Genomic DNA, 57671 nt, shown 5'->3' on the forward strand with positions numbered 1-57671 from the left:
ACAGCACAGGAGCCTTGTGCGTTGCGGGTATCGAGCTCGTCACTCAATCAGTGGTCGCGTTGAAAGAGCTCACCTTGCCTTGGGAATCCCGCTCGCTGGTGCTGCTGAGGCAGACTTGCTGGGAATGCTGGGAGCATGCCTAGCGACCTCAGGATGCGTCCGGTGTCAGTCCCGTCGATGATCATGTAGGAGCGCGGGCGTCGAGCATCGTGGGCGTAGGCGTCCATCATGCCAACCACGCTCGGTTTGATCTGATGGCAGTGCTGCAGAACGAGTAGCTCCGCGGGCTCGGTGAACAACCGATCGATTTGGTCGCCGTTCTTGCCCAGGGCTCTGACGTCCATGGCGCGAGGATAGCCGGGTCCCTTGAACAGCCATGCAGCCGAAACCTGGTGTCCGCGGGCAAACACTCGTGATGTGTAGAGGTCCGAGCGTTCTCCACCCCAGTCCTTTGGGACATACGACTCGCCGATCAGTTCGGCGAAGGCGTGTTTCACCACATCCTCCGGCACGTGCAGGACCGCTTCACTCTCAGCCTCAGTGAAGGGAGATGTGAAGTCGATACCGCTGAATTGGCTGATATCGCTGGGGTACACCCGCGCTCCCGGCGTCAGCCCCCCGACGACGAGATCGCCATCGATGAACGACCTGATTCCGATGAAGACCGGCCTGAGCTCAATTTGCGCTGCACTGAGATTGGTGATCGTTCCGATCAGGTAGGCCCGCCTGGCCCCTGCGAGGCTGCCGGCCGCAGACGAGCTGGCGGTTCTTGCCGAGTTGAACGTGCCAGTGACGCGCACCTGCTCACCCGCGTCGAGCATCGCTGCAAAGCTGATCGGCTTGAAGCCTGGGATGTCCTGTTCCCGGTCCCGCTGGAACGCAAAATCCAACTCAGCTCCGACGACCTGCCCCGTGCGCAGGTCCTGCTCCAGGACGCACCTCGCCAACTCGCTGACCCCCAGCGAGGAAAGCGCCTCGGCTAGTTCTGCGGCAAGCACGTAGGGCAACGCTGCCTCTGGCTCGCTCCTGCGGGCAGCCCGTGCCCGCGCGGACTCTGTCCGCTGCTCGCCAAGGAGAGACTGAACCTGATCCTGGTGCAGGAAGTACGGCTCTAGCGCGATGCGCGTCATCGGAAACGTGATCCTTTTGGCTGGGCGGACCAGGCTCAGCGCCTGGCAAAGCTGGGACGACGTGGGAACGGTCACGGGATGTTCTTGAGCAGGCCAAGGAACTCGTCCACGTCCTGCGGTCGGTCGGTGGGATTGTGGCGAGTCGCCTCTGCTACTACTGCTCGCCAGGGTCCGCGTGCGGGCAGCAGTGGAAGGTTCTGTTCCGGACGCTCCCTGGTCAGGATGGCCGCGATGAGCCGCCCAATGCTGTAGATATCGGCAGCAGCCGTCACATAATGGGGATTCCCGGACGACAGCTCCGGCGCGGCGAATCCCTCGGACCCGAAACCGGTGCCGGTCCGAGTTCGGCGCGGAACGCTAGTCTCCCCTCGGGGCTGACGACCAAGCCCCCAATCTGCCGCGACCCAATTGCCGTTGAGGAGCAGAACGTTTGCTGGCTTGATGTCCCGGTGGATCCGGTCGTCGGCGTGTGGACGGCGCAGTCCTTCGCAGATCGCCGTGACGAGGTTCCGGAGGGCTCCTGTCTCCCGCTGTAAACGTTCTGCGTGGCTGGCGGCACTGCCGTTCGCAAGAGGCATGACGAACCACCGCCCGTCTGGGTCAGAGTCAATCACTGGCATAACGTTCGGGTGTTCTCCGTAGAGGTGCCCGATGGAGATTTCGCGGCCCATGCGGTGTATAGAGTCCTCATCACCGTAGCGGAGCTGTTTCATAGCGACGGGGATACGGGTGTGCCTGTGCACGCCGCCGTAGACCGCTCCCTGACCGCCCTCAGCGAGCGGCTCCTGGTCCCTGTCGTAGTCCGCCTTCGTTCCGCGCTTAAGCCACCTCACAGCTGCCCACGGCGCGGCCTCGTCCGTGTCGGTCATTGTCTCGTCGGTGAGAAGGGCACGGGCGGCCTCGATGACGTGGTCACGATAGGCCCCGTCCCGTTGCGCTAGGAGGATAGCCACCAGTGGACCGGCAGCCGGGAAGGGAGCAAGCTCGATGGCAAGACGGCGTGCCTCGTCGCCCTGAGCGGACCTTCGGGCGGCGCGCTGACGGGTGTGCTCTTGACGAGCCGCGTGCAGGTCAGGATGAGGAACCCAGCCGCGGGGTGGCAGGACCACACGAGCGCCGCGGAAATCGCATTCGAGGACGATGCACCCGTTGCGCGCGAGCTCTGCGGCTATGGCCTCGGCGCGGACGCCGAACATGGTCACGGCGGATTGCCATCGGCGGGGGCTGTTGATGGCGAAGGCCCACTGGCTGTCGGTTAGGCCGTGCGGGCGGCGGGGTGTAGGAAAGCCTTCGGGCTCCAGAGTGACGCGCGTGATCTTGGGATTGCCATGGCGGTCGGTGCTGTAGTTACCATCGGGGAGAGGGACTGCATACGTGGTGAGGCCGGGGTAGACGCTGAGGTGCCGCATGGCGAAGCCGCGCGGGCGGGACCTGGCGGTCATACCGGCTCCTGGTACTCGTTGCCGGTCAGCCAGGCCCTGAGCAGTTCGACACGTGGGCCGTGCTCGTCGTAGCCAACGACGACGGGCTGCTCGTTGTAAGGGCTGGAGTCTGAGCTGCGGCGCAGCTTGACGTACTCGCCGCAGGCGTCGATGGCGTAGGACTCCATGTCGTCTTGCAGTGCGCCGACGACGGTAATGCCGCTCTCCCTGCCGATCTGGCCAAGCAGCGCGACCGCCTCGCGGCGGTGCTGCTTGCCGAGGTTGCGGCCGAGTTCGTCGAGAACAAGGACGAGTGGACGGCCCGTGCCGCTGGCGGCTGCTGCGGCGCACACGAGCTTGATCGCCCGATCATCGATCTGTGCGGTGTTGGCCCGTCGGTTGTAGGGGATGTGCCGGCGTCCGCGGGCGCGCCGCCACATCGGCGTGACCTTCCAGTCCCAGTCCTCGGTGGGGTCGGCCGGCGGTGGAGGTTCGGCGCAGTCGAGCCAAGCCCCGTATCCGCCATGGGCCATATCGAGCCGGTCGAACGCCGCTGCGACGTCGACCAGCTTCTGCTTGATGGCAGAGGTGAGCGCCCCGCGGTGGGCCCGGCTGGCCTGAACAGCCTCCTCGTGGCCGATCCGTGCGGCGTCCAGGCTCTCGCGGCGCTCGTTACGCTGAATGGCGATCTGCTGGCGCTCGTACTGGTCGGTGTCTTCGTGCTGGCGCAGGTAGACATGGAGTGCGTGGCGCAGCGGGGTGAAGACGGCCTGGGCCCTTGTGCTGCTGCCGGGTCCACGCTGACTGAACTCTGCCAGCAGGCCAGTGATTTCCCTCGGCATAGTTTCAGAGGCGGTGGGAGGGAAGCACTTGGATATTGCGGTGCTGATCAGATTCTTAGCTTCTTCCCACCAGTCTTCCGCCGTCCAGGACTGCTGGTTATCTGGCAAGGCAAGCAGGTACTCGCTGGCGGATTCGAGGGTGCCGTCCCAGTGGGATTTCAGTCCGTCAAGGTCTAGCTGTGCTTGCTCCTTCCTGAGGTTTCCAATCTCCTCTCGCCGACCCTTGTTTGATTTGTCGAGGGCGGTCTTCTGCTCGCGCAGAAACGTGATTTGGTTTTCGCGGACTGCCGCCAGGCGGAGCACCTCGTCCCGTTCGGCGGCTGCAGCGGTGAGCTCAGGGATCAGTTTCGCGCGCTCATCCTGAGCGGCCTGATCTTTCACCTTCAGATTGCTGATCTTCCTGTCCAGCTTAACGGCCTCGGCTGCGGCTCTTACACCCTTCTGCCGACGCTCAGCCACGGTGACCTGCTGTACGGCAGTCTTCCGCTTCCTCTCGGCCTCTTGGTGAATGTCAGATTGCTGATGGACGCGCTCTCGTGCGGCGGCAATGCGGGCGGCGCGGTCGGTGACGGGTCTGGGAAAGCCGCCGATAGTCACGATGCCCGCTTCGTCGTGGACGCGGTCAGGGTTGGTGCGGGCGACGACTCGCGTGTCCAGGGCCGCGAGGAAGCCACTCAGGTCGTATTGAGGGTGGGCATTGCCTGGGAGGTCAACGTGCCCCGCTCTTGCGGTCAGGTTGGCCGCGATCAGGGTCGAGCCGGGTAGGTCCGCGAGGAGCGCACTGGCCCTGTCGAGATCGTCGGAGTCCACGACGGCGGCTTCACGGTACGGCCAAAGGGCCGGCTCCCACTTTGGCCTCTGCTGGTCGGTAAGGACAATGGCGTCGAGCAGACAGATGGCGCTGATTCTCTCGGTCGCAAGGACGTCGATCTGCTGCCGGGCCAGGTCTCTGCCGCTCTCCGCGTCCTCCAGGATCGCTTTGGCGTCGGATAGCGCCTTCTCCGCCACTCCGACTGCCTTGACCATCTTTTCTAAGTGAGCGTCCGCGTCAGCGCGTTCTTGGTTGGCGGTTGGCTCGTCGCGCCCGTCGGCGTCACGGGCCTTTCGCTCGGCCTCGCGCAGCAGGCCGTCGGCTTCTTCGATCTTCTGTTGCAGCTTTGCAACCTGTTTGTCCAGGTCACGGTCGACGCTGTCGAGCCTGTCGAATGTGCTCATCGCGACTTGCTGCCGTTGTGTGAACGCCTCGTCGTCGGCCAGCTCCTTCACTCGTCTGACCAGCTCATGCACCCTACGGCTGCCCTGCTCGATCTCGGTGTCGATCCCAGCGATCTCGGCTTGGATGTCGGCGTCGCGCTGGAGGGTGTCGTACAGCCGCCGTGCTATATGTGACCGCCAGCGGTCAGCGGCTTCGACGACGCACTGGCGCGCCTGGTCGCGAGCGTCTATACCGTCCTCAATAACCTGGGTGCGCTCTTCCCAGGTGGCTAGGTCGGACTCGGCATTGCTGGCTTCCTGGAGGCGGTCGTACTCGTTGCGGCGTGCCTGGCGTTCCTGCTGCAGTTCGTGGTCGATGCCGGTGAGCGCAGCGATTGCCTCGAAGATCCGTCGCTCGGAAATCTCGTTGAGCGGTTGGGCGAGGAGGTTGGGGGCGGCGCTGGCCCGTACTGATGTCGATAGGAACGACACGCACCGCACGTGCTCCCCGTAGAGGGTGCGCGGAAGGTCACGGGCCGCCACGTCATGCCGTCCGGCCCGCGCGGGCAGGGCCTGCCACAGCGAGTCGGCGGCCTGTTCCCGTTCGGCTTCACTGTCTCCAGCGGGTAGAAGCAGACCGTCCTGCCAGCGCAGTTTCAGCCGAGGCCCTTTCTGCCTACTGCGGTCGATCCGGATCCACACGGTCAGGGCGCCGGCCTGTAGCTGATCGAGGGTTCCGACGGCGGGTGCGAAAACGCCGACGAGGTACCCGTGGTCGGCGTTGCCCCAGCGGTCTTCACCGCCGGCGTCCTCGGAATTGAACAGCAGGTCGACTGCGGCGGGGGCGCCGGAGCCGAATCGCCACTGCTCATCGGCATGCAGCAAGCTAATTTGGGCCAGCAGTGACGACTTCCCTGCCCCGTTGGAGTCCTTCGGCCCTTGCCCGGCCACGGCGATGAGAGTGCCAGCTGCAACCGGGATGGGGTGCGTGGAAAGCCTGGAAATTCGCACGCTCTGAAGGCCGACCAGGACACGTTCACCGACAATGTCTTCTGGCGGCTTTTTGTCGCTCATGCACCGCTCCTCAGAGAAATCGTCACTTCTGGGGGTGGCCGAGGTTCCGGCGGACCGTGATCGCCGTAGCGAGCGCGGTGTCTGGGCCCACGGCCAGGATCAGGTTCTCCTGCAGTCGCTGGCGCGCGGCCGGAGTGAGCCGGCGTAGCGCGGGCCCAGGGACGTAGGAGGCCCCTGCTGTCTCGTGGTCAGCGGCGCGCGCCACGCGGACCAGCCCGGCCGCGCGCAGCCATTGCAGGGCATCGGAAAGACGCCGCTGTCCGTGAATCTGCGAAAGCTTCCGCAGTCGGGTCGGTGTCGTCGGGTGGTTCGACTGCCAGTCGTCCCCGGGCAGGCGTCCTTCTGCCCGCGGGATCGCAACTGAGTGGATCAGCACCAAAATCAGCGCAGCCCTTTCCAGTGGCGGCAGTATCCCCCAGCCACTCGCCACAAGTTCCGCAGCGATGTCGTCCCGGTACCCCGATGTCCAGAGGTAGGCGCCCGCGGGGACAAGCGTGCGGCCGGTCCTGTGCAGCATTTGGTCAAGCAGGTGACGCAGCGCCGCGTCCCGAAGGGCGGGCAGCGCCGCCTCGCTGGCGGGCTCGCTGCCGTACTCAAGTGCGGCCCAGGCCGAGACCAACGCGTCGCGCTGCTTGTCGCCGAGCGGCTGAAGCAGGTCATCGAACAGGCCGCTCATCGGTCCGACTTCCCGTCAGGTCGAGGGGGCGGCAGCTCCCGCCACAGATCCCGCAGCACGGGGAAGTCCTGGTCCGACCACGTAGCCACCCGGGGGCCGAGGCGGACTGTCTGTGCCTCATCATCGATGACCAACCATCGGCTGGATTGCAGACGGCGGAACGCTCCCATTCCGAAGCGATGCAGCACTTCTCTTTCGCGTCCGGGGATGAGCTGGTCCACTACGTCCATCACCTCGTGCATCGTTGCCGACTGGCCCGGCCACGGGCTTGCCTGGACGTCGGCCCAGCAGCACCGCAGCGCCGCAGCGAGGACCCGGTTGGTCTCATTCGGAAACTCCACGGGGAGCGCAGACATCCGCAGTTCGCGCAGCACGGCCGGCGTCACGTCGTCGGGTGGACGGGGCAGCAGCCAGCAGCGCTCACCACCCTGCTCCACCATGCGCAGCATGCCAGCCGGTGTTCTTGTAGCTGCCGACATGCGCAACGGGCCCTCCGCTCGCGCCCTCGCCCACCACAGCGCCGCGTCCGCATCACTCACACGGGCCTCCGTACTCGCTCGAACACGCCAGAGGTGAGCCAGGACGGCACGCTACCTGCCCGTACCTGGACCGGGCCGGACCATGCCAGCCGGTAGCCGAGCCGGTCGTTGTTGCTCGCGGCAATCAGGTCAGCCAGCAGGCGGCGTGCTGTTGACCAATCCATGTCCGACAGAAGGTGTTCGACTGCAACAGAGTCCTCGCCGCTGAGGACCTCTTCGGCAATTGCCGCTAGCCGCTCGGCCTCCGCGTCCTTCCATTCCTGGTAGGGCGGCTCCTTGTCGTCGGGAACCCGGGAACGCGGTGGCGTCGAACGGTTGCCGGTTGACTGCGGCCTGCACGCAACGGCCTCCGCCAGGTCGGCGGCATCGTGCCATGGGGACGGCGCATCGAAGACCTGATCAGCCAGGACCGCCGCGAGCTCATCTACGGTTGCCTGCTTCGCGAAGCGCTTCCACATCTCGGGCGGTAGCAGGTTCAGTGCCCGAGACGTCCCCGCTGCTGCCATCAGGCGTGCCGATGCGTTTGTCGAGGCATCTTCGTAGGCTGCGATCGCAGATCGCAGCTCCCCGCACATGCGGCTGAGCTCTGGCCAGAACTCCAGAATGATCTCGTGCACCGCGGACGCCTGGTCAATCAGTGACTTTGCGTTCCACAGCAGCGGCGCACGCTCCCGCAGAGTTTCTACCGTGCCGTTGACAGTCAACGCTACGAGCTCGGCGACAAGGAGCCGAAGCGCGGTGGTGATTCCGACGGCAACCTCAAGGGCTTCCTCGGCTGTACTCTCCCCGCCCTCCAGCCTGATCTTTTCCATCGTCAGAAGTTGGTGCAATTCCGACTGGCCTCCGCGGGCCAGCATCCGCTGAACGAACAGCATCGACACGTAGCTAGTGAACGAGGCCCGGTACTCACGCTGGTAGGGCTTATCGAATGCGGGCTGGATCGCTCCAAGCTTCCGCAGGACACCCAGCCGGTTGTCGATCACCTCTTCCGGGAAGGCGGAGCATGCCGCCCGGATCTGCTCAGTTGTCAGCCCGTCCTCACCCGCGCGGGCAAACGCAGCGAACAGCGTGTCCGCTAGTCGGAACAGAGCCGCGTCATCGATCGCCGCGTTCGCCTGGCGCGCAAGGACGGCAACTATCTGCTTGAAGACAGAAACAACGGCCTGCTCGGCCGCCACTGCCTCCAGCCCAAACTGCTCATCCACCACTGAACCGTTCCTGGTTGTGTCCTGGCTCTAGGGTTGGGGTTCCAGCTGCGGATATTGCAGGGGTGGGGCAGAGCCCTGTCTCATGCTTGACAGGCGGGTTCTCGTAAGAGAAAAGGCCAACACCCCCACTGGCCTCATCACCCCCAGTCCCACCCGCAGCACGTAGGGTAGCTGATCTGATGGAAAGGTCGCAGGCAGATGACGGTACCCAGAGGTGCGGTCAACGCCGAGACCATGGTGCTCAATCCGGGCAGATCCGGACACAAAACCCCCGATGGCTGACGCGCTGTCCGTACCTCCGCTCGATATGAGCGGAGGTACGGCTCCTTAAGCGGGCTTGTCGGCCTCCGCGTCACCGTCCCCTTCGCAGGGATTGCGGCTGGGAGCGATCGGCCACCGGCGTGGCTGGCGGGTTTGCCTTGACAGAGAGGAACGACCTGTCGTTAACCGCACTTCGCTTGCGAGCCGTTTGTGCTCGCCGGTTCGGCTGAGCGGTGATGTGCCAGTTGAGGACCTCGGCGGGGTGCTCGGCGCTGTCGAGTTCTCGCTGGGTGCCCACTTCGGCCAGGAGGCGTCGGGGGTTGTGGCCGGCGGTCTCGGCGTGGGCGAGGGTTGTGGTCAGGGCGATCCAAGCGGGGTCAGCGAGGATTCGGTCGGCGTGGTCGGGGAGGGCCGCACGAACGTCCTGCTCGAAGCGGCGGGCGGTCGCGGCTCGCGGTGCGCGGCGGGCCAGGTCAGCCAGGACGGGTGCGGCGGCCTGCTGGTAGCCCGCCTGGAGGTGGCGGAAGGCTTCCTCGGCCGCAGCGGCCTGCTGCTCGTGGCCACGCTGCTCGTGCCACTTGGCGGCGGCGCGGGCCAGATGCACGGTGGCGAAGAGCAGGGCGATGGCGAGTCCGCCCGGCTCGCCGGAGGCGTAGGCGAGTTCCTTGGCGGCCTTGCGCAGGGCGGTGGCAGCCTCGTGGTCGGCACGCATGGCGGAGCGGCGAGCGCGGTTGAACGCCATCGCCGCTGAACGCAGTTCCGCCCGGTGAGGGCCGGTCGTGGCGCTGGCGATGTTGTACAGGGCATCGCCGAAGGCGGCCAGGTGGCCCTGGGCGGCCGCATCGTCACCGGAGTCGAGCACGGTGCGTGCCGTGTCTATGGCGGTGGTGGTGTGCCGCCATAGGGCGGCGGGGTCCGCGACATGCCGGGGGCGGTCGGCCACCTTCTGGTCGGGGAGGCGTTCGCGTAGGCGGTTGATGGAGAGGTCAGGGGCGAGTTTGGAGCCGCCGTACCAGACGGGTTCGCCGGCCGCGTTGGTGTCGCCGGGGGCGGCGAGGCTGTAGCCGATGACGTCGCCGGTCTCGGGGCCGAGGCGTGTCTTGACCTTGATGCCGAGGGACTGCAGCACGGTGAAGTAGTCGGCTTCGGTTCGTACGGCGGCGGCGACCGCGTACGCCTGCTCGCGCAGCCAGTGCCGTGCTGTGACCGTCTGGCCCTGGCGCTCGGCCTTGGCGCGTTCGGCGCCGGTGGGGGTGCGGGGCGCGGTGAGGTCGCCGGACTTCAGGCGGCGCAGGCCGAACTCGGCTTCGATCTTGCGGCATTCGGCTTGGGCGCGCTGGCCGTCGTGGTGGGTGCGGGGGCGGCGTCCGTCGGCGCGGACGGTGGTGGCCATGATGTGGATGTGGTCGTCGGCGTGGCGCACCGCGATCCACCGGCATGCCTTCTCGTCACCTTCGGGGGCGATGCCGGCGGCGCGAACGATGCGGCGCGCGACCTCGGCCCACTCGGCGTCGGTGAAGTAGCGGTCGCCGGGCGCGGTGCGGACCGGGCAGTGCCAGACGTGCTGAGGTGGCTTCTTGCCACCCAGTTCGCGGGTGCGCAGGTCGACGTGGTGGTCGAGGCGCTTGGCGAGTTGGGTGTAGGTGGCTGCCGGGTCGCGGCCGGGGTCGGGGGCGCCGGCCATGTCCCAGGCGGCGACTATGTGAGGGTCGGTGTGTTCGTCGCGGCGGCCTGGGCCGAAGAGGTAGACGATCAGTCCGCGGGTGTCGGAGCCGGTGGAGACGTCAGGAACCATGCGCGGTGCCCTCCGTCAGGAGCTGGTCGATCAGCTGGTAGCTGCTCTCGGCTGCTTGCTCTACGCGGTCCAGCACCGCTTCGGCGCGCTCGGGCACTGTTCCTCGGTGGATGGCTGCGGTGATCTGGTTGAGGTTGCTGCCGATGCGGTTCAGCGCGACCGTGTGTGCCTCGAGGGCCTCGATCAGCGGGCGGACTGGGTCGTCCTCCGGGCTGCCGACCAGGCCCGCCTTGCCGAGGGCGACGGCCAGAGCGGCGTCGCCGACGAATCCGGCAAATTTCTGGCCGCGCTGGTGAGCTGCGGCGCTGATCACGCTTACAGCGGTCCGGGTGAAGCGGATGGTCTTCTCCTGGTCGCGCTTCTCCACGGTGCGCTTGCGGTTCATCAGGGCGGGCAGGACGGGGGCGTCGAGGTCCCGCCAGGAGGGCTGCTCGGCGGGCGGTTGGACATCGGCCGGCGGCTGGGTGCTTGGGGCGACGGAGTTGGGTGCGGGCGGGCAACTGGTCTCGGCTATGCCCTCCCCCGGCTCGGGCGCCCCCTGGCGCCCGGCCTTCTCCTCCGCCTCCCCTGGGGCGGGGGCAAGCGCGGACGAAGCCTCGTTAGAGGCTCGTTCGCTCCAGCTTGCTGCTGATCGGCGGGTCAGGCCGAAGAATCCCTCGCGGCGGCGGACGGGGGAGTTGTCGGTGCTCGTTTCGGACACGGTGGTGCTCCGGTAGTCGTGTGCGGTGGGGCTTCGTCACGTCCGTTGCATCCGTCCCGTAGCTGGTCAGGACAGGTACGGAAGCGGTCGCAGGTACGGAGTGATCCGTATCGGCAAGGAACTCCGTCCCCGCGCTGACCTGCGCGGGGACGGATGCGACGGATTGATACGGAGCTGGTGTCAGCGAGTGGGCCTGGGGCCGGCAGGCCCACCGGGCGGCCCGATGGGCAACGTCCCCGACGGAGGCGCCGGTGGCTTGCCCTGGGCTCGACGTGCGACCACGGTCTCGCCGGCTGCGGGGATCGGCTGGGCGGGGTCGGGGCAGTAGCGGGCCCAGGCGTCGAGGAACTGGTTACGGGCGTACGCCTTGGCCTGCCTGCCGTTCTCGAAGCGGTGGTTGGCCGGGCTGATGCCGAAGTCGCGCAGCAGGTTGGCCAGGTGGTAGGCGTTCAGGCCCTTCGTCCCGTACTCGGCCCAGGGCGCCTCGGCGTCCTGGATGAGGGCGGCGAGCAGATCGTGGCTGCGCAGAGCCTCCCGGTCGCCCTGCTGCTCGAAGACGCGGCGGATGTCCCGGAGCAACCGGGTCTTCAGGGTCGTCTGCTCGTCCTGGACCACCTCGTTCCGGGTCATCGCCAGGCAGGCGGCACGGGCCTGGGCGGGCCAGTGGCTGCCGGCCAGGTCGGCGACGATCACCAGGGGCTCCCAGGTGTCCGCGGCCCGGTCTTCGACCGGCATCGGTGGCACCAGCCGGTGCGCTGTCCCGCGCAGCGGGGTCAGCCACGCGGCCAGTCGGTCGCGCAGCGTGTTCAGTTCCGGGACGGAGTGCCGGGAGCGGAAGGGGGCGACCTTCTCGCCGGGCTTGCGCTTCTGCATGCGGAGCACGACGGCGCGATCCATGATCGTGTCCGGCAGGTCGCCGATGCCTGCCAGCGCGGCCATGGCGAAGGTGGGGAACGCGGTGGGCTTGTGCTCCGGGCCGGAGATCCGCCAGGCGGGGCGGTTGCGCTGGTGGCCGGCGTTCAGCAGGCCCCGGAGGTCCTCCTTGTCGCCGGCCTTGGGGCCGAAGATGGTGTCGGCCTCGTCCACCAGCAGCGTCGGCGGATCCTCGCCGATGATCCGGAAGACCACCGCCGGCGAGGTGTTCACCGTCATCATCGGCCGGGACACGGTCTCGTGGAGCACGTCCAGGACCCGGGACTTGCCGCACCCCTTGGTCGGTCCCACCACCGCCAGGCGCGGTGCGTGCTGGAGAGCCGGCTGGATATGGGAGGCCGCCACCCAGAGGGTGACTGCGGTCAATACCTCCTCGCTCGGCAGCACCACGTACCGGCCGATCGCCGCACGTAGGTCATCCAGCAGCGCGGCTCCTTCTTCGGCCGTCTCGCCGCCCGTACCAGCGCGGTCCCCGGTCCCCGATCCGCCGTCGGGGACCACGGTCCCCGCAGATGCGCGGGGACCGTGGCTCTCAAGATTGGCTCGGAGAGCGCCGTGCTCGCCCGCTATTCGGGGACCGGGTTCGAGGACCGGCGGACCGGAAGTCACTGTCCGGTCCCCGGCTTCCGGTTCGACGGGACCGGTCCCCAAGGCGCTGACCTGCGCATGTTCCACGCTGACGGAGTTTCGGTCCCCGACCGGAACACCCGTCGAAGCAGGGGACCGTGACTCCGTTCGGTCCCCGTTGCGCCAGGGGATGCCCTGGCCGGGGACCGCGGGGGTGGGCCAGACAACCTCGGATGCGTTCGAGGCGGCGGGGGACGTAGGGTCCTCCATAGACGTTCCTCTCAGGTGAGGGACGGGACGGGCAAGGTCCCGCCCCTCACCGGTTCGTTCGTTCGTTTAGGGATGGGCGACGTGCAGGGGAATCTCCGGCCCTCGGCGTTGGCGCGCCGGGGGCCGTTGCTGTGTCCGGGACTGCTGGCGGCTCACGAGGCCAGGCCCCATTCCTCCTGGCCGTCGATCAGCGTGCGCTCGTAGCGCAGCAGCTCCGCCTCGGGGTACAGCACCCGCTTGCCGATCTTGATGCCGCGCGGCCCCTTCTGGATGTGGCGCCAGTAGCGGACGGTGCTCTCGGCCGTGCGGTAGCGCTCGGCGACCTCGGTGGTGGTCAGATATCGCATGCATTCCCATTCGGCTAGGCGACGATTCGATCTGCATAGAGTTGTACCCCAGGATCGGCGGTTACCCAAATCGGGAAGCTCATGTTTCAATTGGGATAGCGATGGTGATGATGGAGGTTCGATGGCAGGCGACAAGCCCGAGGGTGGCGAAGTGCCACTGCTGTACAGCGAGGGGAACGTGGCCGCACGCGTCGCCCTAGAGCGCGAGGTCAGAGGGTGGAGCACGACCGAGCTGGCGGAGCGGGTGACCAGAGCCGGCATCAAGATGAACCAGACAGCGGTCTGGCGCATCGAGAACGGCACCCCCCGCCGGCGCATCAACCTCGACGAGGCCCTCGCCTTCTCCCGCGTCTTCGAGCTTCCTCTCGAAGAGCTGATGTCACCGCCCCTGGAGGGGCTCGACATCGACAGTCGACGGCTCGTCCAAGAGGCCGTCGAGGCGTTCTACGAGGCCCGAGACGCGCGCGACCGCCTCCATCACGCCGTGGTCGCCATCGCCGACCACATCAAGGCCCATCCCGACAGCTCGCGGGCGATCCACGAGCAGTGCCTCCGCCTCATGGGCGACGAGCGCGACGCTCGCACGCTCAGCAGCGACATCGAGGACGGCGGCCACTACTGACAACCGACAAGAAGGAGAGGCCACTTGGCCAACATCCAGAAGCGCCCCAACGGCAAATGGCGTGCTCGCTACCGCGACCTCGACGGCAAGGAGCACGCCCGCCACTTCGACCGCAAGATCGACGCCCAACGGTGGATCGACGAGGTCACGGCCAGCCTGGTCACCGGTCAGTACGTCGACCCGCGGTCGGCGAAGAAACCCTTCAAGGACTACGCGGAGGAATGGCGGGCCATCCAGCCGCACCGCCCTTCCACGGCCAAGGCGGTGGCCCAGCACCTGCGCTGCTACGTCTACCCGGCTTGGGAGAAGCGGGCACTCGGCGCGATCAAGCCCGGCGACGTACAGAGCTGGGTCACCAGCCTGAGCACCACGCACGGGCTGGCCGCCAGCACCTCACGGACGGTCTTCAACACGGTCAACGCCGTCTTCCGGGCGGCCGTCCGTGACCGGATGATCCCTCACAACCCGTGCGCCGAGGCGAAGCTGCCCTCGGTGCCCCGGAAGAAGATCGTGCCGCTGGCCGTCGAGCAGGTGCGGACGCTGTCCGAGGAGATGCCCGCCCGGTACAAGGGCCTCGTGCTGCTCGGCGCGGCCACCGGGCTCCGTCCCGGCGAGTTGTTCGGCCTCCAGCTCCGGCACGTGGACCTGCTGCACGCGACCGTCTCGGTCGAGCAGCAGATCCAGCAGACCGCCAAGCACGGCGTGTACGTCTGCCCGCCCAAGACCGCTCGCTCGCACCGCACGGTCCCGCTCCCCCGCATGGCGGTGGATGCGATGAAGGCCCACCTGCGGGACTTCCCCGCCGATGGGCCCGAGGGCTGGATCTTCACGGCGCCGCAGGGCGGACCCGTGGTCTACACGCACTTCATGGACGGGTCCTGGCGGCCCGCCTGCGCGAAGGCCGGCATACCGAAGGGCACCGGACCCCATGCCCTCCGGCATCACTATGCCAGCCTGCTGATCAAGCACGGCGAGTCCGTGAAGACGGTCTCTGAGCGTCTCGGCCACACCAACGCGGCCATGACGCTGAACATCTACACCCACCTGTGGCCCGACTCCGAGGAGCGGACCCGGGCCGCCGTCGACAAGGCGTACGCGGACCAGTCCGCCGATGCCCGGCCACAGGTCGACGAAGCGGCGTAGCCGCTCCCCCACGCGCTGACAAAAGTCAGCCCGCTGCGGACTCTGTGCGGACCACGAAGGCCGCCCAACCTGCTCCGCCGCAGGTCAGACGGCCTTACGCCAGACGCTTTAGACGTTGAAGCGGAACTCCACCACGTCGCCGTCCTGCATGACGTACTCCTTGCCCTCCATGCGGGCCTTGCCCGCCGCGCGGGCCTCGGCTACCGAGCCCGTCTCGACCAGGTCGGCGAAGGAGATGACCTCGGCCTTGATGAAGCCCTTCTGGAAGTCCGTGTGGATCACGCCGGCCGCCTCCGGGGCCGTCGCGCCCTTCTTGATCGTCCAGGCGCGGGACTCCTTCGGGCCTGCCGTCAGGTAGGTCTGGAGGCCCAGGGTGTCGAAGCCCACGCGGGCCAGGATCGCCAGACCCGGCTCCTCGGCGCCGACGGACTGGAGGAGCTCCATGGCGTCCTCCTCGTCCAGCTCCGCGAGGTCCTGCTCCAGCTTGGCGTTGAGGAAGATCGCCTCCGCCGGGGCCACCAGCGCGCGCTGCTCGTCCTTGAACGCGTCGTCCGTCAGCTCGTCCTCGTCCACGTTGAAGACGTAGAGGAACGGCTTCGTGGTCAGCAGGTGCAGGTCGTGGAGGAGCTCCGTCTTGTCCGAGCCCTGCACGATGCCCTGCGAGAAGAGCGTGTCGCCGCGCTCCAGGATCTCCTTCGCCGCCTCGACCGCCGCGACCTTCGGGGCCACGTCCTTCTTGATCCGGGCCTCCTTCGCCAGGCGCGGGAGGACCTTCTCGATCGTCTGGAGGTCCGCGAGGATCAGCTCGGTGTTGATCGTCTCGATGTCGTCCTTCGGCGAGACCTTGCCGTCGACGTGCACGACGTTCTCGTCCTTGAAGGCACGGATGACCTGGCAGATCGCGTCCGACTCGCGGATGTTCGCCAGGAACTTGTTGCCCAGGCCCTCGCCCTCGCTCGCGCCGCGCACGATGCCCGCGATGTCCACGAAGTCGACCGTCGCCGGGAGCACCCGCTGCGAGCTGAAGATCTCCGCCAGCTTCGTCAGGCGGGCGTCCGGGACACCTACGACACCGACGTTCGGCTCGATCGTGGCGAACGGGTAGTTGGCCGCCAGGACGTCGTTCTTGGTCAGGGCGTTGAACAGGGTCGACTTGCCGACATTCGGCAGACCGACGATTCCGATCGTGAGCGACACGGTGGCGACTTCCTAGAGTACGGATGGGGGTGCGGTGGATGGGCCGATCCCCCAGTTTACGGGGGTCGCGAACCGGCCTGTGACGGCGACCTTCGGTCGAACTCACGGGCAAGGTCACCCAAAGGGCGTGTCCTGGGCCGGTACGCCGGCCCTTCCCGACCTACGTTGGTGGGGTGGAGCAGCACAGGACAAGTCAGCCTCAAGGCCGCCGGCGGCCGCAGACCCCTCTGACGCCGCCCGGCGCGCTCGTCGAGGGCGCCGCCGTCTACCGCGTCGCCGCCCGCCCGGGCCGCGGCCGCGTCGAGCGGGCCACGCCCGGCGGGCCTGTGCCCGTCACCGTGCCCGTGCGACGGCCCGCGCCCCCCGTCGCCCCCTTCGTCCTCGCCCTCCGGCGGTTGCCCAACCCCCGGCTGACCGGCCTCGGCGCGGGCCTCTTCGCCTCCGCCACCATGCTGGTCCTCGGCTTCCTCGACTGGCTGCTGTTCGACGGCTCGCCCCTCGTCTACGGCCTGCTCTTCCTGCCGGTCAGCGCCCTCACCGCGCTCTGGGTCCGCACCGCCGACCTCGTCACGGCCCCGATCAGCGTGCCCATCGCCTTCGCCGTCGGCGTCGTCCCCATCTCGGGCGGCTCCGGCGGCTTCGGCGGCCAGGCCATGGCCGTCGTCACCGCCCTCGCCGTGCACGCCGGATGGCTGTACGGCGGCACGCTCGTCGCCGGCCTGATCACCAGCGTCCGGAAGGTACGCGACATGGGCCGCCGGCAGCGCGCCGCCGCCGCCCGTACCAGGAACGGCCACCCGGGCCAGGGAGGTACGGGAGGCCCCGGGGGTACGGGAGGTTCCGGGGGTACGGGAGGTTCCGGGGGTACGGGAGCCCCGGGAGGCATGGGCGGGGCCGCAGGCGCGGCTCCTCAGGCCGTTCGGCGACCCGCCCCGTAGGCGAGGGCCCACGAGCGCCCCCGGACCGTCCTCGCCCCAGGCCCACGAGCGCCCCCGGACCCTCCTCGCCCCAGGCCCCCAGGCCCACGAGCGGCCCCGAGCCCTCGTCGCCCAGGCCCCAGCGCCCCCGTCGCCCCAGGCCCCCGGGTCCCCGCCCCTTCCGGCGGGTCCCCGCCCCTTCCGCCCCTACCGTCGCGCCGCCGCCGCCATCGCCGCGCCCACGATTCCCGCGTTGTTCTCCAGCTCCGCCGGGACGATCTCCGCCTTGATGTCCTCGATCAGCGGCAGGAACTTGTCCGCCTTCCGGCTCACTCCCCCGCCGATGATGAACAGCTCCGGCGAGAACAGCATCTCCACGTGCGCCAGGTACTTCGTCACCCGCCGCGCCCAGTGCTCCCAGCTGAGGTCCTCGTCCTCCTTGGCCTTCGTCGACGCCCGCTTCTCCGCGTCGTGACCCTTCAGCTCCAGGTGGCCCAACTCCGTGTTCGGCACGAGCTTGCCGTCCACGAAGAGCGCCGAGCCGATGCCCGTACCGAAGGTCAGCAGGATCACCGTGCCCTGACGGCCCCGGCCCGCGCCGAAGGTCATCTCGGCGACCCCCGCCGCGTCCGCGTCGTTCAGGACCGTCACCGGCGGTCCGCCGAGCCGGTCGCTGATCAGCTTGCCCGCGTCGACGCCGACCCAGCCCTTGTCGACGTTCGCGGCCGTACGGATCGTCGAGCCCGTGACGACACCCGGGAAGGTCACCCCGACCGGGCCCTTCCACCCGAAGTTCTCCACGACCTCCACGACACATCCCGCCACACCGTCGGGTGTGGCGGGATGCGGGGTCAGTACCTTGTGGCGGGGCTCCGTCAGCTCTCCGCGCTCCAGGTCCACGGGAGCGCCCTTGATGCCCGAACCGCCGATGTCCACTCCGAAGACGTTCATGGAACCCACGGTAAGGGCTCGCGCCCGCCGTGACTCCTCGGAGCGACACTCCTTGACCAGGGAGTTACCCCGCGCCCGAGGAGCGGGCGGCGGGACTCCGTAGGCAGGAGGTACGCGTCACTCCTGGACCAGCTCCGCCGCCTGCGCGCGCAGGTCCTTGTTCCGGAGCTCCTTCGGCAGCGAGAAGGTCAGCGACTCGTCGGCCGTCTTGACGATCTCCACGTCCACGTAGCCCCGCTCGGAGAGCCACTCCAGGACCTCCTGCACGAGGACGTCCGGGACCGACGCGCCCGACGACAGGCCCACCGAGGTGACGCCCTCCAGCCAGGCCTCGTCGATCTCGCTCGCGAAGTCGACCAGGTACGCCGCCGGGACGCCCGCCTGCTTGGCGACCTCGACCATACGGATCGAGTTCGAGGAGTTCTTCGAGCCGACGACGATCACCAGCTCGGCCTGGCCGGCGAGCTCCTTGATGGCCAGCTGCCGGTTCTGCGTGGCGTAGCAGATGTCGTCGGACGGCGGGGAGATCAGCTGCGGGAACTTCTCCTTCAGCGCGTCCACCGTCTCCATCGTCTCGTCCACGGAGAGCGTGGTCTGCGAGAGCCAGACGACCCGGGACGGGTCGCGGACCTCGACCTTGGCGACGTCCTCGGGGCCGTCGACGAGCTGGATGTGGTCGGGGGCCTCGCCGGAGGTGCCGATGACCTCCTCGTGGCCCTCGTGACCGATCAGGAGGATGTCGAAGTCCTCGTTGGCGAACCGGACCGCCTCCTTGTGCACCTTCGTGACCAGCGGGCAGGTCGCGTCGATGGTCTTCAGACGGCCTTCCCGGGCCTCCTCGTGCACGGTCGGGGCCACGCCGTGGGCGGAGAACATCACGATGTTGCCGGCGGGCACCTCGGTCGCCTGGTCGACGAAGATCGCGCCCTTCCGCTCCAGGGTCTGGACGACGTACTTGTTGTGCACGATCTCGTGGCGGACGTAGATCGGCGCGCCGTACTGCTCCAGGGCCTTCTCCACGGCGATCACGGCACGGTCCACACCCGCGCAGTAGCCGCGGGGAGCGGCGAGGAGGACACGCTTCGGGCGGTTGGTCGCGGGCGTCGCAGTCATGCGTCCCATCGTAAGGCCGTGGGAGACGACGGCCGGTTACGGCCGGGCACCGCGGGTCGATCGGCCGGGCGTCGCGGGTCGATCGGCCGGGCGGCCTGCGGTCGGCTCCGGTCCGGACGCCGGGGCGCGCCGGGGAGCCCCGGGGAGCGCCCGGGACGCGCCGGGCGTGCTTCGGCCGCGTCGGTACGGTCCGTGATCCATACCGTGGCCGAGACTGGGCCCATGGCCGAGGAAGCACAGGTGGCACGGCACACCGGACTGCGGCGGACCCTGGGGTTCCGCGACCTTGTCGTCTACGGGCTGCTCTTCATCGCGCCCATGGCGCCCGTCGGTATCTACGGCACCCTCGACGCGAAGTCGCACGGCGCGGTGGCACTGGTGTACGTGGTGGCCACCGTCGCGATGGCGTTCACGGCCTTCAGCTACGCGCAGATGGTGCGGGTCGCCCCGTTCGCCGGCTCCGTCTTCACGTACGCCCGCAAGGGGCTCGGCGAAGGGCCCGGGTTCGTCGCCGGGTGGATGGCGATGCTCGACTACCTCCTCATCCCGGCCGTCGCGTACCTCTTCGCCGGCATCGCGATGGAGGCCCTGGTCCCCGAGGTGGACCAATGGGTGTGGACGGCGATCGCCGTGGTCGTGACGACGACGCTCAACCTGTGGGGCGTGCGGGCGGCGGCGCGCGTCGGTTTCGCGGTGCTCGCCATGGAGATCGTGGTGCTGCTGGTCTTCGTCGTCTCGGCGATCGTCGTCCTCGCCCAGGACGGCCCCCGGCGCGACTGGTGGTCACCGCTGGCCGGCGACGGCACGTTCTCGGTGGCGGCCGTGATCGGGGCGGTCTCGGTGGCCGTGCTCTCGTACCTCGGCTTCGACGCGATCGCCTCCTTCGCGGAGGAGGTCACCGGGGGCTCGGAGAAGGTGGCACGGGCGGTGCTGTTCTGCCTGGTCCTGGCCGGTCTGCTGTTCGTGGCCCAGACGTATCTGGTCGCGCTCCTCGAACCGCTGTCGTCCGCCGAGCTGGCGGCGGACCCGGGGAAGCAGGGGTCCGCGTTCTACGACGCCGTGGACGTGTCGGTCGGGACCTGGCTGCACGACCTGGTGGCGGTGTCGAAGGCGATCGGCGCGGCCTTCGCCGCGCTCGCCGGGCAGGCGGCGGCCGGCCGGCTGCTGTTCGCCATGGCGCGCGAGGGGCGGCTGCCGAGGCCGCTGGCCCGTACCGACTCGGGCGTGCCCCGGGTGGCGCTGCTGCTGGCGGCGACGGTGACGATGGTCGCGGCGGTGTGGGCGGCGCAACGGGACGACGGCCTCGACCACCTGGTCTCCGTGGTCGACGTCGGCGCGCTGACGGCCTTCGTGCTGCTGCACGCGAGCGTGGTGGGATGGTTCGCGGTACGCCGCATGGAAGGGCCGCCGCACTGGCTGCGCCACGTGGTGATGCCGGTGGTCGGCGCGGCCATCCTGATCGCGGTGATCGTCGAGGCGTCGGTGGCGGCGCAGGTGGTGGGCGTGATCTGGCTGGGAGTGGGCCTGATCGTGCTGGCCGTCCAGGGGACGACGCCGCGGAGCGCTTGAGCCCGGAGCGGGGCTGGCTCCAGGCCCAGGCCCCGGAAGGCCTGGCTTGAGCCCCACGCCAACCTCACGTACGACTCGGCCCCGCCCCCTCCTCGCGCGCCCTCCTCCCGCGCAACAACCCTCCTCGCGCGCCCTCCTCCCGCGCACAACCCTCCTCGGGCGTACGCCCTCCTCCCGCGCACCCCCTGTCGGTGGCCACCACTACGCTCGGCTCATGGCTCTCACTACGTCCGCCGAAGCCCCGCTGCCCGTCGGAGAGGTCTCCCGGCTCATCGGGGGGTGGATCGACCGGCTCGGTGCCATCTGGGTCGAGGGGCAGATCACGCAGTTGTCGCGGCGGCCAGGCGCCGGGGTGGTGTTCCTGACCCTGCGGGATCCCTCGTACGACATCTCCATCGGCGTCACCTGCTACCGCCAGGTCTTCGACGCCGTCGCCGACATCGTCTCCGAGGGCGCCCGCGTCGTCGTGCGGGCCAAGCCCGAGTGGTACGCGCCGCGTGGGCAGCTGTCGCTGCGGGCGGTGGAGATCAAGCCGGTCGGCATCGGCGAGCTGCTCGCCCGCCTGGAGCAGCTCAAGCGGAGCCTCGGCGCCGAGGGGCTCTTCGCCCTCGACCGCAAGAAGCCGCTGCCCTTCCTCCCCCAACTCGTCGGCCTCGTCGTCGGTCGCGCCTCCGCCGCCGAGCGGGACGTCCTGGAGAACGCCCGGCGCCGCTGGCCCGCCGTCCGCTTCGAGGTGCGGAACGTGGCCGTGCAGGGGGTGAAGGCCGTGCCCCAGGTCGTCCAGGCCGTGAAGGAGCTGGACGCGCACGACGAGGTGGACGTGATCATCGTGGCCCGGGGTGGCGGGAGCGTCGAGGATCTGCTGCCGTTCTCGGACGAGCAGCTGATCCGGACCGTCGCCGACTGCCGTACGCCCGTGGTCTCCGCGATCGGCCACGAGCCGGACGCACCGCTCCTCGACCTCGTCGCCGACCTGCGCGCCTCCACGCCGACCGACGCCGCCAAGAAGGTCGTACCGGACGTCGGCGAGGAGCTCGACCGGGTGCAGGCGCTGCGCGACCGGGCCCTGCGGACCATGACGGGGCTGCTCGACCGCGAGGAGCGCGGCCTCGCGCACGCGCTCGCGCGGCCGGTCATGGAGCATCCGCAGCGGATGGTCGAGCAGCGCGAGGACGAGCTCGACGCGCTCCTCGCCCGCAGCCGCCGGACCCTCGGGCACCTGCTCGACCGGGCCGAGTCGGAGCTGTCGCACACCCGGGCCCGGGTCAGGGCGCTGTCGCCGGCCGCGACGATGGAGCGGGGGTACGCCGTGCTCCAGCGGGCGGACGGGTCGGTCGTGCGGTCCCCGGAGGAGGTCGCGGTGGACGAGGAGCTGCGGGCCCGGGTCGTGGCGGGCGAGTTCACGGTGCGGCGCGTTGTCGCACCCGACGCATAGGGTGGTCGGCATGGCAGCCACCACGGAAGAGGCGCTCGGATACGAGCAGGCACGCGACGAGCTGATCGAGGTCGTCCGCCGTCTGGAGACGGGCGGAACGACCCTGGAGGAGTCCCTCGCGCTCTGGGAGCGGGGCGAGGAATTGGCGAAGGTGTGCCGGCGTTGGCTCGAAGGCGCGCGGGCCCGACTCGACGCCGCGCTGGCCGCACCGGGGGACGACGACCGGGACGAGACGGACGCCGAGTAGTAGCCCGGGACGGACGGTCGGATCCCGCGGCCGGGTAGCCGCGGCCGGGTAGCCGGAGGCGGGGATCGGGCCCTCCACGGCAGCCGAGCAGCCCGGGACGGACGGTCGGATCCCGTCGCCGCGGTCGGATACCCGCCCCACGAGGGCGCGGCACCGCATCCCGTACGATGACGATGTGAACCGGATCACTATCCGCTTGGTTTAGTTGAAAGTTCACCAAACACCGACGTACGGTGAGGGCATCGCTTGAACCCCCGCAGTCGGAAGGTACGCAGCATGTCCCTCGCCCTTGACCCCGCCGCCCAGGACCTCCTTTTCCGTGAGGCCCGCACCGCCAACACCTTCACCGACGAGCCGGTGACCGACGAGCAGGTCCAGGCGATCTACGACCTCGTCAAGTACGGGCCGACCGCCTTCAACCAGACCCCGCTGCGCATCACCCTGGTCCGCTCCCCCGAGGCCCGTGAGCGCCTGGTGAAGCACATGGCCGAGGGCAACCAGGCGAAGACCGCCGCCGCCCCGCTGGTCGCCATCCTCTCCGCGGACAACGAGTTCCACGAGGAGCTCCCCGCCCTGCTGCCGCACTTCCCGCAGGCCAAGGACATGTTCTTCGCCGAGCGTCCGGCCCGTGAGAGCGCCGCGCTCCTGAACACCGCCCTCCAGGCCGCGTACTTCATCGTCGGCGTCCGCGCCGCCGGCCTGGCCGCCGGCCCGATGACCGGTCTCGACTTCGCCGGCCTCCAGAAGGAGTTCCTGGACGACGACCACACGCCGCTGATGGTCGTCAACATCGGAAAGCCGGGCGAGGACGCCTGGTTCCCGCGCTCCCCGCGCCTGTCCTACGACGAGGTCGTCACCACCGTCTGACCCCCTCGCACGCGCCCGGCGCCCGACGCCCGGCGCCCGCACGAGCGGCCCACGCACGAACGGCACGCGCACGAACGGCACGCGCACGCACCGCACCCGGCGCGCATACCGACGGCAGAGCCCCCGGACTCCTGGAGTCCGGGGGCTCTGCCGCGCGTACGGTTCCCGCGCCTACGCCTTCTTCGACTGCAGCGCGCCCGCCATCTCCGCCAGCCGCTCGAACGAGGCCGTCCCGGTCACGACCGTGGTCGCGCCGCCGTCCGTGCGGACGAGGGCGTCGTACTTCGGGCCCTCCCAGCGCTGCCAGACCTGACCGGCGACCGTCTGGGTCTTCCCGGAGTCCTTGGCCTGCCGCGTGACCCTCGGGACGAACTTGCCGGGTTCGGCCGTCGACTGGTGGATCGCCACGTACTGGGTGTCCGGGTCGAGGAAGCCCAGCTGCCAGGCGTCGTTCTGCTCGCGCTTGTACGAGACGACGGTCGCCCTCCACTCCTCCCCGAGCCCCTCGGGGGCGAGCACCGGGTAGGGCGCCGCCCGCTGCGCCGTCACCAGCTCGACCCGGTAGTCCTTGGCCTTGACCGGGTCCGCCTGATCGTCGTGCGGGATGAAGAGATACATCACGCCCGCGGCGACCAAGATCACCCCGAGGGACTGGAACATCCCGCGTACCGTCTGCCTGCCTCGCATACCTGCCACGCCCCCCATCGTCGCATCATGGTGTCGTGCTCATACGTGGGCCCCTCTGCTCAATTTGTCGACGTACCGATAGAGTCGCAGCACCCTCTTTATTCCGGCCGTCGCCGTACAGAAAGGTGCGCTCCGATGACCGAGCATTCCCTGCCGTCCGAGCTCGAGGTCTCCCCCGAGGCCCCCGACCGCAACCTCGCCCTCGAGCTCGTCCGCGTCACCGAGGCCGCCGCCATGGCCGCCGGTCGCTGGGTCGGGCGCGGCGACAAGATCGGCGCGGACGGCGCCGCGGTCAACGCGATGCGGACGCTGATCTCGACCGTCTCGATGAACGGCGTCGTCGTCATCGGCGAGGGCGAGAAGGACGAAGCGCCCATGCTCTTCAACGGCGAGCGGGTCGGTGACGGGACCGGTGCCGAGGTGGACATCGCGGTCGACCCGATCGACGGCACCACGCTGAACGCCAAGGGCATGCCCAACGCGATCGCCGTCCTCGCCGCCGCCGACCGCGGCACCATGTTCGACCCGTCCGCGGTCTTCTACATGGACAAGCTGGTCACCGGCCCCGAGGCCGCCGACTTCGTCGACATCAACGCGCCCGTCTCGGTCAACATCCGCCGGGTCGCCAGGGCCAAGAGCATGTCCCCCGAGGACGTCACGGTCGTCATCCTGGACCGCCCGCGTCACGAGGGCATCGTCAAGGAGATCCGCGAGACCGGCGCCCGGATCAAGTTCATCACCGACGGCGACGTGGCCGGTTCGATCATGGCCGTCCGCGAGGGCACCGGCGTGGACCTGCTCCTCGGCATCGGCGGTACGCCCGAGGGCATCATCTCGGCCTGCGCCATAAAGTGCCTCGGCGGTGTCATCCAGGGCAAGCTGTGGCCGAAGGACGACGCGGAGCGCCAGAAGGCGGTCGACGCGGGCCACGACCTGGACCGCGTGCTCTCCACGAACGACCTGGTCAGCGGCGACAACGTGTTCTTCGTCGCCACCGGCATCACGGACGGCGAGCTGCTGCGCGGCGTCCGCTACCGCTCGGAGACCGCCACCACCTCGTCGCTGGTGATGCGCTCGAAGTCCGGCACGATCCGCCAGATCGACTCCACGCACCGGCTGTCGAAGCTGCGCGCCTACAGCAAGATCGACTTCGACCGGGCGAAGTAACGTCACAGCGGCCACGCGGAGCCCGCGACCGCGACCGCGGTCGCAACCGCAGTCGCAGTTCGCAGTCGCGGTTCGCAGCCGCGATCGCGGCGTCGGCAGGTGTACGGAAGGGGCGCTCCCCTGTGCGGGGGGAGCGCCCCTTTTCCGTACGCCGCTTCCCGTACGGCCGACGTCGAGAGCCGCCGCTCCGGCGGCGGTCAGCCGGCCGCGGCGATCCGGTCCGCCGCGGCGGCCTTCTGGAGCTCCACCTCACGGCGGCGGCGCCGCGCGAGCACGACCCGGCGCTCGGCGGCGGTGAGCCCGCCCCACACGCCGTACGGCTCCGGCTGGAGCAGCGCGTGCTCCCGGCACTCGACCATCACGGGGCAGCGGGCACAGACCCGCTTGGCGGCCTCCTCACGCGCGAGCCGTGAGGCGGTGGGCTCCTTGGAGGGGGCGAAGAACAGTCCGGCTTCGTCCCGACGGCACACCGCCTCCGTGTGCCAGGGACCGGCCTCGTCCTCCCGAGCGGGGGCACGCTGGGAAGGAACGGCGGCGACCTGGAGGGGCTGATGCGGCAGTTGCAGCACGGTCTACTCCTGACGACGGCTTCGCGAGCGAGAGACGATGCACGAGCCCTACCCGCTGTGCGCGCGCCTATGCACTGCGTGCCGTCGAGTTCCGGACTGCGGAGTCGCGGGGGCGGAATCCGGTCACTCCATCACCCCAGGTCGGAGCGCCGAACCGGTTCAGTGGCCGAGGTGCTTGCGCAGCTTGTCCTGGACCTGGTTCTGGAGGTCCGTGATCCACTTGCCGCGCTTGGGCTTGGCCTCGACGTTGCCGAAGACGGAGTAGCCGTTGATCACGACCACCGGCGCCTGCGGGTCGGCGCCCTCCATCGTCACGACCTCGAAGTTGCCGAAGATCCCGGTGCCGTTCCCCCGCAGGCTGATGTTCTCCGGGACGCGCACCTCCACGTTGCCGAAGATCGAGGTGGCGTTGATCGTGGTCAGCCGCTGGGCGAAGAGGGCCTCGGTCAGGTCGATCTCGATGTTGCCGAAGAGCGCGAAGGCGTTGGTCCTGCGGCCCACGCGCCAGCGGCCCTTGCGGGTGGAGCTGGAGAAGACGGCGACCATGTTGTCGGCGGGGCCGGAGGTGTCGTCGGGGCCGTACGCGTACGCCGGCTCGGGCTCCGGACGGGACTGGTTCCCGGCGGGCAGGTCACGGACGATCGGCTCCAGCTCGCCCACGGTCTTGGCCCGGTAGACCGCGTCGATGCGCTCGGAGTGCTCCTCGGCGTCGATCCGCCCCTCGGCCAGCGCGTCCCTGAGGATGTCCGCGATCCGGTCACGATCGGCGTCCGAGGCCCGCAGGGCGTCCCCCGGAGCGGCGGCGGGAACGGCCGGAGCGGGGGCGGGCTCGGCGGGGGCGACCGGCTTCTGAGGCTGCTTTTCGAGGTCCACGACGCCAGCCTAGCGAAACGCGATAGATCGCGACTAGGGGGCACGACCGAGACGCGCCACTCCGCCGCCCGCCCCGGCATCCGGCGCACAGCACCCAGCACCCGGCACCCGGCACCCGGCACCCGGCCCGCGCCACCCGCCACCCGGCCCGCGCCACCCAGCACCCGGCACCCGGCACCCGCCACCGCCACCCCGCGCCCAGCACCCGCACCCGCCACCGCCACCCCGCGCCCAGCACCCGCCACCGCCACCCCGCACCCAGCACCCGCCACCGCCACCCCGCACCCAGCACCCGCACCCGCCACCGCCACCCCGCGCCCAGCACCCGCACCCCGCACCCGAACCGGCCCCCGTCGCGCCCACGACGGCGGCGGTCTCCGCGGGGCTCCTCGCGAACCGGCTGTACGACCCACTCCACTTCGGCGCGATCCCGCCCCCTAGTGAGCCTTACCTCACAGGATCGGGGCCGTGCGCGCGCTCTACGCTGGAGGAGGCGCCGCCAATGGAGGTGGCGCCGCTGTCTGCCGAGTGAGGAATGGCTGCCGTCATGCCAGAGTTTTCGTACTCCGATCTGCTCCCCCTGGGAGAGGACACCACGCCCTACCGCCTGGTGACCGCCGAAGGTGTCTCCACCTTCGAGGCCGACGGCCGTACGTTCCTCAAGGTCGAGCCGGAGGCGCTGCGCACCCTCGCCGCCGAGGCCATCCACGACATCCAGCACTTCCTCCGCCCGGCCCACCTGGCCCAGCTGCGGCGGATCATCGACGACCCGGAGGCGTCGAACAACGACAAGTTCGTCGCGCTCGACCTCCTCAAGAACGCGAACATCGCCGCCGCCGGCGTCCTCCCGATGTGCCAGGACACCGGCACCGCGATCGTCATGGGCAAGCGCGGCCAGAACGTGCTGACCTCCGGCCGCGACGAGGAGGCCCTGTCCAAGGGCATCTACGACGCGTACACCAAGCTCAACCTGCGGTACTCGCAGATGGCCCCGGTCACCATGTGGGAGGAGAAGAACACCGGCTCGAACCTGCCCGCGCAGATCGAGCTGTACGCGACGGACGGCGGCGCGTACAAGTTCCTCTTCATGGCCAAGGGCGGCGGCTCGGCCAACAAGTCCTTCCTCTACCAGGAGACGAAGGCCGTGCTCAACGAGGCGAGCATGATGAAGTTCCTGGAGGAGAAGATCCGCTCGCTCGGTACGGCCGCCTGCCCGCCGTACCACCTGGCGATCGTCGTCGGCGGCACCTCCGCCGAGTTCGCGCTGAAGACCGCGAAGTACGCCTCCGCGCACTACCTGGACGAGCTGCCCACCGAGGGCTCGGCCGAGACCGGCCACGGCTTCCGGGACAAGGAGCTGGAGGAGAAGGTCTTCGAGCTGACGCAGAGGATCGGAATCGGCGCGCAGTTCGGCGGCAAGTACTTCTGCCACGACGTCCGTGTCGTCCGGCTGCCCCGCCACGGCGCCTCGCTGCCCGTCGCGATCGCCGTCTCCTGCTCGGCCGACCGCCAGGCCGTCGCGAAGATCACCGCCGAGGGCGTCTTCCTGGAGCAGCTGGAGACCGACCCCGCGCGCTTCCTGCCGGAGACCACGGAGGAGCACCTCGCCGCCGACGGTGACGTGGTGAAGATCGACCTGAACCAGCCGATGGACGACATCCTCGCCGAGCTGACCAAGTACCCGGTCAAGACCCGGCTGTCGCTGACCGGTCCGCTGGTCGTGGCGCGCGACATCGCGCACGCCAAGATCAAGGAGCGGCTCGACGCGGGCGAGGAGATGCCGCAGTACCTGAAGGACCACCCGGTCTACTACGCCGGCCCGGCGAAGACGCCCGAGGGGTACGCCTCCGGCTCCTTCGGCCCGACGACGGCCGGCCGGATGGACTCCTACGTCGAGCAGTTCCAGGCGGCGGGCGGCTCCAAGGTCATGCTGGCCAAGGGCAACCGCAGCAAGCAGGTCACGGACGCGTGCGGCAGCCACGGCGGCTTCTACCTGGGCTCGATCGGCGGCCCGGCGGCCCGCCTCGCGCAGGACTGCATCAAGAAGGTCGAGGTCGTCGAGTACGAGGAGCTCGGCATGGAGGCGGTCTGGAAGATCGAGGTCGAGGACTTCCCGGCGTTCGTCGTCGTGGACGACAAGGGCAACGACTTCTTCCAGAACCCGGCCCCCGAGCCGACGTTCACCCACATCCCGGTCCGAGGCCCCGGTCTCGGCTGACCCGCCCGGACCGGCCTTGGCCGACCCTTCCGGCCCCGGCCCCGGCCCCGGCTGACCCTTCCGGACCGGCCTCGGCCGACGCTTCCGGCCCCGGCCTCGGCCTCGGCCGACCCTTCCGGACCCGGCCTCGGCCGACCCTTCCGGACCCGGCACCGCCCGACCCGCCAGGTCGCGGTCTCGCCCGACCCGCCCGGACCCGAACTTCCCGACGCCCCCCGGCCCTTGAAGCCGGGGGGCGTCGGCGTCCGCCGCTCGGAAAGTCGCTACCAACCGGTAGCCTTCTGGCCTCCTACTGGTCAGTATTGGCCGCGAGCATGTCAACCACTGAGATCGGTCGACCACTCGGGAGCCCCCCATGCCCTCCGCCCCTGCCCTCAGGCGCGCCGCCGCCGGCACCACGGCCACCTTCGCCCTCACCACCCTGCTCGTCGTCGCGCCCGCGCCCGCCGCCTCCGCGGCCGACCCGGACAGCCACTCGACGTCCGCGAGCGCCCTGCACGACATCGACTACACGACCTGGCGCCGTGACGTGTCCGCGGTCGTGGCCCAGGCCCGGCCGTACATCGAGGAGCGCGCGAAGGACGCCGGCCGCGAGAAGCAGGCGATCGTCCTCGACATCGACAACTCCTCGCTGGAGACGGACTTCCACCCCTTCTGGGAGCTGCCGACCCCGGCCATCGCCGACGTCCGCGACCTGGTCGACGACGCCCACGACGCGGGTGTCGCGGTCTTCTTCGTCACCGCCCGGCCCGGCATCATCCACTCGCTCACCGACTGGAACCTGCGCCGGGCCGGCTATCCCGTCGACGGGCTCTACGTACGCTCCCTGCCCGACCTGTTCGCGGAGGTCAGCGCGTACAAGACGGAGAAGCGCGCGGAGATCGAGGCCAAGGGCTACACGATCATCGCCAACATCGGCAACAACACCAGCGACCTCGTCGGCGGCCACGCCGAGCGCACCTTCAAGCTCCCGGACTACGGCAAGCTCTCCTGACCAGGCCCTCGACGGCACCGCCCGGGGCCACCGCCCGGCGGTGCCGGTCACCCCTCGGGATAATCTCGCGCGCATGAGACATCCGATACGGGTCCTGCTCCCCGCCCTCGCCTCGCTCGCGGCGCTCGGCACACTGACCGGCTGCCTGGGCACCGAGGCGGAGCCCGACCTCGGGGCACGGCCCGCGCAGTCCCCCACCGCCACCAGCACCGCCGGCACCGCCGTCGCCACCGAGGTGGCCGCCGGGTCGGTCGGGGCGGCCGGGAGCGCCTGTGAACTGCCGGTCTCCTTCGGCCTGGCGGCGGACTGGAAGCCGCAGGCCGTACGGGCGACCGACGACGAGGCGTTCGCCGTCCTGGGCAAGCAGGGGCCCGCGACGATGGTCTGCGAGATCGACGCGAAGCCGGCCGGCGCCATCGGCTACCTGCGGGTGTGGTCGGCCGGTACGGGCCCGGCCCGTACCGCGCTCGAAGGGTTCGTGAAGGCGGAGCAGAACACCTCCAAGGTCTCCTACCGGGAGACGAAGGCCGGCGCGCTGCCGGCCGTGGAGGTGACCTACACCGTCGCCAACGAGCTGATGGAGGAGTCGAAGGAGGAGCGCGCCTTCGCGGTGACCGCCCCGAAGGGGACGGTGATCGTCCACCTCGGTGGGCTCGACACCCAGGAGCACCGCGCGATGCTCCCGGCGTACGAACTGGCCCGGACCTCGGTCCAGGGCCGCTGAGACCTCCGAGACCTCTTGCCGCCGAGACCTCTTGCCGCCGAGCCTCCGAGGCCTCGTGGCGTGCACGGACATGACCGTGGCCCCCGTCCCGCACCGGACGGGGGCCACGGCGTCCGTGTCAGGCGAACCGCTGGTTCGCCGAGCCGTCGCAGGTCTGCAGCCGCAGCGGCTGCTTCGCCGCCGCCTGGGTGAGGCAGAGCCCGGTCGCGGCCGCCGGCCGGATCGTCGCCCCGTCCCGTACGAACGTCTGGTTCGCGGCGCCCGAGCAGTTCCAGAGGACCAGTGCCTCGCCCGTCCGGTAGCGCGCGCCCGGCACGTCCAGGCAACGGTCCTGGGTCAGCTCCGTGTGGAGGGTCCGGCGGGTGGAGTCGTACCACCAGCCCTGGTTGCGGCCGCCGTGGCAGTCCCAGCCGAGGACGGCGGTGCCGTTGGCGCTTGCGGAGGCGTTCACGTCCACGCAGTTGCCGGTGGCCTGGTTCTTCAGCGGCTTGTAGACGTCGTCCCAGGCGTACGGGAAGAGGGTCAGCGTCCCGCTGGAGTTGACGTCCGCGCAACTCGCCTCACGCAGGCCCGAGTTGTAGATCTGGGTGAGGCAGGAGGCGAAGGCGCGGTGGCCGGCCGCGTTCGGGTGGAAGGACTGGCGGACGGAGTTCTCGTCCGGGGTGCCGGGCTTGGAGAGGTCGATGTACAGGCCGCGGGCCCAGGAGTCCTCCATGCAGACCTCGTGGCCGTGGAAGAGCCGGGAGTTGTCCAGATAGGTCGCCCCGGTGTTCGCGGCGGCCCTGCGCATCCCGCGCTCGAAGGCGGGGACGGCGGTGTTGCGGCCCCACACGGTGTCGGAGTCGTAGCCGAGGCCGCCGCAGACGAGCTTGCCGGGGAAGTTCGGGTTGTCCTTGAAGTCGGGGCCGATGGGGCTCGGGTAGCCCATGACGACGAGCTTGTAGGCGCCGTCGGCGTACCCGGCGTCGCGCATCACGGTCTTCAGGTCGCGCACGGTCTGCTCGACCTTGGGGACGAGGGCGTCGACCCGGGCCTGCCAGCCGCCGGCGTACTTCGGCTCGCACGGGCCCTGGAGGGTCAGGTACCGCGTGACGCAGTCCGTCATCACGGGCCCGAACTGGAGGTCGTCGTTGGCGCCGGCGACCAGCACGACCATCTTGATGCGGGTGTTGCGGGCCTTGACGGCCAGGTTGTCGCTCTGGACGAGCTCGTCGGCGTACTGCTTCGAGCCACCGATCCGGATGTTGCCGGTGTAGCCGCCGGAACAGGACACGTTGAACGTGAGGTCCGCGGCGACCTGGGTGCGGTGGATGGCGGCGTCGGGCGAGCGGTGGCACCAGTTGGTCGGCCCGTTGGTGGGGGGCTCGTACGTGCCGACGCCCTCGCCGGAGATCTCGCTGTCGCCGAGCGAGATCAGCCCGGTCCTGCGCTGCGCGAGCGGGCGCTCCTCGGGGCTGCCGTAGATCGCGGTGGCCTCGGCGGCGCGGACGGCCTCGAGCTCGGGCGGGAGCGGTACGGAGGAGACCGTACGGGCGGTGGCCTCGGCCGCGCCCGCGGGGGCGACGGCCGTCATGGATCCGAAGGCCGCGGCGGCTGCGGCCGTGACCGCGATCGCCCAACGGAGTCTGTACCTGGTGCGCCTCATTGCGCCTCCTGGAAGTGGGGTTACCCACGGTTTTTACTGGCCGGTAGACGCAATGGGAATAGGCAGAACAAGACAAGTGCTCACCTTTGCATGGAGGTTGACGTCATGAGCGACGACACGAACGGGTTCCGGATCGAGCACGACTCGATGGGCGAGGTGCGGGTTCCCGCGCACGCCAAGTGGCGGGCCCAGACCCAGCGGGCGGTGGAGAACTTCCCCGTCTCGGGCCAGCGCCTGGAGCGCGCGCACATCGCGGCCCTGGCCCGGATCAAGGCGGCCGCCGCCAAGGTCAACGCCTCGCTGGGGGTGATCGACCAGGACCGCGCCGACGCCATCGTGGCCGCCGCCGCTGAGGTCGCCGACGGCCGCTGGGACGACCACTTCCCGGTCGACGTCTTCCAGACCGGCTCGGGCACCTCCTCCAACATGAACACCAACGAGGTCGTCGCCACGCTCGCCGGCGAGCGGCTCCCCGAGGGCCGCGAGGTCCACCCCAACGACCATGTGAACGCCTCGCAGTCGTCCAACGACGTCTTCCCGTCCTCCATCCACATCGCCGCCACGGCCGCCGTGACCGAGGACCTCGTCCCCGCGCTGGACCGGCTGGCCGCCGCCCTGGAGCGGAAATCGGCCGAATTCGCGGAGGTCGTGAAGTCCGGCCGTACGCACCTCATGGACGCCACGCCGGTGACGCTCGGCCAGGAGTTCGGGGGCTACGCCGCCCAGGTCCGGTACGGGATCGAGCGGCTGCACGCCTCGCTCCCCCGGCTCGCCGAACTCCCTCTCGGCGGTACGGCGGTGGGCACCGGCATCAACACGCCACCCGGCTTCTCGGCCGCGGTCATCGCCGAGCTCGTCGCGGCCACCGGCCTGCCGCTCACCGAGGCCCGCGACCACTTCGAGGCGCAGGGCGCCCGGGACGGGCTCGTGGAGACGTCCGGCCAGCTCAGGACCATCGCCGTCGGCCTCACCAAGATCTCCAACGACCTGCGCTGGATGGCCAGCGGCCCGCGCACCGGCCTGGCCGAGATCAACCTCCCCGACCTCCAGCCCGGCTCCTCGATCATGCCCGGCAAGGTGAATCCGGTCATTCCCGAGGCCGTTCTGATGGTCGCCGCGCAGGTGACCGGAAACGACACCACGGTGGCGGTGGCCGGCGCGGCGGGGAACTTCGAGCTCAACGTGATGCTCCCGGTGATGGCCAAGAACCTGCTGGAGTCCGTACGACTCCTGGCCAATGCCGCGCGCCTGCTGGCCGACCGTACGGTCGACGGCATCACCGCCAACGTCGAACGGGCCCGTGAGTACGCCGAGTCCTCGCCCTCCGTCGTCACCCCGCTGAACAGGTACATCGGCTACGAGGAGGCGGCGAAGGTCGCCAAGCGATCCCTCGCCGAGCGCAGGACGATCCGCGAGGTCGTCCTGGACGGCGGGTACGTCGAGCGCGGCGACCTCACGATCGAACAGCTGGACGAGGCACTGGACGTGCTGCGTATGACTCATCCGTGACCTGCGCCGCAGCGGTACCGGAGCCGCGCCCCTAAGATCTGCGCATGACAGGATCGGACGGTTCTCAGCTCTGGGCGCCGGGGGACCACATCCTCTGGCGCTACCGCGGCAACGGCTCCGGCGACGTGCACATCTGCCGGCCGGTGACGGTGGTGCGCGACACCCCCGAGCTGCTCGCGGTCTGGATGGCGCCGGGCACCGAATGCGTCAAACCGGTGCTCGCCGACGGGACGCCCGTCCACGAGGAGCCGCTCGCCACCCGCTACACCGCCCCGCGCACCACCGCCCGCGCCCGCTGGGCCGGCGAGGGCGTGCTGAAGCTGGCCCGGCCCGGCGAGCCCTGGTCGGTCTGGCTCTTCTGGGAGCGCGGCTGGGAGTTCCGCAGCTGGTACGTGAACCTGGAGGAGCCGCGCAGCCGGTGGTCCGGCGGCGTCGACTCCGAGGACCACTTCCTCGACATCTCCGTCTACCCCGACCGCAGCTGGCTGTGGCGGGACGAGGACGAGTTCGCACAGGCCCAGCGGTCCGGTCTGATGGACGCGGCACAGGCCGCGCGGGTCCTGGCGGCGGGGGACGCGGCCGTGGAGACCGTCCGGGCCTGGGGCGCGCCGTTCCGTGACGGCTGGGAGGACTGGCGGCCCGATCCCGGCTGGACCGTGCCGGAGCTGCCTGCGGACTGGGATCGCACCCCGGCGCACACGGCTCCGTGAGACCCTTGATGCGCCCCCGGGGTGCAAACGTAGGATCGTCCTCCGCACCGCGGTGATCCACCGGACGAGGCGTCACACAGAGAGCACAGCGCAGGACCTGACCGTAAGTCATCCTTGAGGGGGAGAGCAGTGCCCGACGTCTGCCCGGGTGTGCCGACCCCTGTCGTAGCCGCTGCTCGCGGGGCATTCACATCCACCGTGCGCCAGGGGTTTAGCCCTCGTGAAGGCGCGGCATCGGCGAGAAGAGCGAGTGCATCGCACCACCGGCCCGGACGGACGGAATCCCACGCGTGACGGAGCATCCCACCTCCCACGAAGGCCGGCAGCCGCTGGCTGCCCGGCCGCATGAGCGCACCCGCCCCCGGCAGCAGGCGGCCGAGGCACCGGTGCCGGCCCCGTCGGGCGCGCCCGACGGCGGCGGCCGTCCCGTGCCCGGGCAGGGCGTCCCGCGCCCGGCACCGCCCGCCGGAGGCGGTGCGGCCGCCCAGCCGGGCGCGCCCGCGGCCGCCGTGGCCGTGACCGCGGCCCCCGGCGGACCGGCCGCTCCGGTCGCGCCGGACGTCGCCGCCGCACGCCGCGAGGGCGACCGGCTGCGGTTCGTCGGCGCCGCGACCCGGCGGATCGCGCGCGGGATCGACCTGGACGAGATCGTGCTCGGCCTGTGCCGGGCGACCGTGCCGACCTTCTCCGACGCGATCCTGGTCTATCTCCGCGACCCGCTCCCGGTGGGCGACGAGCGGCCGGTCGCGCCGTTCGTGCTGCGGCTGCGCCGCACCGACCGGCTGCGGTTAACGGACGTGGAGGGCGAGGAGCTGACGCTCGTCCCCGACCCGGACCCGACCCCCGCGGCCGAACTCTGCGAGGTGCGTTCCGGCGGGGCCCTCGCCGAGGTGCTGCGCGGTGTCCGGCCGGTCTTCGGCGACTCCGCCGCCGCCCGCGCCGCCCTGCCCGAGCTGCTGGGGTCCGAGCACACGCTGCCCCGTGGCCACCGGGCGATCCTGGCCCCGCTGCGGGGGCGGCGCCGGGTCATCGGCGCCGCGGTCTTCCTGCGCCGCCCCGAGCGGCCCGCCTTCGAGCCCAACGACCTGCTCGTCGCGGCGCAGCTCGCCACGCACACGGCGCTCGGCATCGACAAGGCCGTCCTGTACGGCCGTGAGGCGTACATCGCCGACGAGCTTCAGCGCACGATGCTGCCGGACTCGTTGCCGCAGCCCACCGGGGTCCGGCTCGCCTCCCGCTACCTCCCGGCCGCCGAGACGGCCCGGGTCGGCGGCGACTGGTACGACGCGATCCCGCTGCCCGGCAGCCGGGTGGCGCTCGTCGTCGGTGACGTCATGGGCCACTCCATGACCTCCGCCGCGATCATGGGCCAGCTGCGGACCACGGCGCAGACCCTGGCCGGTCTCGACCTGCCGCCGCAGGAGGTCCTGCACCACCTGGACGAGCAGGCCCAGCGCCTCGGCCAGGACCGGATGGCGACCTGCATGTACGCGGTGTACGACCCGGTCTCGCACCGCATCACCATCGCCAACGCGGGTCACCCGCCGCCGATACTGCTCCACCTCGGCGGCCGGGCCGAGGTCCTGCGGGTCCCGCCCGGGGCGCCGATCGGCGTGGGCGGGGTGGACTTCGAGGCGGTCGAGCTGGACGCCCCGGCGGGCGCCACGCTGCTCCTGTACACGGACGGTCTGGTGGAGTCCCGGCTGCGGGACGTGTGGACCGGGATAGAGCAGCTGCGGGAGCGCCTGGCCGCGACCGCGCAGCTGACCGGACCGGACCACTCGCCGCCGCTGGAAGCGCTCTGCGACGACATCCTCGACATGCTGGGCCCGGGCGACCGGGACGACGACATCGCGCTGCTCGCGGCCCGGTTCGACGGGATCGCGCCCAGTGACGTGGCGTACTGGTTCCTGGAACCGGAGGACGCGGCACCGGGGCGGGCTCGGCGGCTCGCCCGGCGGGCGCTGGCCCGCTGGGACCTGGAGGAGCTCACGGACTCGGTGGAGCTGCTGATCAGCGAGGTCGTGACGAACGCCGTGCGGTACGCGGAACGGCCGGTGACCCTGCGGCTGCTGAAGACCGACGTGCTGCGCTGCGAGGTCGGCGACGACTCGCCGCAGCTGCCGCGGCAGCGGCGGGCGCGGGACACGGACGAGGGCGGTCGCGGGCTGTTCCTGGTGAACCGGCTGGCGCGGCGGTGGGGGGCGACGCGGCTCTCGGGCGGCAAGGTCGTCTGGTTCGAACTGGCCACCAGGGCCACCTGAGGGGCGTACGACGAAGGCCGGCCCCTTCGCGGGTCCGGCCTTCTTCCTGTGACGCGTCACGTCACCGCGGCGGGCGCCCGTCGCTGTTCTCGCCGGCGCCGTCCTCGGCGCCGGGGTCCGGCGGGTCGATCGTCGGCGGCACCGGGTCCGTGGTCTTCGTGGGCGGCGGCGGCACCGTGATCGTGCCCGTCGGCAGCGGCGGCGTGGTGGCCGTCGAGGTCGGCGGGGGCGTCGGGTCCGGGGAGTCGGTGGTGGGCGGCGGGGTGGTCGTCGGGGCCTCGCCGGTCGGCGTCGAGGTCGGCTCGGGCTCCACGACCTCGTCACCGGAGCTGCCGTCGGTCTCCAGGTCGAAGCGGGCGTCGGAGCCGCCGTCGAGGGCCGCCGTGGTGTAGTCGCCCCAGATCTGGGCCGGGGTACGGCCGCCGTTGGCGCGGCCCTGGTTGATCGTGTCGGTGAGCGTGACCTGGTTGCCCTTGGGGTCCTCGCCGAAGAGGCCGACGGCGGTGACCAGTTCGGGGGTGTAGCCGACGAACCAGGCGGAGCGGTTGTTCTCCGAGGTGCCGGTCTTGCCCGCGGCGGCGTAGTCGCCGGCGGCCCGGGAGCCGGAGCCGTCGCGGACGACGCCGGTCATGGCCTTGGTGACGGTGTCGGCGGCCTCGCGGCTGATGACCTGGCTGCCGACCGACTTCACCGGGTCGGCCGTGCGGTCCTTGTGCTCGGCGGACTTCACGATGGTCGGGGTGACCTTCACGCCGTGGTTGGCGAGCGAGGCGTAGACGCCGGCCATGTCCCAGGTGGAGGCGCCCATGGTGCCGAGCGACATCGCCGGGGTCTCGCCGAAGTCGGGGCCGTCCTTCATGCCGAGGTCGAGCGCGGTCTTCTTGGTGTTGCCGACGCCGACGTCGACGATCATCTGCGCGTACACGGAGTTGATGGAGCTGTTGGTGGCCTTCTGGACGGTGACCGGGCCGTAGCTGCGGTCGTCCTCGTTCTCCGGGCTGAAGGGGACGGTGCTGCCGACGACCTTGCGCTGGCTGGTGCCGTCGTAGATCGTGCCGAGGCCGATCTTCCGGCCGTCCTGGGTGTCGGCGTCGTGGTCGAGGGCGGAGGCGAGGACGAGCGGCTTGAAGGTCGAGGCGGGCTGGTAGTCGCGGCGGGTGGCGTTCGACGTCCAGTGCTCGGTGGCGCCGATGCCGCCGTACAGGGCGAGTACCTTGCCGGTCTTCGGGTCGACGGAGGTGGCGCCGGCCTGGACGGTGGCGTCCTTCGTGTCGCCCTTGCGGTCGAGCTTCGCCTCCAGCTGCCGTTCGACCGCCTTGACCAGGTCCTTCTGCTTCTGCTCGTCGATGTTGAGGGTGATCGTCCAGCCGCCGGCCTTGATGTCCTCCTCGGGGATGCCCTGCCGCACCAGCTCCTGGTTGGCGGCCTCCACGAGGTAGCCGCGCTGACCCTCCATGCCGGGGGCCGGCTTGGCCTTCTGCGGGGCGGGGAACTTCATGCCGGCGCGCTCGGTCGCGTCGAGCCAGCCCTCCTCGACCATGTTGTCGAGGGTGTAGTTCCAGCGGGCCTCGACCAGCTTGCGGCCGGTCGGGGTGGCGGCGGTCCAGTCGTACTGGTTGGGGGCCTGGAGCAGGGAGGCGAGGTAGGCGCCCTGGGCGACGGTCAGCTTGCGGGCGTCGACGCCGTAGTACGACTGGGCGGCGGCCTGGATGCCGTACGCGCTGCGGCCGTAGTAGCTGGTGTTGATGTAGCCGGCGAGGATGTCCGGCTTCTTCATCTGCTGGTCGACCTTGAGCGCGATCACCATTTCCTTGAGCTTGCGGGTGACCGTCTGGTCCTGGTCCAGGTAGTAGTTCTTCACGTACTGCTGGGTGATGGTCGAACCACCCTGCTTGCCCTTGCCCGTGACCGTGTTCAGGGCGCCGCGCAGGGTGCCCTTGATGTCGATGCCGTTGTCCTTGTAGAAGGTCTTGTTCTCGGCGGCGACGAAGGAGTGCTGTACTCCGAGCGGGATCTTGTCCAGGCCGACGATCTCGCGGTTGATCTCGCCCGTGCGGGCGAGGATCTTGCCGTCGGCGTACTTGTACACGTTGCTCTGCATGGTCGCCTGGGCGTTGGCCTGCGGCACCGGGACCATCACGTAGACCGCGTAGAAGGCGCCCATCACGAGCAGGCAGCCGACGAAGAACGTGCCCAGGATCTTCTTCCAGGTGAAGAGGCGGCGTATCCGCCCGCCCTTCTTCCCCTGGCTCTTGTCCGCTCGGCCCATGTTCTCCGTCGCTCCGCTCGTCGTGGTGTCGGGCGGGTGCCCGCTCCGGATCAGCTCAGCAAGCTAACACCGCTGATGCAGACAAAGGGCGATCGATCCGTTCTTTCCGGACGTGACAATCAGCACCTGTCCCGGTGGAACCGACGCGTGGAACGCCCGGATGGTTGTGCGGCGCCGGTCACACTCACCCCTTCGGGCCCGTTCCGCCGGCTATACATCACGCGTATACACCCCGTGTACAGTGAGCGGCATGTCAATCGGACACACCCTCCTCGGACTCCTGGAGTCCGGTCCGCGCCACGGCTACGACCTCAAGCGCGCCTTCGACGAGAAGTTCGGACACGACCGCCCGCTGCACTACGGACAGGTCTACTCGACCATGTCCCGGCTGCTGAGGAACGGCCTGGTCGAGGTCGACGGCATCGAGGCCGGCGGCGGCCCCGAGCGGAAGCGGTACGCCATCACCGAGGCCGGTGTCACCGATGTCGCGCAGTGGATCGCCCGGCCCGAGAAGCCCGAGCCGTACCTCCAGTCCACGCTCTACACCAAGGTCGTCCTCGCCCTCCTCACCGGACGCGAGGCCGCCGAGGTGCTCGACGTGCAGCGGGCCGAGCACCTGCGGATGATGCGCGACCTGACCCGGCGCAAGAAGGACGGCGACCTCGCCGACCAGCTGATCTGCGACCACGCGCTCTTCCACCTCGAAGCCGATCTGCGCTGGCTCGAACTGACCGCCGCCCGCCTCGACCGGCTCGCCCAGGAGCTCCTGCGATGACCACCACTCCCCTCCTGCGGGCGAGCGGCCTGACCAAGTCGTACGGTCCCACCCCCGCGCTCTCCGGCGCCGACTTCGCCATCCGCGCCGGCGAGGTCGTCGCCGTGATGGGCCCCTCGGGCTCGGGCAAGTCCACGCTGCTGCACTGCCTCGCCGGGATCGTCCGACCCGACGCCGGCACCCTCACCTACGACGGGCGGGAGCTCACCACCCTGTCCGACAGCGCCCGCAGCGCGCTGCGCCGCACCGACTTCGGCTTCGTCTTCCAGTTCGGCCAGCTGGTGCCCGAACTGACCTGCGCCGAGAACGTCGCCCTGCCGCTCCGCCTGGGCGGCGAGCGGCGCAAGGCGGCCGAGGCCCGCGCCCGGGACTGGCTGGACCGGCTGGAGGTCGGCGACGTCGCCGGCAAGCGGCCCGGCGAGATATCCGGCGGCCAGGGCCAGCGGGTCGCCGTCGCCCGGTCCCTGGTCACCGCCCCGCGCGTGCTCTTCGCCGACGAACCGACCGGCGCACTGGACTCCCTCAACGGCGAGCGCGTGATGCAGCTGCTCACCGACGCGGCCCGGGACACCGGCGCCGCCGTCGTCCTGGTCACCCACGAGGCCCGGGTGGCCGCCTACTCGGACCGCGAGATCGTCGTCCGCGACGGCGCCGTGCGCGACGCGGAGTGGGCGGCATGAGGCTGCGTACCTGGACCCGCGATCTCGCGCTCGGCGCCCGGTTCGCGGTCACCGGCGGCCGGCGCGGCTGGATCCGGACGACCCTGACGGCCGTCGGCATCGGCCTCGGCGTGGCCCTGCTGCTCCTGGCCTCCTCCGTCCCGCACATGTCGTTCGCCCGCGAGGTCCGCGAGTCGCAGCGCAACGTCGACGCGAGCGGCGACCACCCGAACCCCACCAGGGACTCCTTCCTCTACGCCTCCCCCACCACCGTCTACCGCGGCGACCCCGTCAGCGGCCACGTCGTCCGCCCCGAGGGCCCGGACGCGCCCGTCCCGCCGGGCCTCGCGAAGATCCCCGGGCCGGGCGAGATGTGGGTCTCCCCCGCACTCGCCGACCTGCTCGGCTCCCCCGCGGGCGCCCTGCTCGGGGAACGGCTGCCGTACCGGATCACCGGCACCATCGGGGAGGCGGGCCTCATCGGCCCCGCCGAGCTGCGGTACGTCGCCGGCAGCGCCACCCTCACCACCGACACCTACGACGGCCGGGGCCGCGCCTACGGCTGGTCGGTGCCCGAGGAACCGCTGAACGCCTTCCTGCTGCTGCTCGTCGTCATCGCCTGCGTCGTCCTGCTCCTGCCGGTCCTCGTCTTCGTCGCGACCGCCGTCCGCTTCGGCGGCGAGCAGCGCGACCGGCGGCTCGCCGCGCTGCGGCTCGTCGGCGCGGACACGGCCATGGTGCGGCGGATCGCGGCCGGCGAGTCCCTGGCGAGCGCCCTGCTCGGACTCGGTCTCGGCGCCGCCTTCTTCACGGCAGGACGGCAGCTCGTCGGCCTGGTCACGGTGTGGGACGTCAACGCCTTCCCCTCCGACGTGGTGCCGCTGGCCCCGCTCGCCGCGCTGGTCCTCACCGTGGTGCCGGTCTCGGCGGTCGTGGTCACCCTCTTCGCGCTGCGCCGCGTCGCGATCGAACCGCTGGGTGTCGTACGAGCCGCCACGCCCCGCCCCCGCAGGCTCTGGTGGCGGCTGCTGCTCGTCGCGGCCGGGGCGGCGCTGCTGCTGCCGATGGCGGACGACGTCAACCTGCGGGACACCGCGATCGACACCGCCGGAGTCGCCACCGGCTCGACCCTCGCCCTCATCGGTCTCACCACGCTCCTGCCCTGGCTCGTGGAGGCCTGCGTCGCACGGCTCCGCGGCGGGCCGGTCGCCTGGCAACTGGCGACCCGCCGCCTGCAGGTGAGCAGCGGTACGGCGGCCAGGGCGGTCAGCGGCATCGTCGTCGCGGCGGCCGGGGCGATCGCGCTGCAGATGATGTTCCACGCGATGCAGAGCGACTTCATGAACCCGACGGGCATGGACACCGCGCGGGCGCAGATGCAGTCGTCGATCGACGCGAGGGACGGCGGGGAGGCCCGCGAGATGATCGAGAAGTTCTCCGGGACCGAGGGCGTCACCGGCGTGGTCGGCACGATCGAGTCGCACGCGTGGCGGCCGGGACCGCTGAGGAAGGGCGAGGACTTCGGCCCGATCACCTCGCTCGTGGTCGCCGACTGCCCCTCGCTCAAGGAGCTGGCGCGGCTGCCGTCGTGCACGGACGGCGACGTCTTCGTCGCCCTCGCCCACGGCCGGCAGGGCGGCGCACCCGACGACTGGGTCCGGCAGACCGCCTCGCCGGGGGCCGTGGTCGCGCTCCGGGACCCGCAGGAGCACCGGGGCGGCGCCCTGCCGACCTGGCGGATCCCGGAGTCGGCCCGCACGGTCGACGCGCGGCTCGACCCCGTCGGCTCCTACCAGTTCGGGATCTTCGCCACCCCCTCGGCGATCGACGTCGACCGTCTCGACGACGCGCGGGCGACCGCGATGGTGCGCGTCGACGCGTCGGTGCCGGACGCCGCCGAGCACGTACGGAACACGGCGGCGTCGATCGACGCCCTGGCCTGGGTCCGCACCCTGCAGGACACCGAACGGGACGCGCAGTACACCAGCGTGCGCACCGGCATCCTGGCCGGCGCCACCGCGACGATGCTGCTGGTCGCGGCCTCGCTCCTGGTCACCACCGTGGAGCAACTGCGGGACCGCAAGCGGCTGCTGTCCTCGCTGGTCGCCTTCGGTACCCGGCGCACCACTCTGTGCCTGTCGGTCCTGTGGCAGACGGCGGTCCCGATCGGCCTCGGTCTGGCGCTCGCCGTCGCGGGCGGACTGGGGCTCGGCGTGGTGCTCCTGAAGATGATCGGCAAGCAGGTCGTGGACTGGTGGGTGTTCCTGCCGGTGACCGGCGTCGGCGCGGCGATGGTGGCGGCCGTGACCCTGCTGTCCCTGCCCCCGCTGTGGCGCCTGACCAGGGCGGACGGCCTCAGGACGGAGTAGGCGACGGCGACGGCTCGCCACGGGAGGGGGCGCCGGCCCCGAGGTCAGCCGGTCTCGAGATCAGCCGGCCCCCACCACCCGTACCGGCAGGCGTCCCATCGCGCCGCGCAGCGCCTCGGCCAGCTCCTCGAACTCGGCCTGGCGGGCCGCGCCCGTGCGCATCGCGAGGGCCACCTGACGGGTGGGCGCGGGATCGGTGAAGCGGCCGGTGAACAGGGCCGCGTTGTACGCGGTCTCGACCTGGACGGCCGTGCGCGGCAGCAGGGTCACCCCGAGCCCGCCCGCCACCAGCTGCACGAGCGTGGACAGCCCGGCCGCGGTCGTGGTGACCGGCGCCCCGTCCGTGCGCCCGGCCTCCCGGCAGATGTCGAGGGCCTGGTCGCGCAGGCAGTGCCCCTCGTCGAGGAGCAGCAGGTTGAGCTCCTTGAGGGCCTCACGCGGGATGTCGTCCCGGCCGGCCAGCGGATGTCCCTGCGGGGTGACGAGGACGAAGTCCTCGTCGAAGAGCGGGAGTTCGGTGACCCCGGGCACGCCGAGCGGCACGGCGAGCAGCAGCAGGTCGAGCCGCCCGGCCGCGAGCCCCTCCAGGAGCGAGGAGGTCTGCTCCTCGTGGACCTGGAGGTCCAGCTCCGGGTAGCGCTCGTGCACCAGGCTCAGGACGGTGGGCAGCAGGTACGGGGCGACGGTCGGGATCACCCCGAGCCGCAGCACCCCGGTGAACGGGGCCTGCGCCGCCTCGGCCTCCTCCGTCAGCTCGGCCACGGCGTCCAGCACGGCCCGGGCCCGGGCCGCGAGCCGTTCCCCGGCGGGCGAGAGCAGTACCTTCCGCGTCGTACGCTCGAGGAGCTGGACACCGAGTGCCTCTTCGAGCGCCGAGACCGCGCCCGAGAGCGCCGGCTGGCTCATTCCGATCGCCGCCGCCGCATCGCGGAAGTGCAGATGCTCCGCGACCGCCGCGAAGGCTCTGAGCTGGGACAAGCTGGGCTGCTTCACGCGCCGCACCGAAACCACTGATAACCACCTTCGATCAACGCGACCCAGTCTAGCTATTTCACTGATCAATGCACTCCGTGCCAGGATGAGAACCGTCCAACCCCTCACGGAAGACCCCAAAAGGGATCTTCCAACCTGCAAGGAGAGCGCGTGCTCACTGTCGGTGACCAGTTCCCCACCTACGACCTGACCGCCTGCGTGTCGCTGGAGAGCGGCAAGGAGTTCGAGCAGATCGACCACAAGTCCTACGAGGGCAAGTGGCGTGTGGTGTTCTTCTGGCCGAAGGACTTCACTTTCGTCTGCCCGACCGAGATCGCCGCCTTCGGCAAGCTGAACGACGAGTTCGCGGACCGCGACGCCCAGATCCTCGGCGCCTCCGGCGACTCCGAGTTCGTCCACCACGCCTGGCGCAAGGACCACGCCGACCTGCGTGACCTGCCCTTCCCGATGCTCGCCGACTCCAAGCACGAGCTCATGCGCGACTGCGGTGTCGAGGGCGAGGACGGCTTCGCCCAGCGCGCCGTCTTCATCGTGGACCCGAACAACGAGATCCAGTTCACCATGGTGACCGCCGGCTCCGTGGGCCGTAACCCCAAGGAGGTCCTGCGGGTCCTCGACGCCCTGCAGACCGACGAGCTGTGCCCGTGCAACTGGACCAAGGGCGAGACGACCCTCGACCCGGTCGCGCTCCTGTCGGGCGAGTGATCTGACATGGCTCTCGACGCACTCAAGTCCGCCGTCCCGGACTTCGCCAAGGACCTGAAGCTGAACCTCGGCTCGGTCATCGGCAACAGCGAGCTCCCGCAGCAGCAGCTCTGGGGCACGGTCCTGGCCTGCGCGATCGCCTCGCGCTCGCCGAAGGTCCTCGCGGAGCTGGAGCCGGAGGCCAAGGCCAACCTCAAGCCGGAGGCGTACACGGCGGCCAAGTCCGCCGCCGCGATCATGGCGATGAACAACGTCTTCTACCGCACCCGGCACCTGCTGTCGGACCCGGAGTACGGGACGATGCGCGCCGGCCTGCGGATGAACGTCATCGGCAACCCGGGGGTCGAGAAGGTCGACTTCGAGCTGTGGTCGCTGGCCGTCTCGGCGATCAACGGCTGCGGCCAGTGCCTGGACTCGCACGAGCAGGTCCTGCGTAAGGCCGGCGTCGACCGCGAGACGATCCAGGAGGCCGTCAAGATCGCCTCGGTGATCCAGGCGGTCGGCGTCACGCTGGACGCGGAGGCGCTCATCGCCGAGTGAGGCGTACGCGTGGCATGAGGAGGGCCCCGGGGCATCGCGCCCCGGGGCCTTCGTCATGTCTTCAGTGCGGCCATCAGGTCGGCGAGGTCCTGGGCGAGCGCGGCCTCGATGCCGGAGAGGTCGACCTTCTCGGTGATCGGGGTGGCCTCGGCCTTCTCCACGTCCCAGCTCTGCTGGACGCTGATCCAGATCTCCAGCTCGGCCTGGCCGTCGAGGACGCGCATCCAGGCCCCGGCGTCGCCGTCCTCCCGCTGGAAGAAGGCCCGCTCGCCGAGTCCCGGGTACGGCTTGGCCTCCGATTCCAGATCGCCGAGTCGCGCCTCGAACTCCGGCTCCGGGTCGGTCACCTTGTGCAGGTCGTACAGGACGGTGGCGCCGTAGCCCGTGTCGGCCGACCCCAGGGTGACCGAGCACCGCGCCCGGTCCAGGGCCGGGTGCCGGTCCGTCGGGCTGCCGCGGTCCACCGACTGCTTCCCGAGCATGCCCGAGAGCGCCTTCAGTTCGGCCTTCTCACAGAGGTGCTCGACCGTGCGGTATCCCCCGAGATCGGGGCCGTGCGACTGGCTCCGCTCGTACGCGACGAGCCCGCCGGCCCACACCGCCGACGCCACGGCCGCGCCGCCGACCGCCCACAGCCAGGGGCCGCGCGGGCGGGGCGGCTTCGGCTCTCGCGGCTCCGGCGCGAGCAGCTGCGGGGCGAGCAGCTGCGGGGCCGGGAAGCCGTCGCCGCCGTCCAGTTCCGGTTCGGATATCACGCGTCGTCGTCCCGGTCCCTGGAGCCGGGCGCGGGTGTGGGCGCCACCGCCCAGGCCGTCGCGCCGCGGGGCTCCGGCGTGGAGAGCAGCGCCTGTTCGTGGCTGTACGCGCGCAGGTAGCCGACCGCGGTGTTGACGACGGCGACCAGCGGTACGGCGACCACCGCGCCGCCGATGCCCGCCGTCAGGCCGCCGGCCGCGACCGCGAGGACGACCGCCAGCGGATGGACGCGTACCGCTCGGCCGAGGATGAACGGCTGCAGCACATGGCCCTCGATCTGCTGCACGGCAAGGACCACGACCAGGACCATCAGGGCGGTGAACACGCCGTTGGTGACCAGGGCGACGACGACCGCGAGCGCGCCGGAGATCACCGCGCCGACGAGCGGGATGAAGGCGAACAGGAAGATGAAGACGGCGAGCGGCACGGCCATCGGGACGTCCAGGAAGTACAGGCCGAGCCCGATGAACACCGCGTCGATCAGCGCCACGAGCACCGTGCCCCGCACATAGGCGGTCAGTGTCCGCCAGGCCCTCGGCCCGGCGCCCGCGACACCGGGCCGCGCCTGCGCGGGCACCAGCTTGAGCGTCCACTGCCAGACCTTCTTCCCGTCGTAGAGGAGGAAGAGGGTCGAGAACATCGCGAGCAGTATCCCGGTGATCGCCTCGATGATGACGGTCACGCCCTGCAGACCGGCGGAGGTGATCTGCTCGGTGTTCGCGCCGATGGTGTCGCTGAGGTTCTTGGCGATGTCGTTGATCTGGTTCTCGGTCACATGGAACGGGCTGTCGAGGAGCCAGCGCTTCAGCTCCTCGATGCCGTCCCGGACGCGGTCCGAGAGGTTGTCGATGTTGTCCATGACCTGCCAGACCACGAACCAGCCGACCAGGCCCATGATCACGAACCCGGAGACGGCGGTGACGGCCGTGGCCACCCCGCGCGGCAGCCCCATCCCGCGCAGCCGGGCGACGGTCGGCTGGAGCAGGGCGGTGATGAGCAGCGCGGCGACGAAGGCGAGGACGACCAGCTGCACCGAGCTGATCACCTTCATCAGCACCCAGAGCGTGCCCGCGAGCACGAGCAGCCGCCAGCCGGCTTCGGCGGCGACCCGCATGCCCCACGGGATCGCGGCGACCGGGTCGGGACGCGCGGCGACGGCCGGCGCGTAGTCGGGCGGCGCGGGCACGGACGCGGCGACCTCCGTCTTCGGCGCCCGCCGTCCCGGCCACCGCTCGACGGCCGACTCCCGCGACGCGTCCTTGCCGGCGTCGGGCGCGGTGCCCGGGGCGCCGCCCGCGGCCGCTCCCGTACCGCCGTCACCGCCGCCCACGCCGGCACCGTCACCGACGCCCGCTTCCGTACGCTCGTCCCGGGACGGCACTTCTCCGCCACCGCTGCCCGAGGGCTCGTCGCCCATCTCGTGCTCGCGCTCCGCGCGGGCGCGACGCTCGTCCAGGCGCTCGCCCATGCGGCTGAGTCCATCGCCCAGCCGGCTCAGCCATCCTGGCAGTCTCGACATCTTGTTTCCCTCTCCCCCGTCCACTCCCCCGGGAGCACGTCTGCCCGAACCTACACGCATGAAGCCCCCCACCGTAGGACGGTGAGGGGCTCAGCGAGGTTGAGAGCACCGGTACTCAGTACCAGCGGTTGGCCTGCCAGAAGTTCCACGCGCCACAGGGGCTGTCGTAGCGGTTGTTCATGTAGTTCAGGCCCCACTTGATCTGGGTGGCCGGGTTCGTCTGCCAGTCGGCGCCGGCCGACGACATCTTCGAACCCGGAAGGGCCTGGACGAGACCGTACGCGCCGGAAGACGGGTTGGTCGCGCGGTAGTTCCAGCCGGACTCGTGGTCCACGATGTTGCTGAAGCACTGGAACTGCGAGGCGGGGATCATCTGGCGGGCGATCGCCTTGACCTCGGCGATGGAGTAGGAGCCCTGCGCCGAGAAGCTCGTCGCGTCACGGACCGAGGAACGCTCGGCGCGCTCCGCGGCCTCCTTGCGCTCCTTCTCCGCCTTGTCGGCAGCCTTCTTCTTCGCCTCGGCGTCCTTGGCGGCCTGGATGCGGGCGGATTCCTCCGCGGACTTCTTCGCGGCCGAGTCGGCCGCGGCGGCCTGGACGTCGGCCTGCTCGGAGAGCGAGGAGACCTGTACCTGGGCCTGCTCGCCCACGGGAATGTCCGCGAGCAGCGTGGTGTCGGCCGCGGTGGCCTCGAAGTTGTCGCCCGAGGGCTGGGTGTCGCCCGAGGCAACACCCACGACGGCGCCGACGGTGGTGACCGCAGTGGCCGAAGCCACCGCGAATCCCCGGACCGAGATCCGGCTCACACGGTTTCCTTCCAGCATCGCCCACACAGGTGACCAAGCGGGCGAAATCGTGCCCCTTGCGCTGGTCTCCGACGTACTGGGTCACAGAAGACACGGGCCCGTGGTGCTGTGGGCGGCATACGGCGAACGGCTGTTGAGTTGTGTGGTGCCGTACCCCTAGGGGTACGCGTGGGCCGTATGCGGGGCCTGACGGAAGCAAGACTCTGCCGGACCGCGACACCGCAAGGCAATTCTGCGTTGCGTGTGAAAGCTCACACCTCGTAAGTCGCGGAAGTTTTCCCTGGTTCACCGGACAGCACGACGCCGCCCGGCTAAGCTCCTGCGCTCTGCCGGGCGGCGCCAACTCCCGTACCCGTACGGGATCGTGCTTACCGGGCCAACCAGATCAATCGGATCAATCAGCCCTGTCTACTCAGATCTGACCGTCCTCCAGCATTTCGGTCACCAGTGCGGCGATCTGCGAGCGCTCCGAACGCGTCAGCGTGACGTGCGCGAAGAGCGGATGCCCCTTCAGCTTCTCGACGACGGCGACGACTCCGTCGTACCGGCCGACCCGCAGGTTGTCGCGCTGGGCGACGTCGTGGGTCAGCACGACACGGGAGTTCGCCCCGATCCGGGACAACACGGTCAGCAGGACGTTCCGCTCCAGGGACTGGGCCTCGTCGACGATGACGAACGCGTCGTGGAGGGAACGGCCGCGGATGTGCGTGAGCGGCAGGACCTCCAGCATCCCGCGCCCCAGCACCTCCTCGATGACCTCACGGCCCGCCACGGCCGAGAGGGTGTCGAAGACCGCCTGCGCCCAGGGGCTCATCTTCTCGGCCTCGCTGCCCGGCAGATAGCCGAGCTCCTGGCCGCCGACCGCGTACAGCGGGCGGAACACCATCACCTTCTGGTGCTGCCGGCGCTCCAGGACCGCCTCCAGGCCCGCGCAGAGGGCCAGCGCCGACTTGCCGGTGCCGGCCCGGCCGCCCATCGAGATGATCCCGACGTCCGGGTCGAGGAGCAGGTCGAGCGCGATCCGCTGCTCGGCGCTACGGCCCCGGATGCCGAACACCTCCCGGTCGCCGCGGACCAGCCGGACGTTGCCCTCCGCCGTGATCCGGCCGAGTGCCTTGCCCCGCTCGGACTGCAGGACCAGACCCGTGTGCACCGGAAGCTCGGCGGCCTCCGGCACGTACAGCGTCTCCTGGTCGAAGAGGATGTCCACCTGATCGGCGGAGAGCGCCAGTTCGGACATTCCGGTCCAACCGGAGTCCGTGATGGCGAGCTCCGCGCGGTACTCCTCGGCGAGGAGTCCGACCGAGGACGCCTTGATGCGCAGCGGCAGGTCCTTGGAGACGACCGTGACGTCGTATCCCTCGGCCTGCAGATTGCGCGCGACGGCCAGGATCCGGGAGTCGTTGTCCCCGAGGCGGTAGCCCGCCGGGAGGACACCGGGGTCCGAATGGTTCAGCTCGACACGCAGGGTGCCGCCCAGATCCCCGATGGGGAGCGGCGAGTCCAGGCGCCCGTACCGGACCCGGAAGTCGTCCAGGAGGCGCAGGGCCGCCCGGGCGAAGTAGCCGAGCTCGGGGTGGTGCCGCTTGGCCTCCAACTCGGTGACCACGACGATCGGGAGCACGACCTCGTGCTCGTCGAACCGTGACACGGCGTTGGGGTCGGCCAGCAGGACGCTGGTGTCGAGTACGTAGGTGCGCCTGTCGGACAAGCGGCGCTTAGTGCTGGTCACCACGGAAGGACAGACCCCCTTTGACGACCCCTGAGAGGTCGGGGCGCGACGGAAGCGGTGTCGCTGCGGGATGGGACCGGGCTCTGGCCACGATGCGCGGGCCGAGCTCCGGCCCTCCGCTCCGTCCGTACATGTCCTGCACGGTCGTCCTGGTGCAACGGGCCTCCCGGGTGGCGGTCTCCGTGCCGCTCACTCTGCAAGGGGTATTCCCTCGATCACGCGCCGCCATGCCATGGCATATGACGACGTGTTCGTGAACAGAGTCGAACGTCCGGTGATCGCTCCCGCGGACGGGGGCCGGATCCGGGCTCAGGTGCCGTAACGGCGGTGGCGCGCGGCGTAGTCACGCAGCGCCCGCAGGAAGTCGACCTTGCGGAAGGCCGGCCAGTGGACCTCGCAGAAGTAGTACTCCGAGTGGGCGCTCTGCCACAGCATGAAGCCGGAGAGCCGCTGCTCGCCGCTGGTGCGGATCACCAGATCCGGGTCGGGCTGACCGCGCGTGTAGAGATGCTCGGAAATGTGTTCGACGTCGACGATCTCGGCGAGCTCCTCGAAGCTCGTGCCCTTCTCCGCGTGCTCCAGGAGCAGCGAGCGGACCGCGTCGGCGATCTCCTGCCGGCCGCCGTAGCCCACCGCGACGTTCACGAGTATTCCCGTGTTGGCGTGCGTGGTCTGCTCGGCCTCCTTGAGCACGGACTGCGTACGGGCGGGCAGCAGGTCGAGCGTGCCCACGTGGTGCACCCGCCAGCGGCCGTCGGCGGCCAGCGCGCGCACCGCGCCCTCGATGATCGCGAGCAGCGGGCGGAGCTGGTCCTCGGGCCGGTTCAGATTGTCCGTGGAGAGCATCCAGAGCGTGACGACCTCGACGTCCGTCTCGGCACACCAGCCGAGCAGCTCCTGGATCTTGTCCGCGCCGGCCTTGTGGCCCTGCTCGGGGGTTCCGCCGGAGGCCTTGGCCCAGCGCCGGTTGCCGTCGAGGATGACACCGATGTGCTTGGGCACCTGGTCGTGGTCGAGGCGGCCTTCCACCCGGCGCGCGTAGAGCCCGTACACCAGGTCGCGCAGGTTCACTGTTCTTAACCCCTCCATGCCGCGGCGGTCCCCGCAGCCGACCACATTACTGCGGACGGGTAACCGCCACCCAGCCCGGGACTGTCACAAGTCCGTGATAAGCAGGAAGGCGTGACTGACTCCCCGATCTACACCGCCTCCGCGGACCGCTACGCGCACATGGAGTACCGCCGCACCGGCCGCAGCGGACTCAAGCTCCCGGCCGTCTCGCTCGGCCTCTGGCACAACTTCGGCGACGACAAGGCGCTCGGTACGCAGCGCGCGATCCTGCGCCGCGCCTTCGACCTCGGCGTCACCCACTTCGACCTGGCGAACAACTACGGGCCGCCTCCCGGCTCGGCCGAGCTGAACTTCGGCAAGATCTTCGCCCAGGACTTCGCGCCGTACCGGGACGAGCTGATCGTCTCCACCAAGGCGGGCTACGAGATGCACCCCGGCCCGTACGGCGAGTGGGGCTCCCGCAAGTATCTGATGTCCTCGCTCGACGCCTCGCTGAAGCGGATGGGCCTCGACCACGTCGACATCTTCTACTCGCACCGCTTCGACCCGCACACCCCGCTGGAGGAGACGATGGGGGCGCTCGCCTCCGCCGTCCAGCAGGGCAAGGCGCTGTACGTCGGTGTCTCGTCGTACACCAGCGAGCAGACGGCCGAGGCGGCGGGGATCCTCAGGGAGATGGGCGTCCCGGCGCTCATCCACCAGCCGTCGTACTCGATGATCAACCGCTGGACCGAGGAGGACGGCCTCCTCGACACGCTGGAGGCGGCCGGCATGGGCTGCATCTCCTTCGTGCCGCTCGCCCAGGGCCTGCTCACCAACAAGTACCTGAAGGGCATCCCGGAGGGTTCGCGGGCGACGCAGGGCAAGTCCCTCGACCCGAACCTGCTCTCCGACGAGGTCCTGCGGCGGCTGCGCGGCCTGGCCGAGATCGCCGAGCGGCGGGGTCAGTCCCTGGCGCAGCTGGCGCTGTCGTGGGTGCTGCGCGACGAGCGGATGACGTCGGCGCTGATCGGCGCGTCCAGCGTCGCCCAGCTGGAGGAGAACGTGGCCGCGCTGACCGCGCCTCCGCTGACGGACGAGGAGCTGAAGGAGATCGACACCTTCGCCGTGGACACCGAGGGGACGAACATCTGGGCCGGGCGGGGCTGAGACCGGCGCTGGGCGGCGGGGCCTGGCCGACGGAGGGCTGAGGCGGGGCCCGGGCTGCGGCGGGGCCCGAGCTGCGGCGTGGGCCCGGGCTGCGGCGTGGGCCCGGGCTGCGGCGTGGGGCCCGCAGGCGGGCGGCGGCGCGGGGCTGGGACGAGGCCCGGGCTGCGGCGCGGGGCCCGGGAACGGGCGGCGGCGGGGGCCGGGGAAGAAAAAACGGGCCGGTCCGTGGGGGGGATACGGACCGGCCCGAGGGGGGGTTTCCACCATAACCCTTCATAAGCGGTGCTGCGTGCCACGCGGCGCGGCCGGTCCCTCCCGGATTGCTCGGAGCCCAGTCAGGACAAGGGCCGTGGCCCTCTCTGGCGGGTTTGCGCCCCGGCGTGGCGGCGGGTTCCGTACCTCCCAAGAGGGACCCCCTCGGAAGGGCCCGGGGTTGACGGACGCCCGCCGCCGGACGCAGGTCAGGCGGCCTGCACCGCGCGCGGGTCAGGCGGCCTGCACCGCGCGCGGGGCGTCGGTGGTCTGCACCGCACGCCGGGCGTCGGCCGCCTGCACCGCGCGCGGGGCGTCGGCCGGGGCGTCCCGCCCGACGGCCGGCCCGGTCTCGCTCACGCTCACACCCTCGCTCACGTCCTCGCTCTCGGACGCGCGCTGGGCCGCCTTGTGGGCGAGGATCTCCGCCATGAAGTGCTCACCCCAGTCCCCCAGCGGGAGCAGCGCCGTGTTCAGGGACTCTCCGAGCACCGTCAGGGTGTACTCCACCCGGGGTGGGACCTCCGGGTAGATCTCCCGGTGGACGATGCCGTCCGCCTCCAGTTCACGCAACTGCTGGATCAGCACCTTCTCGCTGACCCCGCCGATCCGCCTCCTGAGCTCGCCGAAGCGGGTCGCGCCGTGCGCGTGCAGCGCCCACAGGATGAGCGGCTTCCACTTCCCGCCGACGACATCGACCGCCGCGTCGAGCCCGCAGCCGTACACGGTCTTCCCCTTGGCCATCGCCAACTCCTCGTCCGGTCCCGACTTTTCGACTCCTGCCCCTTCGGGGAAGGCGGACAGGCCTTGACCTATTCCGCGCCTACCGTCGAAGCATGACGACCTCTACCCCACCACAGGTCACCTGGGCGCGTGCCGACGCCCGCAGGATCCACCGGCAGTTCCTGGACGAGCCGGCCGACGCCCCGCCGGCGGCGGTGACCGCCGCGATGCTCGGCGCCCACGCCCAGGTCCTCTCGGCCGCCGAGCTGTCCGTCGCGCTGCGCACGGCGGAGGGCACCCGGGCGGACGTACGGGCGGCGCTCTGGGAGGAGGGCACGCTGGTCAAGACGTACGGGCCGCGCGGCACCGTCCATCTGCTGCCCGCCGCCGACCTGCCGATGTGGACCGGCGCGCTCTCCGCGATCCCCACCGGGGCGAATCCGCTGCCGCCGGACGTACGGATGACGGCGGAGCAGACCGACGAGGTCCTGGCCGCCGTCGCGGACGCCCTCACGGACACGGAGCTGACCGTGGACGAGCTGACGGACGCGATCGTGGCCCGCACCGGTCCCTGGGCGGGCGACCGGGTCATGGACGCGTTCCAGGACAAGTGGGCGCGCTGGCGGCAGATCACCCACCTGGCCGGCCATCGCGGGGTGCTGTGCTTCGGCCGGGACCGCGGCCGGAAGGTCACGTACACCAACCCGGGGGTGCGTCCGGCGGAGGGGACGGCGGCGCTCGGCGACCTGGTGGAGCGGTATCTGTACGCGTACGGCCCGGCGGGCCCCCGGCACTTCGCGAAGTGGCTGGCGGCCCCGGCGGGCTGGGCGACCGGCCTCTTCTCCTCGCTGGCCGGGTCCGGGCGGATCGAGGAGGTGGAGTTCGAGGGGGCGCCGGCCTTCGTCGTCGCCGGGGACACCGCGTTCCCCGAGGAGCGGCCGGCGCGCGGGGTGCGGCTGCTGCCGTACTTCGACGGCTTCACCATCGCCTCGCAGCCGCGCGAGGCCCTGTTCCCGGGTGCGGCGTACCACCGGGCGCTGGCGGGCGGCCAGGCCGGGAACTACCCGGTGCTCCTGATCGACGGCACGGTGGCGGGCGTCTGGCACCAGCGCCGTGCGGGGAAGCGGATCGTCGTGACCGTCGAACCGCTGAGGCCCCTGAGCCCGCCCCGGCTGCGGGAGCTGGAGACCCAGGCGGAACGGGTCGCCACGATCCTGGAGGGCAGGGCGGAGCTGACGGTCGGCACGGTGACGGTGGGGCCGCACGCTTAGGGCGGGGACCGGCGGGCGTGGCGCCTAGCGGAGGGCGTGGCGGAGGAGCGTCACGCCGTCCCTCGCGGCCACGACCTCGTACCCGTGTTTCTCGCGCGCCGCCCGCAGCTCGGCCTCCTGCTGCTCGACGGGGTAGGGCCACGGGCCGCTCTTCTGCGGCCACGCCTCCGGGGGGACGGAGTCGTAGACGATCCACTCGGCCGTGGGCGCGGGCAGCGGGCCGGTCTCCCGACGGTCGAGGCGGGTGTCGACCGGGAACGTCGGGAAGATCACGACCTCGCAGCGCGAGGTGAGCTGCGGGGCCAGCCGGTTGGAGGCGGCGACCGTCGCACCGTCCGGGATGCGCGCGAGCAGCGCGCGGGCGGCCTCGATGTGGGGCGTGGTCCGCCAGGTGGGCCGTTGGACGAGCTGGGCCAGCGGGAACGCGGGGATCATCACGGCGGTCACGGCAAGGACGGTGGCGAGCGAGGCGCGCACGTTCCGGACCACCTTCTCGCGGCTCAGCACGTCGATGAGACCGGCGAACACGACGGGCATGAGGATCGCGCTGTAGTGGTACGCGGTGCCCCAGTGGAAGGGGTTCTCGGAGAGCATCCGCCAGGCGAGCGTGGGGACGGCGATCATCGCGAGCGGTGAGCGCAGGGCGAGCAGCGCGGACGGCGCGAAGACGAGGATCAGGGTCAGCGCCTTGACGTCGGGGCGCAGGGCGTCGAGCGGGGCATGGGCGAGGGTGGAGAGCAGCGAGCCGTGGCCGTCGGCGAGGTTGCCGCCGTGGGCGTAGTCGCCGCCGGGGTTGAAGGCGGGCAGCAGCAGCTTGATCTCGACGAGGGAGCCGAGCAGACCGACGGCGGCGGCGGCGATCCCGAGCCGCCGGGGCCCCTTGACCGCGACGTAGACGCCGACGGCGGCGAGGGTCAGCCCCAGGTCCTCCTTGACGAGCAGGAGCGGCGCGGCCCAGGCGACGGCGGCGCGCCAGCGACGGTGGGCGAGCGCTTCGAGGGAGAAGGCGAGCAGCGGTACGGCGAGGGCCACCTCGTGGAAGTCGAAGGCGGCGGCGGAGGCGATGCCCCAGCTGAGCCCGTACCCGGCGGCGACGGCGTGTGCGGCACGGGCACCGAGCGCGCGCCGGGCCCAGCGGGCGAGGGGGACGACGGCGAGGGCGAGGAGCGCGGACTGGGCGAGGAGCAGACTGAGGGGAGAGGGCCAGAGGCGGTAGAGCGGGGCGAGGGCGGCGAGGAGGGGGTGGAAGTGGTCGCCGAGGAGGTGGAAGCCGGGGCCGCGCAAGGGGACGACGGGGGCCCGGAACTCGGCGTAGGCGCGCACGGCCTGCTCGAAGATGCCCAGGTCGTAGCCGGTGGTCCGGAGGAGCTGGTGGCGGCGCACGGCGACGGTCGCGTAGAGCAGACACAGACCCGTGGCCCAGGCCCAGGGAAGGACGGCGGGCCGGCGGTACCAGGGGGCGGGGGCGGCCGCCGCCTCCGCCGGCTCCTTCTCCGTCGCGCTGTCTGTCGCGCTCTCTGTCGGTACAGGCTCTACGGGCAGATTGTCATTGATTGTCCGCATGTGCCCGAATGCTAGGTCGCGAACCTCAGGCGGAGGCGGAGAGCGCGCCGAGGAGCAGCCCGAGCAGGGCGCCCCCGATCATGAACGGCCCGAAGGGGATCGCGGACTTCCGGCTCCCGCGCCGGGCGAGGACGAGACCGAGCCCGTACAGCGCACCGAGGACGAAGCCCAGGAACGTACCGACGAAGAGGACGCCCCAGCCGTACCAGCCGAGGGCCGCGCCGACGGACAGTGCGAGCTTGACGTCCCCGAACCCCATACCGCTCGGCCGGATCAGGAAGAGCACGAAGTAGCCGCCGCCGAGAGCGAGTCCGCCGAGCAGCGCGTGGGGCCAGGAACCGGCGTCGTACGGAAGGAGTTCGGCGCCGAGCAGCAGCAGCGGTACGCCGGCGGCGAGCGGGAGCGTGAGCGGGTCGGGCAGCCGGTGGACGCGGACGTCGACGGTGGCGAGGAGGACGGCGAAGGGCGCGCAGAGCAGCCAGACGGCGAGCTCGGGCCGCGGCCCGGTGGCGGCGGCGAGCGCGGCGCAGGAGAGGGCGGTGAGGAGAAGGGGGGCAAGGAGAGGGGGGGCGAGGAGAGGGCCGAAGGGGCGGGGGCGGCTCGTCGGGCGCGGGTGGGGTTCGGATTCCCTCGCGAGGGGGCTGGGTTGCACGGCCGTGACGAGGGGGGCCGACTCGGGCGGCCGGATCTCCGTCGTGGTGCCGTCGGCGGGCCCAGACCAGCGGGGCTGACGGGTCTGGCGGGTCTGGCGGGACTGGCGGGACCGGCGGGGCTGGCTGCGTGGGCGGGGTCGGGAGGACTGGCGGGACTGGCTGCAGGAGCGGGACCGGGAGGACCGACCGTGTCGGCAGGGCCGGCAGGTGGGGCCCGCGAGCCAGCCGCGTGCCGGGCCGCCGGTCAGGGGGTGGCCCGCGCCGCAGCTGTCGCGCCACGGCTGGTCCGGCTCGACCGACAGCCGGTACGCGGCGCGCGGCACGAGCAACCCCGTGGCGGCGCCCCACAGCGCGGCGACGACGATCAGCGTGACGAACACGCGGCGACCCTACCCACCCGCACCGCACCGCTACCTTCTCCCCTACGGGGAGACGGGCGACGGACAACGGGCAACGGGCAGACGAGGGAGGGCACATGGGCAAGGCGGACAGGTGGCGCGACGGCACGACGACCCTGCTCGTCGGCGCGGAGCGGGTCCCGTTGGAGATCGCGGCGTCCTACCGGGCGCGGCGGCGCGGGCTGCTCGGCCGTGACGGCATCGAGGGCGCGCTGCTCATCACCCCGACGAACAGCATCCACACCTTCGGGATGCGCTTCGCCGTCGACGTGGCCTACCTGGACCGGAACCTCACGGTCCTGGACATCGTGACCATGCGGCCCGGGCGGCTCGGCATGCCGCGCCCGCGCGGTCGGCACGTCCTGGAGGCGGAGGGCGGGGCGATGGCGGGGTGGGGGCTGCGGAAGGGCGCGCGGATCACGGTGGTCCCGACCCGAGGAGCGTGAAGGCGCCGTACGCGCCGGAGGCGACCGCGAGTCCGGCGAGCACGAGGACCTGGTTGCGCGGGCGGAGCCGTACGAGCGCGACGGCGGCCGGCAGCAGCAGGCCGAACGCGGGCATCATCAGGCGCGGCCGGGACCCGAAGTACGCGGCGCCGATGAGCGAGATCACGACGACGGCGATCGTGTAGACGAGGAGCGGCAGCGGCTGCCGCCCGCGGACGCACAGGGCGACGAGCCAGCCGAGCAGCGCGAGCGCGGCGACCAGGCCGAGCGCGGCGAGCGGCGGGAGGCCCCAGATGAAACGGGCGAGGGCGACACCGCCGTCGATGGAGTTGCCCCAGGCGGCCTGGACGTCGAAGTAGGCGGTGGGGCTGGACTCGCGCACGCCGACGTAGACGACGTACGCGAGCCAGCCCAGCGGCGCGAGGAGGACACCGACCGCCATGCGGGCGGGCAGCTTCCGTTCGCGTACGACGGTGACGAGGGCCGTGACCCCGATGGCGGCGATCAGCGCGGCGGCCGTCGGCCGGGTGAGCCCGGCGAGTGCGCAGAGCGCCCCGGCCAGGATCCAGCGCCCGCGCAGCACGGCAAGGAGCGACCATGCGGCGAGGGCGGTGAAGAGCGTCTCGGTGTACGCCATCGACTGCA

49 protein-coding genes and 1 pseudogene (1 of these 50 only partly in view) are annotated in these 57671 nt (G+C 70.8%); 22 read left to right on the forward strand and 28 right to left on the reverse strand.

The features are described from left to right. Positions 1–47: 47 nt before the first annotated feature. The 10 genes from ACIPPS_RS03520 to ACIPPS_RS03565 form a co-directional block, all read right to left on the reverse strand. Positions 48–1130: a hypothetical protein gene (locus ACIPPS_RS03520; protein WP_350714410.1), complete on the reverse strand. Its 1083-nt coding sequence runs from the start codon at positions 1128–1130 to the stop codon at positions 48–50. Positions 1131–1201: 71 nt separating this feature from the next. After that, a complete protein-coding gene (locus tag ACIPPS_RS03525) occupies positions 1202–2572 on the reverse strand; it encodes a protein kinase (protein WP_401426297.1) in 1371 nt (456 codons plus the stop codon). Next, positions 2569–5661, reverse strand: coding sequence for a hypothetical protein (locus ACIPPS_RS03530; RefSeq protein WP_401426300.1), 3093 nt, complete (start codon positions 5659–5661; stop codon positions 2569–2571). Before ACIPPS_RS03530 ends, ACIPPS_RS03525 begins: the two co-directional genes overlap by 4 nt. Positions 5662–5683: 22 nt before the next feature. Beyond that, entirely contained in the window at positions 5684–6337 is a 654-nt protein-coding gene (locus tag ACIPPS_RS03535; RefSeq protein WP_350714406.1) for a hypothetical protein, read from the reverse strand. Beyond that, complete coding sequence (locus ACIPPS_RS03540; RefSeq protein WP_050363969.1) at positions 6334–6786, reverse strand: hypothetical protein; 453 nt, start codon at positions 6784–6786, stop codon at positions 6334–6336. The genes ACIPPS_RS03535 and ACIPPS_RS03540 overlap by 4 nt, the downstream gene beginning before the upstream one ends. A gap of 86 nt (positions 6787–6872) precedes the next feature. Beyond that, complete coding sequence (locus ACIPPS_RS03545; RefSeq protein ID WP_043466069.1) at positions 6873–8081, reverse strand: hypothetical protein; 1209 nt, start codon at positions 8079–8081, stop codon at positions 6873–6875. A 355-nt stretch (positions 8082–8436) separates the two neighbouring features. Next, the gene (locus ACIPPS_RS03550; RefSeq protein ID WP_401426303.1) at positions 8437–10140 is read right to left on the reverse strand and encodes a relaxase/mobilization nuclease domain-containing protein; all 1704 of its coding nucleotides are present in this window, start codon (positions 10138–10140) and stop codon (positions 8437–8439) included. After that, complete coding sequence (locus ACIPPS_RS03555; protein WP_350714401.1) at positions 10130–10840, reverse strand: hypothetical protein; 711 nt, start codon at positions 10838–10840, stop codon at positions 10130–10132. The genes ACIPPS_RS03550 and ACIPPS_RS03555 overlap by 11 nt, the downstream gene beginning before the upstream one ends. 180 nt (positions 10841–11020) lie before the next feature. Beyond that, positions 11021–12274, reverse strand: coding sequence for a DUF3631 domain-containing protein (locus tag ACIPPS_RS03560; protein WP_043473840.1), 1254 nt, complete (start codon positions 12272–12274; stop codon positions 11021–11023). Between the two features lie 488 nt (positions 12275–12762). Then, on the reverse strand, positions 12763–12957 hold the full coding sequence (locus ACIPPS_RS03565) for an AlpA family transcriptional regulator (RefSeq protein ID WP_043473837.1): 195 nt from the start codon (positions 12955–12957) through the stop codon (positions 12763–12765). Positions 12958–13078: 121 nt separating this feature from the next. On the opposite strand from ACIPPS_RS03565, the gene ACIPPS_RS03570 reads away from it, so the two are divergent. Together ACIPPS_RS03570 and ACIPPS_RS03575 are read left to right on the forward strand one after the other, a co-directional pair. Next, positions 13079–13579 carry a helix-turn-helix transcriptional regulator gene (locus tag ACIPPS_RS03570; RefSeq protein ID WP_189510162.1) on the forward strand — a complete coding sequence of 167 codons (501 nt, stop codon included), beginning with the start codon at positions 13079–13081 and terminating at the stop codon, positions 13577–13579. A 24-nt stretch (positions 13580–13603) separates the two neighbouring features. Then, positions 13604–14722: a tyrosine-type recombinase/integrase gene (locus tag ACIPPS_RS03575; protein WP_401426307.1), complete on the forward strand. Its 1119-nt coding sequence runs from the start codon at positions 13604–13606 to the stop codon at positions 14720–14722. A gap of 108 nt (positions 14723–14830) precedes the next feature. Here the strand turns inward: ACIPPS_RS03575 and ychF are convergent, their stop codons facing one another. Then, the gene (gene ychF, locus ACIPPS_RS03580; RefSeq protein ID WP_401426309.1) at positions 14831–15919 is read right to left on the reverse strand and encodes a redox-regulated ATPase YchF; all 1089 of its coding nucleotides are present in this window, start codon (positions 15917–15919) and stop codon (positions 14831–14833) included. Between the two features lie 326 nt (positions 15920–16245). On the opposite strand from ychF, the gene ACIPPS_RS03585 reads away from it, so the two are divergent. After that, positions 16246–16857, forward strand: coding sequence for a DUF6542 domain-containing protein (locus ACIPPS_RS03585; RefSeq protein WP_401427196.1), 612 nt, complete (start codon positions 16246–16248; stop codon positions 16855–16857). 186 nt (positions 16858–17043) lie between these two features. Here ACIPPS_RS03585 and ppgK read toward each other — a convergent pair whose 3' ends face one another. Both ppgK and ACIPPS_RS03595 read right to left on the reverse strand, forming a co-directional pair. Further along, on the reverse strand, positions 17044–17787 hold the full coding sequence (ppgK, locus tag ACIPPS_RS03590) for a polyphosphate--glucose phosphotransferase (protein WP_401426311.1): 744 nt from the start codon (positions 17785–17787) through the stop codon (positions 17044–17046). A gap of 117 nt (positions 17788–17904) precedes the next feature. Next, positions 17905–18909 (reverse strand): 4-hydroxy-3-methylbut-2-enyl diphosphate reductase, encoded by a 1005-nt coding sequence (locus ACIPPS_RS03595; RefSeq protein WP_401426313.1) that lies wholly within the window; start codon positions 18907–18909, stop codon positions 17905–17907. Positions 18910–19122: 213 nt separating this feature from the next. Between ACIPPS_RS03595 and ACIPPS_RS03600 the strand changes: the two genes are divergently transcribed. From ACIPPS_RS03600 to ACIPPS_RS03615, 4 genes are all read left to right on the forward strand, one after another. Continuing rightward, positions 19123–20469, forward strand: coding sequence for an APC family permease (locus ACIPPS_RS03600; protein WP_401426315.1), 1347 nt, complete (start codon positions 19123–19125; stop codon positions 20467–20469). 214 nt (positions 20470–20683) lie between these two features. Continuing rightward, positions 20684–21904, forward strand: a complete 1221-nt coding sequence (gene xseA / locus ACIPPS_RS03605; RefSeq protein WP_401426318.1) for an exodeoxyribonuclease VII large subunit — start codon at positions 20684–20686, stop codon at positions 21902–21904. Between the two features lie 10 nt (positions 21905–21914). Then, on the forward strand, positions 21915–22151 hold the full coding sequence (locus ACIPPS_RS03610; RefSeq protein WP_401426320.1) for an exodeoxyribonuclease VII small subunit: 237 nt from the start codon (positions 21915–21917) through the stop codon (positions 22149–22151). Between the two features lie 276 nt (positions 22152–22427). After that, positions 22428–23018, forward strand: a complete 591-nt coding sequence (locus ACIPPS_RS03615) for a malonic semialdehyde reductase (RefSeq protein ID WP_401426322.1) — start codon at positions 22428–22430, stop codon at positions 23016–23018. 171 nt (positions 23019–23189) lie between these two features. Here the strand turns inward: ACIPPS_RS03615 and ACIPPS_RS03620 are convergent, their stop codons facing one another. Continuing rightward, positions 23190–23723, reverse strand: coding sequence for a DUF4245 domain-containing protein (locus ACIPPS_RS03620; RefSeq protein WP_401426325.1), 534 nt, complete (start codon positions 23721–23723; stop codon positions 23190–23192). 117 nt (positions 23724–23840) lie between these two features. Between ACIPPS_RS03620 and glpX the strand changes: the two genes are divergently transcribed. Further along, complete coding sequence (gene glpX / locus ACIPPS_RS03625; protein ID WP_401426327.1) at positions 23841–24872, forward strand: class II fructose-bisphosphatase; 1032 nt, start codon at positions 23841–23843, stop codon at positions 24870–24872. A 197-nt stretch (positions 24873–25069) separates the two neighbouring features. Here the strand turns inward: glpX and ACIPPS_RS03630 are convergent, their stop codons facing one another. Then, a complete protein-coding gene (locus ACIPPS_RS03630) occupies positions 25070–25441 on the reverse strand; it encodes a WhiB family transcriptional regulator (RefSeq protein ID WP_401426330.1) in 372 nt (123 codons plus the stop codon). A 159-nt stretch (positions 25442–25600) separates the two neighbouring features. After that, positions 25601–26314 carry a DUF1707 domain-containing protein gene (locus ACIPPS_RS03635; RefSeq protein WP_401426332.1) on the reverse strand — a complete coding sequence of 238 codons (714 nt, stop codon included), beginning with the start codon at positions 26312–26314 and terminating at the stop codon, positions 25601–25603. Between the two features lie 547 nt (positions 26315–26861). Between ACIPPS_RS03635 and ACIPPS_RS03640 the strand changes: the two genes are divergently transcribed. From ACIPPS_RS03640 to ACIPPS_RS03650, 3 genes are all read left to right on the forward strand, one after another. Continuing rightward, entirely contained in the window at positions 26862–28532 is a 1671-nt protein-coding gene (locus ACIPPS_RS03640; RefSeq protein WP_401426334.1) for a fumarate hydratase, read from the forward strand. Between the two features lie 355 nt (positions 28533–28887). Beyond that, on the forward strand, positions 28888–29526 hold the full coding sequence (locus ACIPPS_RS03645; RefSeq protein WP_401426336.1) for an HAD family acid phosphatase: 639 nt from the start codon (positions 28888–28890) through the stop codon (positions 29524–29526). Between the two features lie 73 nt (positions 29527–29599). Beyond that, on the forward strand, positions 29600–30250 hold the full coding sequence (locus ACIPPS_RS03650) for a lipoprotein (RefSeq protein ID WP_401426338.1): 651 nt from the start codon (positions 29600–29602) through the stop codon (positions 30248–30250). 118 nt (positions 30251–30368) lie between these two features. Here ACIPPS_RS03650 and ACIPPS_RS03655 read toward each other — a convergent pair whose 3' ends face one another. Continuing rightward, the gene (locus ACIPPS_RS03655) at positions 30369–31895 is read right to left on the reverse strand and encodes a ricin-type beta-trefoil lectin domain protein (protein WP_401426340.1); all 1527 of its coding nucleotides are present in this window, start codon (positions 31893–31895) and stop codon (positions 30369–30371) included. Positions 31896–32000: 105 nt separating this feature from the next. On the opposite strand from ACIPPS_RS03655, the gene ACIPPS_RS03660 reads away from it, so the two are divergent. The 3 genes from ACIPPS_RS03660 to ACIPPS_RS03670 all read left to right on the forward strand — a co-directional run bounded on the left by ACIPPS_RS03660 (position 32001) and on the right by ACIPPS_RS03670 (position 36378). Next, on the forward strand, positions 32001–33404 hold the full coding sequence (locus ACIPPS_RS03660; RefSeq protein WP_401426342.1) for a class II fumarate hydratase: 1404 nt from the start codon (positions 32001–32003) through the stop codon (positions 33402–33404). A 44-nt stretch (positions 33405–33448) separates the two neighbouring features. Beyond that, positions 33449–34114 carry a DUF402 domain-containing protein gene (locus ACIPPS_RS03665; protein WP_401426345.1) on the forward strand — a complete coding sequence of 222 codons (666 nt, stop codon included), beginning with the start codon at positions 33449–33451 and terminating at the stop codon, positions 34112–34114. Positions 34115–34404: 290 nt separating this feature from the next. Then, a complete protein-coding gene (locus ACIPPS_RS03670; RefSeq protein WP_401426347.1) occupies positions 34405–36378 on the forward strand; it encodes a SpoIIE family protein phosphatase in 1974 nt (657 codons plus the stop codon). Between the two features lie 61 nt (positions 36379–36439). On the opposite strand, the gene ACIPPS_RS03675 is transcribed toward ACIPPS_RS03670, so the two are convergent. Next, complete coding sequence (locus ACIPPS_RS03675) at positions 36440–38647, reverse strand: transglycosylase domain-containing protein (RefSeq protein ID WP_401426349.1); 2208 nt, start codon at positions 38645–38647, stop codon at positions 36440–36442. 250 nt (positions 38648–38897) lie between these two features. Between ACIPPS_RS03675 and ACIPPS_RS03680 the strand changes: the two genes are divergently transcribed. The 3 genes from ACIPPS_RS03680 to ACIPPS_RS03690 are packed head-to-tail and all read left to right on the forward strand — an operon-like array spanning position 38898 to position 42450. After that, positions 38898–39422, forward strand: a complete 525-nt coding sequence (locus ACIPPS_RS03680; RefSeq protein ID WP_401426352.1) for a PadR family transcriptional regulator — start codon at positions 38898–38900, stop codon at positions 39420–39422. Further along, positions 39419–40102, forward strand: coding sequence for an ABC transporter ATP-binding protein (locus ACIPPS_RS03685; RefSeq protein ID WP_401426355.1), 684 nt, complete (start codon positions 39419–39421; stop codon positions 40100–40102). The genes ACIPPS_RS03680 and ACIPPS_RS03685 overlap by 4 nt, the downstream gene beginning before the upstream one ends. Beyond that, positions 40099–42450 (forward strand): FtsX-like permease family protein, encoded by a 2352-nt coding sequence (locus ACIPPS_RS03690; RefSeq protein ID WP_401426357.1) that lies wholly within the window; start codon positions 40099–40101, stop codon positions 42448–42450. The genes ACIPPS_RS03685 and ACIPPS_RS03690 overlap by 4 nt, the downstream gene beginning before the upstream one ends. A gap of 60 nt (positions 42451–42510) precedes the next feature. On the opposite strand, the gene ACIPPS_RS03695 is transcribed toward ACIPPS_RS03690, so the two are convergent. After that, positions 42511–43461 carry a hydrogen peroxide-inducible genes activator gene (locus ACIPPS_RS03695; protein WP_401426360.1) on the reverse strand — a complete coding sequence of 317 codons (951 nt, stop codon included), beginning with the start codon at positions 43459–43461 and terminating at the stop codon, positions 42511–42513. 132 nt (positions 43462–43593) lie between these two features. On the opposite strand from ACIPPS_RS03695, the gene ACIPPS_RS03700 reads away from it, so the two are divergent. Together ACIPPS_RS03700 and ACIPPS_RS03705 are read left to right on the forward strand one after the other, a co-directional pair. Continuing rightward, positions 43594–44148, forward strand: a complete 555-nt coding sequence (locus tag ACIPPS_RS03700) for a peroxiredoxin (RefSeq protein WP_401426362.1) — start codon at positions 43594–43596, stop codon at positions 44146–44148. Positions 44149–44154: 6 nt separating this feature from the next. Next, a complete protein-coding gene (locus ACIPPS_RS03705; protein WP_401426364.1) occupies positions 44155–44688 on the forward strand; it encodes an alkyl hydroperoxide reductase in 534 nt (177 codons plus the stop codon). Between the two features lie 53 nt (positions 44689–44741). Here ACIPPS_RS03705 and ACIPPS_RS03710 read toward each other — a convergent pair whose 3' ends face one another. From ACIPPS_RS03710 to ACIPPS_RS03730, 5 genes are all read right to left on the reverse strand, one after another. Further along, the gene (locus tag ACIPPS_RS03710) at positions 44742–45443 is read right to left on the reverse strand and encodes a hypothetical protein (protein ID WP_401426366.1); all 702 of its coding nucleotides are present in this window, start codon (positions 45441–45443) and stop codon (positions 44742–44744) included. Continuing rightward, positions 45440–46963 carry an AI-2E family transporter gene (locus ACIPPS_RS03715; RefSeq protein ID WP_401426368.1) on the reverse strand — a complete coding sequence of 508 codons (1524 nt, stop codon included), beginning with the start codon at positions 46961–46963 and terminating at the stop codon, positions 45440–45442. Before ACIPPS_RS03715 ends, ACIPPS_RS03710 begins: the two co-directional genes overlap by 4 nt. A gap of 115 nt (positions 46964–47078) precedes the next feature. After that, on the reverse strand, positions 47079–47768 hold the full coding sequence (locus ACIPPS_RS03720; RefSeq protein ID WP_401426370.1) for a transglycosylase SLT domain-containing protein: 690 nt from the start codon (positions 47766–47768) through the stop codon (positions 47079–47081). 412 nt (positions 47769–48180) lie between these two features. After that, positions 48181–49503 (reverse strand): PhoH family protein, encoded by a 1323-nt coding sequence (locus tag ACIPPS_RS03725; RefSeq protein ID WP_401426372.1) that lies wholly within the window; start codon positions 49501–49503, stop codon positions 48181–48183. Between the two features lie 306 nt (positions 49504–49809). Continuing rightward, positions 49810–50571 (reverse strand): isoprenyl transferase, encoded by a 762-nt coding sequence (locus ACIPPS_RS03730; protein WP_401426374.1) that lies wholly within the window; start codon positions 50569–50571, stop codon positions 49810–49812. A gap of 111 nt (positions 50572–50682) precedes the next feature. Here ACIPPS_RS03730 and mgrA point away from each other — a divergent pair, with 111 nt between their 5' ends. Further along, complete coding sequence (gene mgrA, locus ACIPPS_RS03735; RefSeq protein WP_401426376.1) at positions 50683–51720, forward strand: L-glyceraldehyde 3-phosphate reductase; 1038 nt, start codon at positions 50683–50685, stop codon at positions 51718–51720. A 666-nt stretch (positions 51721–52386) separates the two neighbouring features. On the opposite strand, the pseudogene ACIPPS_RS03740 reads toward mgrA, so the two are convergent. Then, a pseudogene (locus tag ACIPPS_RS03740) lies at positions 52387–52716 on the reverse strand (winged helix-turn-helix transcriptional regulator); the annotation flags it as partial. 92 nt (positions 52717–52808) lie between these two features. Between ACIPPS_RS03740 and ACIPPS_RS03745 the strand changes: the two are divergent. Further along, complete coding sequence (locus tag ACIPPS_RS03745; RefSeq protein WP_401426378.1) at positions 52809–53966, forward strand: winged helix DNA-binding domain-containing protein; 1158 nt, start codon at positions 52809–52811, stop codon at positions 53964–53966. 24 nt (positions 53967–53990) lie between these two features. Here the strand turns inward: ACIPPS_RS03745 and ACIPPS_RS03750 are convergent, their stop codons facing one another. Next, complete coding sequence (locus tag ACIPPS_RS03750; RefSeq protein WP_401426380.1) at positions 53991–55529, reverse strand: DUF2079 domain-containing protein; 1539 nt, start codon at positions 55527–55529, stop codon at positions 53991–53993. 25 nt (positions 55530–55554) lie between these two features. After that, the gene (locus tag ACIPPS_RS03755) at positions 55555–56562 is read right to left on the reverse strand and encodes a prepilin peptidase (RefSeq protein ID WP_401426382.1); all 1008 of its coding nucleotides are present in this window, start codon (positions 56560–56562) and stop codon (positions 55555–55557) included. A 95-nt stretch (positions 56563–56657) separates the two neighbouring features. On the opposite strand from ACIPPS_RS03755, the gene ACIPPS_RS03760 reads away from it, so the two are divergent. After that, the gene (locus ACIPPS_RS03760; RefSeq protein ID WP_401426384.1) at positions 56658–57026 is read left to right on the forward strand and encodes a DUF192 domain-containing protein; all 369 of its coding nucleotides are present in this window, start codon (positions 56658–56660) and stop codon (positions 57024–57026) included. On the opposite strand, the gene ACIPPS_RS03765 is transcribed toward ACIPPS_RS03760, so the two are convergent. Continuing rightward, positions 56998–57671, reverse strand: partial view of a mannosyltransferase family protein gene (locus ACIPPS_RS03765; RefSeq protein WP_401426386.1) — the 3' portion only. Its footprint extends 532 nt past the window's final position; only the last 674 of its 1206 coding nucleotides appear in the window; its start codon lies off the right edge, out of view; the stop codon is at positions 56998–57000. The two genes, ACIPPS_RS03760 and ACIPPS_RS03765, sit on opposite strands and share 29 nt — an antisense overlap.

The organism is Streptomyces sp. NPDC090127, from assembly GCF_044746945.1.
GTDB lineage: Bacteria > Actinomycetota > Actinomycetes > Streptomycetales > Streptomycetaceae > Streptomyces.

Coding starts and splice junctions, on each gene's coding strand:
- ACIPPS_RS03520 (WP_350714410.1), bottom strand. CDS start 1,130: ATGACGCGCATCGCGCTAGAGCCGTACTTCCTGCACCAGGATCAGGTT.
- ACIPPS_RS03525 (WP_401426297.1), bottom strand. CDS start 2,572: ATGACCGCCAGGTCCCGCCCGCGCGGCTTCGCCATGCGGCACCTCAGC.
- ACIPPS_RS03530 (WP_401426300.1), bottom strand. CDS start 5,661: ATGAGCGACAAAAAGCCGCCAGAAGACATTGTCGGTGAACGTGTCCTG.
- ACIPPS_RS03535 (WP_350714406.1), bottom strand. CDS start 6,337: ATGAGCGGCCTGTTCGATGACCTGCTTCAGCCGCTCGGCGACAAGCAG.
- ACIPPS_RS03540 (WP_050363969.1), bottom strand. CDS start 6,786: ATGCTGCGCATGGTGGAGCAGGGTGGTGAGCGCTGCTGGCTGCTGCCC.
- ACIPPS_RS03550 (WP_401426303.1), bottom strand. CDS start 10,140: ATGGTTCCTGACGTCTCCACCGGCTCCGACACCCGCGGACTGATCGTC.
- ACIPPS_RS03565 (WP_043473837.1), bottom strand. CDS start 12,957: ATGCGATATCTGACCACCACCGAGGTCGCCGAGCGCTACCGCACGGCC.
- ACIPPS_RS03570 (WP_189510162.1), top strand. CDS start 13,079: ATGGCAGGCGACAAGCCCGAGGGTGGCGAAGTGCCACTGCTGTACAGC.
- ppgK (WP_401426311.1), bottom strand. CDS start 17,787: ATGAACGTCTTCGGAGTGGACATCGGCGGTTCGGGCATCAAGGGCGCT.
- ACIPPS_RS03595 (WP_401426313.1), bottom strand. CDS start 18,909: ATGGGACGCATGACTGCGACGCCCGCGACCAACCGCCCGAAGCGTGTC.
- ACIPPS_RS03600 (WP_401426315.1), top strand. CDS start 19,123: ATGGCCGAGGAAGCACAGGTGGCACGGCACACCGGACTGCGGCGGACC.
- xseA (WP_401426318.1), top strand. CDS start 20,684: ATGGCTCTCACTACGTCCGCCGAAGCCCCGCTGCCCGTCGGAGAGGTC.
- ACIPPS_RS03610 (WP_401426320.1), top strand. CDS start 21,915: ATGGCAGCCACCACGGAAGAGGCGCTCGGATACGAGCAGGCACGCGAC.
- ACIPPS_RS03615 (WP_401426322.1), top strand. CDS start 22,428: ATGTCCCTCGCCCTTGACCCCGCCGCCCAGGACCTCCTTTTCCGTGAG.
- ACIPPS_RS03620 (WP_401426325.1), bottom strand. CDS start 23,723: ATGGGGGGCGTGGCAGGTATGCGAGGCAGGCAGACGGTACGCGGGATG.
- glpX (WP_401426327.1), top strand. CDS start 23,841: ATGACCGAGCATTCCCTGCCGTCCGAGCTCGAGGTCTCCCCCGAGGCC.
- ACIPPS_RS03640 (WP_401426334.1), top strand. CDS start 26,862: ATGCCAGAGTTTTCGTACTCCGATCTGCTCCCCCTGGGAGAGGACACC.
- ACIPPS_RS03645 (WP_401426336.1), top strand. CDS start 28,888: ATGCCCTCCGCCCCTGCCCTCAGGCGCGCCGCCGCCGGCACCACGGCC.
- ACIPPS_RS03650 (WP_401426338.1), top strand. CDS start 29,600: ATGAGACATCCGATACGGGTCCTGCTCCCCGCCCTCGCCTCGCTCGCG.
- ACIPPS_RS03655 (WP_401426340.1), bottom strand. CDS start 31,895: ATGAGGCGCACCAGGTACAGACTCCGTTGGGCGATCGCGGTCACGGCC.
- ACIPPS_RS03660 (WP_401426342.1), top strand. CDS start 32,001: ATGAGCGACGACACGAACGGGTTCCGGATCGAGCACGACTCGATGGGC.
- ACIPPS_RS03665 (WP_401426345.1), top strand. CDS start 33,449: ATGACAGGATCGGACGGTTCTCAGCTCTGGGCGCCGGGGGACCACATC.
- ACIPPS_RS03675 (WP_401426349.1), bottom strand. CDS start 38,647: ATGGGCCGAGCGGACAAGAGCCAGGGGAAGAAGGGCGGGCGGATACGC.
- ACIPPS_RS03680 (WP_401426352.1), top strand. CDS start 38,898: ATGTCAATCGGACACACCCTCCTCGGACTCCTGGAGTCCGGTCCGCGC.
- ACIPPS_RS03685 (WP_401426355.1), top strand. CDS start 39,419: ATGACCACCACTCCCCTCCTGCGGGCGAGCGGCCTGACCAAGTCGTAC.
- ACIPPS_RS03690 (WP_401426357.1), top strand. CDS start 40,099: ATGAGGCTGCGTACCTGGACCCGCGATCTCGCGCTCGGCGCCCGGTTC.
- ACIPPS_RS03705 (WP_401426364.1), top strand. CDS start 44,155: ATGGCTCTCGACGCACTCAAGTCCGCCGTCCCGGACTTCGCCAAGGAC.
- ACIPPS_RS03715 (WP_401426368.1), bottom strand. CDS start 46,963: ATGTCGAGACTGCCAGGATGGCTGAGCCGGCTGGGCGATGGACTCAGC.
- ACIPPS_RS03745 (WP_401426378.1), top strand. CDS start 52,809: ATGACGACCTCTACCCCACCACAGGTCACCTGGGCGCGTGCCGACGCC.
- ACIPPS_RS03750 (WP_401426380.1), bottom strand. CDS start 55,529: ATGCGGACAATCAATGACAATCTGCCCGTAGAGCCTGTACCGACAGAG.
- ACIPPS_RS03760 (WP_401426384.1), top strand. CDS start 56,658: ATGGGCAAGGCGGACAGGTGGCGCGACGGCACGACGACCCTGCTCGTC.